Genomic DNA, 42,911 nt, shown 5'->3' on the forward strand with positions numbered 1-42,911 from the left:
GCTGGCGGATCTGAAAGCGGCGCATCACAATATTGAGGCATTTGCGAACGCGCAGAGGCAGACAGTGAAACCCCTTGACAATTTCAGCCCGGAGCCGGGAGTCTTTTTAGGACACCGCATCATTCCGGTGGAGTCCTGCTGCTGTTATGTGCCGGGCGGCAATTATCCACTGTATTCGACGGCACTGATGTTAGCGACTCCGGCGAAGGCAGCGGGAGTAAAACGTATCACCGCCTGCTCTCCGGTAGTGCGTGGAACGGGTCATATCAATGCCAGGACGCTGGTAGCGATGGATCTGGCTGGCGTGGATGAGATCTACGCACTGGGCGGTGCACAGGCGATCGCAGCATTTTCCTATGGAACTGAGAGCATCAAGCCGGTGGATATTATTGTAGGGCCGGGTAACCGCTTCGTAACCGAGGCGAAACGTCAGTGCTACGGGCAGGTCGGCATCGACTTTGTAGCCGGACCGAGCGAGGTCCTGGTAATCGCGGACGGAAAAGCGAGCGCGAAGGTGGTAGCGGCAGATCTGCTGGCACAGTCCGAGCATGATGTCAATGCGAAAGGCATTCTTCTGACAACCGATGAGGCATTTGGAAAGAGCGTGATTGAGGCGGTAGAGGAAGAGCTGAAGATTCTGGATACGGCAAAGATTGCGAGACAGTCCTGGGATACGTTTGGAGAGATCGGTGTGGTAGACAGCCTGGACGAGGCAGTTCAGTATGCGAATGAGTATGCACCGGAGCATCTGGAGATCAACGTGGAAGATCCGGATGCACTGATTCCGAAGCTGGTTAATTACGGTTCCCTGTTTATCGGCCAGAATACGGCGGAGGTATTTGGTGATTATGCTTCCGGAACCAACCATACACTTCCGACTCTTCGGGCGGCACGTTATACCGGCGGTGTCTGGGTTGGTACATTCTTAAAGACCTGTACCCATCAGAGCATGACCCCGGAGGCATCCGCGCGTATCGCACCGCTTGTATCGCGTATGGCGCATGGAGAAGGATTATCTGGACATGCAGCGGCTGCGGATGCAAGAAAATAGGGAAAATAGAAAATATATAGAATAAAACCCCTCGGATGCTGCAGCATCTGGGGGTTTTGTGTTTCAAAGCATACCGCCTGCTATTCTTGTCTTTTATTCCGGATAAACCAGTCTCTCCGGACCAATTCCATCTAAGACTTCGCGCAGAAAGCGGTCAGCCAGCCAGTTTGCCATCGGCAGGTTCATATCGAGGTAGTTGCCGCAATCTTTTGCACAAGCACCCGGAACCTCGTCTTTGTAGTCGCGCATGAAAGTAAAGAGCCCCTTCATCAGCGGAACGATCTCCTCGGATGTCAGGTCGCCTGCGAGAAGCAGGTAGAAGCCGGTGCGGCAGCCCATCGGTCCGAAGTAGAGGACGCGGTCTTTCCATTCCTCGTTATTTCGCAGCCAGGTGGCAGCCAGGTGCTCAATGGTGTGAACCTCGGCAGTATTCATGACCGGCTCATAGTTTGGACGTGTCATGCGGATATCAAAGGTGGTGATGACCTGATCGCCCACGCGGTCCTTGCGGGATACATAGACGCCAGGGAGCAGTTTCAGATGGTCGATAGTAAAACTGGTAATTTTATCCATAAAAAAATACCTCCTAAATCAAAAATGCCTGTTCTTATTATATAAAGAAACAGGCATAAGAACAAGCATTTATTTCAGTCGAGAAGACTCCCATCAAGACTTTAATTTTTTGCAGTAAAAAAATACGGAAGCCAGCTATTACATTTAAAGCAAGAAACACAGGAATGCATAAAAATACATAAATAACGCATAAAGAGCATAAAAATGTATAAAAAATCTCTTGACGCATAGAACTTTACTATGCTATAATCTTTCAGAATATGAACAAGGGCGTTCATGGGCTTAGGCTCATGGACGCTTTTTCTGCATAATCAGACAATTTATAAAATGTGTCTGTAATGATGTGAAAAAAGCATCTAAGGAAAACAGATTTGCTCAAATGTAAGGTTATTGAGAATGAAAAAGTAAACTGCCGGAACAGACAGTAAAAAGAGCCAGCTGCCGCATACATCCTATGTAAACGGAAGCGGTAAATCGTCCAAATACCGGAAAAAGCGGTCTGGCGACGAAGCGGTTTGAGAAGGCAGGGTACGAGAGAGAAAGGAATGGTGACCAGATGGAGAAACCGGTATATCTTCTGTTGGAAAACGGCGACTATTTTGAGGGAAAAAGCTTTGGCGCTCCTTTACGTGAAGTGACCGGAGAAGTCGTATTCACAACCGGTATGACAGGATACCTTGAGACGATCACAGATCCCAGCTATTTTGGACAGATTGTCGTTCAGACATTTCCGTTAATCGGAAACTACGGAGTGATTCCGCAGGACTTCGAGAATGAAGAGGTATATTTATCAGCCTATATCGTAAAAGAGTGGTGTCAGGAACCTTCCAACTTCAGATGCAGTGGGGATCTTGACACCTTTTTTAAAGAAAGAAACATCCCGGGCGTCTATGGAATCGATACGAGAAAGCTGGCAAAAACCATTCGTGAATCCGGTTCGATGAACGGCTGGCTGACCGAGGTGAAGCCGCCGTATGATGCGAAAAAGCTGGAGGAAGTGAAAAACTTCCACATTACAAAGGCGGTTGAAACCGTTACACCAAAGAAATGTGAGATCAAACCGGCGGATGAGAAAGAAGAGTTCCAGATTGTGCTCTGGGATTTTGGCGCAAAGGAAAATATCATCCGCGAGCTGACCAGACGCGGATGCCGCGTGGCTGACCTTCCGGCAGGTACGACGGCGGAGGAGATTCTTAAGATGAATCCGGACGGAATCATGCTTTCCAACGGTCCGGGCAACCCAGAGGACAACCCGGAGATCATCGAGGAGATCCGAAAGATTACGAAGTCTGGAAAACCGATGTTCGGCATCTGCCTGGGACACCAGCTGCTGGCGATTGCCAAGGGCGCGAAGACTGGAAAGATGAAATTCGGTCACAGAGGTGCGAACCAGCCGGTCAAGGATCTGACGACCGGACGCGTCTACATCAGCAGCCAGAACCACGGCTATGAGGTACTGCGCGATACGCTGCCGGAGGGCGCGGAGGAGACATTTATCAATGTCAACGACGGCACCTGCGAGGGCATCACCTACCACGATATGCCGGCATTTACCGTCCAGTTCCATCCAGAGGCTTGTGCAGGTCCGAAGGATACGGAAGAGCTGTTTGGGCGTTTCATTCAGATGATGAGAGATTATAAGAAAAAGGAGGGCGCGTCATGCCGTTAAATAAATCCCTGAAAAAAGTTATGGTAATCGGTTCCGGCCCTATCGTCATCGGTCAGGCGGCAGAGTTTGACTATGCAGGAACGCAGGCGTGCCGGGCTTTAAAAGAGGAAGGTCTGGAGGTCGTTTTAGTAAACTCCAACCCGGCAACCATCATGACGGACAGCGCCATTGCGGATCACGTATACATCGAGCCGCTGACCCTGGAATTTGTCAAGAGAATCATTGAAAAAGAGAAGCCTGACAGCATCCTGTCCACCCTGGGCGGACAGACCGGACTGACACTGTCCATGGAGCTTGCCAAAGAAGGTTTCTTAAAGAGCCACAATGTAACGCTTCTCGGCGCGTCCCCGGAGACCATCGATAAGGCGGAGGACCGCCAGTGCTTTAAAGATACGATGGAAGCTATCGGTGAGCCGGTCATTCCGTCCAAGGTTGTCACCACCATCGAGGATGCGCTTGATTTTGCTGAGGTTATTTCTTACCCGGTTATCGTGCGTCCGGCCTTTACCCTGGGCGGTACCGGCGGCGGTATTGCGGCAAATAAAGAAGAGCTTTACAACATCGCGGAGGCGGGTATCCGCCTGTCACCGATCAATCAGATTCTGGTTGAGAAATGTATTTCCGGATGGAAGGAGATCGAGTTTGAGGTAATGCGCGATGCCATCGGCAACGAGATTACGGTCTGCTCGATGGAAAACTTTGACCCGGTCGGCGTCCACACCGGCGACTCCATTGTTATCGCACCGGCTGTGACGCTGGCGGATAAGGAATACCAGATGCTTCGTGCTGCAGCGCTGAATATTATCCAGGCGATGGGCATCGAGGGCGGCTGCAACTGCCAGTTTGCGCTGAATCCGGAGAGCTTTGAATATGCCGTTATCGAGGTAAACCCGCGTGTATCCCGTTCTTCCGCCCTTGCTTCGAAAGCAACCGGATATCCGATTGCCCGCGTGGCAACCAAGATTGCGATCGGTTATCATCTGGACGAGATCCCGAACGAGGTAACCGGCGAGACGATGGCATGCTTCGAGCCGGCCCTTGACTATGTAACGGTTAAATTCCCGAAATGGCCATTTGATAAATTCGTTTACGGACGTCGGAAGCTGGGTACCCAGATGAAGGCAACCGGCGAGGTTATGGCGATCGGCCGCAACTTTGAGCAGGCGCTCATGAAGGCAGTCCGCGGCGCGGAGATCTCCCAGAACAGCCTGAATATGAAGAAACTGGCGCCGATGAGTGTGGAAGAGCTGAGAGAAAAAATTCTGGCGCAGGATGACGAGCGTCTGTTTGCAATCTATGAGAGCTTCAAGCGCGGCGTGACCGTTGCCGAGATTCATGAGTTGACCAAGATCGACGAGTGGTTCTTAAATAAACTGATGCATATCCTGTCCCTGGAACGCCGGATGCAGTCTGAGACTCTGAGCGATGCGCTTTATATGGAAGCCAAACAGAACGGATTCCCGGATGCAGTCATCAAGGAGATGACCGGGCTTTCGGAAATCAAGCATGTTCCGGCATGCTACCGCATGGTTGATACCTGCAGCGCTGAGTTTACGGCAAGTACCCCTTACTTCTACAGCACCTTCGGCGAGGAAGATGAGGCAGAAGAATTTATTAAAGAGAATGCAAGCGGAAAACCGGTTGTTATGGTATTTGGTTCCGGTCCGATCCGTATCGGTCAGGGTATCGAGTTCGATTTCGCTTCTGTTCACTGCGTATGGTCGTTAAAGAGAGCCGGTTATGAGGTTGTCATCGTAAATAACAACCCGGAGACCGTTTCCACCGACTTCAACGTAGCAGACCGTCTGTATTTTGAGCCGCTGACACCGGAGGATGTGCTGGATATCATCCGGATCGAGAAGCCGATCGGCGCAGTTGTGGCCTTTGGCGGACAGACAGCGATCCGTCTGACAAAATGCCTTGTAGAGAACAATATTCCGGTTCTCGGCACTCCGGCAGACAGCATCGATATGGCGGAGGATCGCGGACGTTTCGCAGCCCTGCTGAAAAAATTAAATATGAAACAGGCAGCGGGTCAGACCGTTTACACCGAGGATGAGGCAATCCAGGCGGCAAATCATCTGGGCTATCCGGTTCTGATGCGTCCGAGCTATGTATTAGGCGGACAAAACATGATTATCGCGTACAACGACGCCGATATTCATGAGTATATGAAGATTATTCTCTCACACAAGATTGAGAATGCGATCCTGATTGATAAATACCTGATGGGTACCGAGCTGGAGGTCGACGCGATCTGCGACGGCGAAACGGTTCTGATTCCGGGTATCATGGAGCACATCGAGCGTGCGGGCGTCCATTCCGGCGACTCCATCGCGGTATATCCGGCATTTATGCTGACCGAGAGCCAGAAAGACCGTCTGGTGGACTATTCCATCCGTCTGGCGCTGTCCATGAATACGAAAGGTCTGATCAATATCCAGTATGTCCTGCATGAGGATACGATCTATATCATCGAGGTCAACCCGCGTTCGTCCCGTACCGTGCCGTACATCAGCAAGGTAACCGGCGTGCCGATGGTCGATCTGGCAACCCGCATCATGATGGGCGAGAAGCTGGCTGACATGGGCTACGAGACAGGTCTGTATCCGTGCTCTCCGTACTACGCAGTCAAGGTTCCGGTCTTCTCCTTTGAGAAGCTGTCCAACGTAGATACACAGCTCGGACCGGAAATGAAATCGACCGGCGAGGTACTGGGTATCGCCCGGACGATGGAGGAAGCGCTGTTCAAAGGCCTGGTAGCAGCCGGATATACGATGAAGCGCGAGGGCGGCGTCTTAATCAGTGTCCGCGATACCGATAAGAGCGACCTGCGCGAGCTGGTCAAAGAGTACGTGGCGATGGGATTCCACATCTACGCGACCTCCGGTACTGCAAGCCGGTTAAACAGCGTCGGCATTTCTTCAACGTTAGTCAAGAAGCCGAAGGAAGCCAAAGAGGGCGAGGAGACGACCATTTCCCTGCTGGAAGAAGGAAAGATCAGCTATGTAATTTCCACTTCCAAGACGGGACGCCAGCCGGGACGCGACAGTGTCCGCCTGAGAAGAAAGGCGGTCGAGCTTGGTATTCCGTGCCTGACATCGCTTGATACCGCGGCTGTCCTGGCGCTGACACTGGAAAGCCAGTACAACGAGGACAACGTTGAATTGGTGGACATCGCGCATATTGCACATGGTGCAGCTGCTAGAAAAGAGCTGAGCCAGATGGAAAAACCGGAAGAAATCCAGATTCCGGGTTATGTGCTTCAGGAGCATGAGAACGACTAAAAAGAACGATGGTCTGCATGGATTCTGCGTTTTGAGGGTTGCGGAATCCGTGCAGGCTGAAATCTTTTGCGAAGGCAAAATTTGACAGAATCATATATGACGGAAAAAGTGGATTAATATTTTAAAGAAAGGAAGAGGAGGAAAAGCAGATGGCAAAATTTATTTTTGTGACAGGCGGTGTTGTATCAGGATTGGGGAAGGGTATTACAGCAGCGTCCCTGGGACGCCTTTTGAAGGCACGGGGATTTAAGGTAGCAGCGCAGAAGCTGGATCCGTATATCAACGTCGATCCGGGAACCATGAGCCCGTATCAACACGGCGAAGTATTCGTAACAAACGACGGTGCGGAGACGGATCTGGATCTGGGACATTATGAGCGTTTTATAGATGAAGATTTAAACCGTTATTCTAATCTGACGACCGGTAAGGTCTACTGGAATGTGTTAAATAAAGAGCGCCGCGGCGAATATCTGGGCGAGACGGTACAGGTAATTCCACATATCACAAATGAGATAAAATCATTTATCTATTCCGTGCAGGAAAAGACCGATGCGGACATCGTTATCACAGAGATCGGCGGAACGACCGGCGATATTGAGTCACAGCCGTTCCTGGAAGCCATCCGCCAGGTGTCCTGCGAGGCGGGACGCAGCAACTGCCTCTTCATCCATGTAACCCTGATTCCATATCTGGAATCTTCCGGCGAGCATAAATCAAAACCGACGCAGCATTCGGTTAAACAGCTGCAGTCCTTTGGTATCATGCCGGATATCATCGTGGCGCGCTGTGACCGTCCGGTGGACGATCCATCCATTTTCCGCAAGATCGCACTGTTCTGTAACGTCAAAGAGGACTGCGTCATCGAGAACCTGACCCTTCCGGTTCTCTACGAGGCGCCGATCATGCTGGAAGAAGCAGGACTTGCCAAGATCGTGCTTCGCGAACTTGGCATCGAGAAAGCGCCGCAAGAGTGCGATCTGGCGGAGTGGAAACATATGTTGGACCGAATCAAGAACAGCAGCAAGACAGTCAAGATTTCCCTGGTCGGCAAGTACGTCAAACTGCACGATTCTTATCTGTCGATCGTAGAATCCCTGCACCATGCCGGATGGGAAAATGGCGCGCAGGTGGAGATCAACTGGGTGGATAGTGAGACGATCACTCCGGAGACAGCGCCGGAAATTCTGGGCGGTTCAACCGGTATCATCGTGCCGGGTGGCTTCGGCATCCGAGGCATCGAGGGCATGATTGCGGCAGCTGATTATGCGAGAAGAAACAATATCCCGTACTTTGGCATCTGCCTTGGTATGCAGATCGCGGCGATCGCATTTGCCAGAGGCGTGTTAGGCTATGAGGATGCGAACTCAACCGAGTTTGCGCCGGACAGCAAGCATCCGGTCATCGCTCTGATGGAAGAGCAGATGGATCTGGCTGACATGGGCGGAACGATGCGTCTGGGTGCATATCCGTGCCGCATCAGTCCGGATACGCTGATGATGAAAGCCTATGGAAAAGGTCTGATCGAGGAGAGACATCGCCATCGTTATGAATTTAACAACAAGTTCCGGGAAGTTTATATGGAGCATGGCGCTGTCTTCTCCGGACAGTCTCCGGACGGTACGCTGGTAGAGGCGATGGAGATTCCGGGACATCCGTTCTATCTGGGAGTTCAGTACCATCCGGAGTTCAAGAGCCGCCCGAACCGCGCACATCCGATCTTCCGGGAGTTTGTGAAAGCGGCTCTGGAGGTAAAGGAAAAAAATTCTTAAAATAATGGAGAAAATAAAGTATGAAGATCAACGAAAACTATAAAAATCTGGAAGAAAGCTATCTGTTTTCCACCATCGCTAAAAAAGTAGATGAATACACCAAAGCCCATCCAGAGGCAAAAGTAATCAAAATGGGTATCGGTGACGTAACCCTTCCGATCTGCCAGAAAGCAGCTGACGCATTTGCAAAAGCAGCTATGGAGCAGGGCAAGGCGGCTACGTTCCATGGATATGGTCCGGAGCAGGGATATGATTTTCTGCGCGTAGCAGTTCAGAAGTATTATGCGTCCTTCCAGGTTGAGGTGGCGGCGGAGGATATATTCATCAGCGACGGCGCGAAGAGTGATGTCGGAAATATCCTCGATCTCTTTGATGCGGACAACACGGTCCTGATCCCGGATCCGGTATACCCGGTTTACATGGATACGAACGTGATGGCAGGCAGAAAGATCGTATTTATGGATGCCAATGTGGAAAATGGCTTTCTTCCGATGCCTCCGAAGGGACAGAAAGCGGATATTATTTATCTCTGCTCCCCGAACAACCCGACTGGCGGTGTGTACAACCGTGAGCAGTTAAAAGAGTGGGTTGACTATGCGAACGAGCAGGATGCGATTCTTTTATTTGATGCGGCGTATGAGTCCTTCGTAGCAGATCCGGCGCTTCCGAGAAGTATTTTTGAGATTGAGGGCGCAAAGACCTGCGCGATCGAGTTCTGCTCCCTTTCGAAGCTGGCAAGCTTTACCGGAACCCGCTGTGGCTATACCGTGGTTCCGTCTGAATTAGAGCGCGGTGGTTCTTCCATCCGCAAGATGTGGCTGCGCCGCCAGACAACCAAGTTTAACGGCGTTTCCTACCCGGTACAGCGCGCCGCAGAGGCAGCTCTTTCACCGGAGGGCATGGCACAGTGCCGCGAGCACCTGGACGTATACCGCACCAATGCGAAGATCATGACAGAGACCTTAAAAGAGCTTGGCATCTGGCACATCGGCGGCGAAAATTCACCGTACATCTGGATGCAGTGCCCGAACGGCATGAAATCCTGGGAGTTTTTCGACGATCTGCTTGCCAAGGCAAATGTGGTCGGCACACCGGGCAGCGGATTTGGTAAGAATGGAGAAGGATTCTTCCGTCTGACTGCATTTGGTACGACTGCGAATACAAAAGAGGCAATGGAGCGGATCAAGAAGGTTTACGGAAAATAAATAGCTCTATTTTATAAATGAGGGGGCTGGTGCATCTGGGGCATTGTTATCCTATGCACCGTCCCCTTTTTGCTGAAGCAGGGAGGTGAGGACCATGGTGACCTTAAACGATTATCTGTATTCCGGCGATACGATGTTTAAGATTTTAAAGAATTACAGCCGGGATTTGAAAACAGAGGCAAAACAGACAAACAATGAGATAGACCTGATACATGCAAATTTCCTGATTCAGATCCGGGAACTTTTGGAACACAACGATTTCCTGACTGCCCAGTCACAGAAGATCCGGGAATTTTATATCCATATGGCAAAGGAATATCCGCTTCTGGCATTTAATTTTAAGGGAAGAATCAAGTCGCTGATCCGCTCGGAGGCGAAATTTAATGGATATATCGTTGAATATATTTATGACTGTTATACGGAACATAAGGCATTTCCGTCGATCTCCGATTTGAAGCAGAGATTGAGCTGTTTCCGCGACCTGATCGCGTACCGGATCGTGATTTCACTGCCGAAGTGTTACCTGAAACCGGGGGAATCGCAGCAGGAGGCAGATATCCGGTACCTCTACCAGATTGCGAATGAACTTCCGGGATTTCTGGAGGAACGCGGGTTTACGGCGGAACCGGCATATGGGGTTAAGGAGAGCACCTCTTTGCTGATGGATGAGGAAGTCAGACCGTACTACCGTGATTATGTCTGCGGAAATAGTTCGGATGATTACCAGTCTCTGCATATTACGTTTTATGATAATTGTTCCAGAAGCTATGTGGAGGTACAGCTTCGCACGAAGCACATGGACGATATCGCGGAGATCGGCGTGGCAAATCATTTAAGCTATGAAAAGCGCCAAGAGGGCGAGCGGGCCAGGCGGGATGAGATACCGGAAGGTGCATGTATTTATTTTGATGAGGCATATGAACGCTGCCAGCGCCTGGTATCGCTCAATTTAGCTGAAGTGGATGTCAATATGTTTTCGGCGATCAACAATGACCTGGTCAATGACGGCTGCGGGCTGTACCGGGGGCGGCTGATTCTGCCGTATGAGCATTTGTCGAGGCATCAGAATGAGCTGGTGGATTGAGGGGTTCACGGGCAGGCATGAATCCGGTTGCGAATAGTTGACGAAACGGGAAGATTCATATATAGTTGCCTGTAAAGGAAAAATGACCGAAAATGATAGGGAGGAACCAGTTTATGGACCATACATCCTGCCGCCTGCGTCTGGCTGCCATCGCCGATGCACCTGCGATACTGGAAATTTATGCACAATATATGGACACGCCGATCACGTTTGAGACGGAGCTGCCGTCTCTGGAGGAATTTGAGGAGCGCATCCGGGCGATCACGGCGGAGTATCCGTGGATTGTCTGCGAGGATAAAACGGGCAGAATCATTGGCTATGCATATGGGCATAAGCAGCTTGAGCGCGCGGCGTACCGTTGGAATGCGGAACTTTCTGAATATCTGGACAGTCGGGTGACATCGAAGGGCATCGGCAAACGGATGCTTCTGGTGCTTTTAGAGCTTTTAAAGGCGCAGGGCGTCCACACCGTCTACAGTCTGGTGACAAGTCCGAATGTGAAGAGCGATGCGATGCATAACGGATGCGGATTCCGGACGATGGGCGTGTGCAAAAATACCGGTTATAAGAGCGGAAAATGGCACGATGTTACCTGGTATGAGAAAGCGCTGCTGCCATATGAGGACGTACCGGCGGAGATGATTCCGATTGGGAAGATGGAGAAGGAGACGGTAGATAAGATTTTGGCGTCTTTTTGAACAGAGACATAAAACAAATCTGCATAAAATAAACAGGGCGTGTGAAAATGGAATTTCCTATTTTCACACGCCCTTATCAGTTCTCTTTTATTCACCAGCGCCGTAATGCGCTGTCCATTCATTCACTCAGATTAGTTGAAGTATCTCTTTAACAGACCCTCAAATGCCTTGCCATGTCTAGCCTCATCACGAGCCATCTCATGAACGGTGTCATGGATTGCATCCAGGTTAGCAGCTTTCGCACGTTTTGCAAGGTCAAATTTGCCTTCGGTTGCGCCGTGCTCAGCCTCTACACGCATCTCCAGGTTCTTCTTGGTGGAATCAGTTACAACCTCGCCGAGAAGCTCTGCAAACTTAGCAGCGTGCTCAGCCTCTTCGTGAGCTGCCTTCTCCCAGTACAGACCGATCTCCGGATAGCCCTCTCTGTGAGCTACACGTGCCATCGCCAGGTACATACCAACTTCTCTGCACTCGCCTTCATAGTTAGCTCTTAAATCTTCGAGAATATCCTCGCTGACACCCTGTGCCACACCAACTACGTGCTCAGCTGCCCAGCTCATCTCGCTGGACTGCTCTTTGAACTTGGAAGCCGGAGCGCCGCATACTGGACATTTCTCCGGAGCAGCCTCACCCTCGTATACGTAACCACATACTGTACAGACAAATTTCTTCATAGTCAATTCTCCTTTTCTAAAATAAATTTTTAATTTCGTGTTTTATAGAAACAATAAATAGATAGTAAAGTTGCTTGCAACCATTCTGTTTCATAGGAGCTTTTAAAACGAAATCGTTTATTTGGCTTAAATGAAATCAGTAATGATTACTGATATTAAGATATCATAGATTCCTGTGTTTGTCAATAAAAAAATAGAAATAATTCTTATTTTTTTCATTTTTATCGATAACCTGGATATTCTCAGAACTTTTTCGCTGGTGATGTATTCATACCCGGTCAGCGCATGGCAGAAATCGGGAAGCGGCTCATTTGGTCCCGTCTGTTCCGATACAAAATCAGCCGCTTCTATATTAGTGTTTTTCCCCTTTCAGACACTCATCGCATATCCCATAGAAAAACACGGTATGGTCATCGATCGTTCCCGGCGCAAATTCTTTGGCGGCTGTCTCCAGCTCCTTGGTTGCTTCCATCGGAATATCCATGACCCGTCCGCACTGGCGGCAGACGTAGTGGTAATGTGGGGATGTATCATAATCGAAATGATCCGTGCCGTCGCCGCAGGACAGCTTCCGGATCTCGCCCAGCTCAACTAACAGGTTTAAATTGCGGTAAACGGTTCCAAGGCTGATATTCGGAAACTGTTCCCGGATGCTGGTGTAAAGGGCGTCGGCGGTCGGATGATCCTTCCGGCTCATCAGGCAGGCTTTGATCGATTCGCGCTGACGGCTGTATTTTAAGGTTTTCATAAGCGACACTCCAATCCTTCTAAATAATATTGATAATGATTATTATTTATATTATGCGTCCTGACACGATGAAAGTCAATCTTTTTTCAAGGATTTCCGTGAAAAATTTTACTATGAAAATTCTGCCGCCGATTAGGCGGCATGGATTCAGGGATGCCCAATGCGCCTGCCAGAGCTTTCATTTGTGGGGCACACCTGACTGCCAGGCGCATGAAGGTTTAGCATCAAAGTTCAACATCACAGATGCATAAAAGATCCCGTCCTCATACCGGAAATCCACCAGACCCTGGTACCGCTCGGCGATCGAACGGATGGAGGCGGTTCCCGTGCCGAAGCCGTCATGTTTGGTCGAGCGGAACCGCCCATTTTCCTCGATCGGCGGATGGCAGCAGGTGTTGTCAACGGCGATCACGATGTGACCGGCATCCTCCTGGGCGCAGATGCGGATAAACGGCGCGCTGTCTGTACATTCCCGATAGGCGTCGAGGGCATTTTCCAGAAGATTGCCGAAGATCGAGCAGAGCTGTGGCTCACCCAGCGGGAGAGAGGACGGAAGCTGGATGCGGACCGAAAAATCGACCGACATTGAAGGTCTGGAAAAAATGCTGGAGGGTGCGGACGGGACGAAAACCGATAAAAACTGGAAGGAAGTCAAGGTCCGCTGGGTGCTGGATGAGACATTTAGTGAGAAAGATACATACGAAGGAAAAACACCGGGTATCTATCTAAATACCTTATGAAGCCGAGTCAAAATGAAATTCCAATGTGTTTACAGCTGTATTCATGAAAAAATATAATGAGCGCAGGAGAAAAGAATGCGGCTGCGAAGCAGACATATTCTTTTCTTGCGCCATTAACGAACGAACAGCCATGCGAAGCAGGGCGGTAGAGCGCGATAGCGCGGGTTCGTGAGTGGACGGGTGAGAATACGTATGATATAATGAACCCTGGGGGATCATAACCTGATTCACAAGGGGAAAACAAACCGACACAGGAGGGGAACACATGAAGAATTTCTACACCGAAGAACAGTGGAATGAGATTCTGAAACAGCAGGAATCCGTACTTCGCTACGACACATTTACCCGGAAACAGGCGCTTGAGCTGGGGCTTTTGATTGCAGAGATCACGGGGGAAAAATATCACGGTTCGGTCGCTGTCCGCATCGTGGAGGACGAGACGACCGTCTTTGCCTACAAGATGGAGGGCGCGACGCTGGAAGCAGACTGGTGGATGACCAATAAGCTGGCAGCATCGCGGCTCACGGGGATGAGCTCGCTGCGGGCGCTGACGGCATCGAGAGCCGGAGAACTGGAAGCATCCTGGAAAGTGCGCGAGGAGAACTTCTTCGTGTGCGGCGGCTGCATCCCGGTTTTCATGAGAGATGGAAGCCGTCCTTTTGCCTATGTGATGGTATCCGGCATGGAACACTGGGACGATCATCAGGTGATCGCGGATGCGATGGCGAAACAGCTGGGGGTTGAGATTCCGGAGGTTCAAAAAGAGCAGCCATAAAATGATTGACTTGTAAAAATAAAGACGTTTGCAGAAATGGAAGGTAGATGAGCTATCTGCATTTTTGTAGGCGTCTTTTGTTGTTTTACTGTGCCGTATGGCGATGAATTATCCGTTATTTTGTATAGCGCACTTCCCCACCAGGTGGTATAATTCTAGTATTATAAAATTTTAGATTCAAAGAACATTTGCAATGATTCAGATGTTTTCTGCATAGCCGGGAACCGTCTGAGGCAGCCAGAGAATGCGAGGAATGTGGATGAGTAAAAAAGAGGTACGTCAGGCGGCGGCGGAACTGGCCGAGCGCCTTTGTGAAAAAGACTTTTTAGACCGGTCGGGACTGAGCCGGAAAAATGTCATGATGCTCATGAACAAGGAACACTGGGAGGAGCAGTTTGCCCATATTTTCCCGATCAAAAAGCGGATTTCCTGCCGGGCGGTCTACGAGATCTGTGAGGAACCCTTAAGCCTTTTAGGGCATGAGCCGGAAGAGGGCTGGATGAAGTTTACCTACCAGTATGTGTGCCATATTCTCTACCCGGATGCGGAGTTTAAGAAGGAAAATGCCGCTTTTTCCGCCGGTGCGGAGTTCTATCTGGCAGTGCTTCAGTTCGTGTTTGACCGCGAGCGGGCGGTGCTTCCGTACAAACCGATGGAGGACTTTGCATTTTTGGATGATGAGGAAGCTTCAAGCTTTGAGTGCGCGGCAGAATACAGCCGTTTCAAGAAGTTTTTCGCACAGGAATACATCTATGAGATGATGCGCCTCAATGCGGAGGTGACGCCGTTTCGGACGCTGGAGCACATCGCGGGCGTGCATTATGTCGCGATGACGGTGGCACGGGGGCTTTACGCGGCGGGTGTTCCGATTGATCTGACGCTGACATCGGGGGCAGCAGCAGGTCATGATCTCGGCAAATTCGGCTGCAAGCCGAATGAGCGGGTTCCGTATCTTCATTACTATTATACAAACCAGTGGTTCAACAACCATTCGATGGAATACATCGGCCATATCGCGGCGAACCATTCGACCTGGGATCTGGAACCGGAAAACCTGTCGGTTGAATCCCTGGTGCTGATCTATGCCGATTTCCGTGTAAAACAGAGCCGCGGCGATGACGGGCGCGAGATTACCTACATTTCTAATCTGGATGAGGCGTTCAACGTCATCCTCTCGAAACTCGACAACGTGGACGAGGTCAAATTAAACCGTTACCGCTTTGTTTATTCCAAACTGCATGATTTTGAGGATTATATGCGGTCTCTCGGTGTGGATGTGGATTTGAATGGACACCCGAAAAAGCCGGAGGTGCTGCCGGATATTTCCCTTCGGAATGCAGAGCAGACGGTGCAGTCCCTCGTTTTCATGGGTATCGAGCATAATATCCGCGTTATGCATCAGATGGGGGCGGAACGCCAGTTTGGCAATCTCCTCGAGGCGGCGCGCAGCGAGAAGGATTGGAAGAGTGTCCGCGCATACTTAAACATTTTCCGTGAATATTTTACATACACAAACGACAAACAGAAAGAGCAGACGCTGGGCTTTTTATATGAGCTTCTGATGCACCGTGAGGGCGACATCCGCGCGCAGGCGGCGAGGCTGATCGGACACGTGATCGCGCAGTTCAACGCCGGTTACCGCAAGGAGCGCCCGGCGGGCATGCCGGATATTGCCGAGGAGCGTGTGATGGAGATCTGGAAGCAATATCTGGAAATGATCATCCGACCGGATCACAAGCTGATGCTGCAGCAGAAACGGCGCATCCGTTATCACCTGAAAAATGTGCTGGCATCGGTGGTTGATCATGCGACGCCGGGGGATCTGCGGGAATTTCTGGAGGCATTTCTGGTTTGGTATGACCGGGCAAAGGAGCTGGATCCGGGCGAGGCATTTTCCCTGCTGGATACGGTGCATTTCATGCCGTTTGATAAACTGAGCGAAGAGGAACTGGGGAAAATCGCAAAATTTGCCCTGATTGAGTCGCAGAGCGGGGAACCGGATGTGCGGATCGCATCGTGGCGCGCCTTCAAGCTTCTGACGGCGTACCAGCCGGATCATCCGTGCTGTGCTGAGATCGGCGTGTGCGTGAGGGCGGCGCAGGTTGAGGACAATATCACGATGACCTTCCTCAAATACCGCGTGTTAAGTAACCTCGGAGAGGACACGGCGAGAGAACAGGAACTTTTGTATGACCGCGACGTTGTCTCCGATATTTTCCTGGATAACCTCAAAACAGCGACGCCGTGGGTCATCAAGTCGGCCAATATCAAGCTGCTCGTCGATCAGATCGCGCATGGTAAACAGGAACATATGCTGCATATCGCAGCGCATCTCTCAAACCTTGTAAAAGTCAGCGAGCACGTGATCGTGCGCCATGATGCCGGAACCGCCCTGCTTCGCATCATCGGGCTTCTGACACCGGATCAGAGAAATGAGATCGTGGTTGAGCTGATGAAGGGGCTGGAAGTCGGTGAGTACGAATTTTCTAAATATATTCCGCAGTATCTGGGGCAGGCGGCGCTGTGGCTGCCGCCGGAACAGCTGGAGGAGATCGTTTCCTACCTGCATGGCATGATGGCAAATGCAAACGACCAGATAGTCTCGGTTGCGCTTGATACGGTCGGCGTGCTGCTGGAACGGTATTCATGCTACCCAGAACGCTTTGCGGAGGAAAAAGAGGTATGCGAGGAACGGCGCGGACGTCTGCTTGGCATCCTGCTCAGCGGTCTGGCGAATTACCGCGAGTCGGTGCGCCAGGAGGCGATGCTGGTGCTGGGGCAGACCGTCTTCGGCTCATCCTGGATGGAGTGCCGGGAGAAAAAAGAGCTGTTCGCCCTGTCCTTCCGCAAGATGCTGTTCTTATTCAATGAAAATAAGGGAAATGAGCTGACGGCATTTTATCGTGCGGCGTCCCTTTCTAATATTTACCGGTTCATCACGCAGTACCATATGACCGAGGGCAATTTAGAGATCAAAGAGCGGAACCAGGTGGCATTCTTCCCAGGCACATTTGACCCGTTTACGCTGTCACACAAGGAGATTGTCCGCGAGATCCGCGACCGCGGCTATGAGGTGTTTCTGGCGGTCGATGAATTTTCCTGGTCGAAAAAGGCGCAGCCGCATCTGATCCGCCGTCAGATTGTGAGTATGTCGGTGGCGGATGAGTTCCATGTGAACCTGTTCCCGGATGAGATTCCGGTCAATATTGCCAATCCGGCGGATCTGAAACGCCTGAGAGAGGTGTTTTCCGGAAAAGAGCTGTATATCGTGGTCGGCAGCGATGTCATTGCCAATGCCTCTTCTTATAAGAAGAAACCGGTCAAAAATTCGATTCATTCGATGAACCACATCGCGTTCCGCCGCGTGGGTGATGTCAAGTCGGACAATAAATACAACCGTCAGATGATGGATCAGATCAGCGGCAAGGTTGTGGAGCTGGAGCTTCCGGAGCATCTGGAGGACATCAGTTCGACGAGAATTCGTGAAAATATCGATCTGAACCGGGATATTTCGAACCTGATTGACCCGTCTGTGCAGGAATATATCTATTACAATGGCCTGTATCTGCGGGAGCCGGAATATAAACCATATATCCGTGCGCGTGCGATCTCCTATGAGGAGGTGGAAACGCCGGATGAAATGCTTCTGGCGGAAATTTCGAATTTTGTTCTGCAGGACGAAGAAGATCGGGAGAACCTGTTGAATTCGATGAAGGAGTCGGGCGACCGGCTGCTGCTTCTTAGGAATACCGTGCAGGAAAACCGGCTGGTCGGAGTGGCACGGCTTCGTTATCTGGCGCCGGATGAGCTGTTTGCCGTTCTGGGACAGGTCAGTCTGGCAGATCAGGTGCGCCGCCATACCTACGGTGAGATTCTTCTGATTTCGGGTATCTATGTCGAGCGCGACCCGATGATCAACGACGCGGAACAGCTGCTTTTAACCGAGGCGATCGCACGGTCCTTTGAGTATAAATGCGGCTATGCACTTTTCTTCCCGGCAGACGGCTACTGCCCGGAGCGCGTGCTGTCGGCGGTGGTCCGCCAGGGCTTTGTGAAGGCGCCGGAATCCCCGGAAGACGCGCCGCTCTATCTGGTCGATATGCATGCGCCGCTTGTATTAGTGCAGAATCTGGAAACAACGTTAAAAGAACCATTTTCCAGCAATCCGCGCGTTCTGGATGCGATCTACAAGGCGCATCGGGAATTGCAGATGGCGATGACGCGCTTCTATCCGGGACAGCTGGTTCTTTCGATGTCTGCGAGCGTGATTTACCATCGTCTGGTGGAACGGATCACGGCGTTAAATGGTGTGCCGCGTGACCCAGTGACGCCGAGACGCCTCGGCGGGGCGATGTGCGTGCCGTTCGGCAAGATCCTGCGTGGAAAAGTTATTCCGAATACGGTGACGAAGACGCTGCATACGGATAAAGTGTACGATCCGGAGCTGAAAGAGAAGTCGATCGAAGCATTCCCGTACTATTCGCCGCTGCGAAGCCAGATCAAGGCTATCAAGTCCTTTGACCGCCCGGTGATTCTGGTGGATGATCTGCTGCATCACGGCGGACGTTTCGAGGCATTGGAACCGATGCTGCGCGAAGAGGGCGTGGAAATCAAAAAATTGGTGTTAGGTATGATTTCAGGCTACGGACGCGACACGATGGCGACGAAGGGCGTGCCGGTAGACAGTATTTATTATATTCCGAATCTGCGGAACTGGTTTGTTGAGTCCACACTGTACCCGTTCATCGGAGGCGATACGGTGCGCCGCGATACCGTGAAGGTGGCGGGACTGACGCCGTCGATCAATATGATCCTGCCGTATGCCGCACCGCCGGTACAGGGAAGTACGCCGGAAGCCGCGTTTGAGTTCTCCGCGTGCTGCATCCGCAACGCGCGCAACATTCTTCTGGTGCTCGAATCCGAGTACCGGGCGCTGTTTGCGAGAAACCTGACCTTAAGCCGCTTGTCTGAAGCGGTCATCCTGCCGCTCTGCCCGGATAAAGGCGAGTGTGTCAGCTACGATCCGAATCTGGCAGCGTCGGTGTATCTGGAAAATGATTTGGAGATGCTGTATCGGACGCGGAAGTGAGAAATTATGTCAAATAACGCAAAATAATATCATATAAGATATCAAAAAGAGCAGGGGGTATACAATATGTACTATTATAAAATTGGAGATAAAATCTGTTGTTCCTTCAATGGAAATTTATCATACGAAAAGGCAGAAATGCCGCACCCGGGCACGCCGCTCACATTCTTATTCGAGCGCGAGCCGGGAACCGGAAGAGATTCTTTTAAGGTAAACTCGCCGCTGCTTTTATTCCAGGAGGCAGAGAATGTTTCCTGGCTGAGCAGCCGGAAGCTGGAGGTGCAGGCGGCAAACAAGAATTGTGAGCTTGACGAGGCAGTCAAAGCCGCGATCGCTCAGGGCGTGATGCGCGCAGTCAACCGCCAGCATCCGGATTTTGAGGCTATTTTGGCAGAAAAACCGCAGAAAACGAAGAAAAGAGTCCATGTTCTGGCGATCGGCGATGTCGGAAGTACGCTGTTGACCGGGCTTCATCTTCTGGGCGGCGACTGCATCAGTTCGATCGGCATCTGTGATATTTCCGATAAAGTGACCGCACGCTGGGAATTTGAGGAAAACCAGATTGCCTACCCATGGTCGTATGACGCGCTGCCGGAGGTCGATGTGGTAAAACCGGAAGACCTCTTCCAATGCGATGTATTTGTATTTGTCGCTTCTAAGGGAATCCCGCCGGTTGGTTCTGGCGTCAAAGATGTGCGGATGTACCAGTTTGAAAATAACTCCAAGATCGTTGCGCAGTATGCAAGACAGGCGAGAGCCGAGCATTTCAAGGGCTTATTTGCCGTTGTCTCCGATCCGGTTGACCCGCTGGCAAAGACGGCATGGCTGGAGAGCAACAAGGACGAAAACGGCATCCTTGATTTAAAGGGACTCCGCCCGGAACAGGTACAGGGCTTCGGACTCGGCGTTATGAATGCGCGCGCGGCTTATTATGCGAAGCGCGACGGGCGGTTTTCACAGTTTTTGATTGAGGGGCGTTCCTTCGGACCGCATGGACAGGATCTCGTCATCGCAGATTCCATTGCAAATTACAACGATGCGCTTTCAAAAGAACTGACCCAGCTGACGGTAACGGCAAACCTGCATATGCGTGCGATCGGTTTCAAGCCGTTTATCGCACCGGCATATTCCTCCGGCGCGATCTCCCTGATTCTGATGATGCGCGGCGAATGGCACTGCGGTTCCGTATTCATGGGCGGCATCTTCATGGGCGTGAAAAACCGTTATACTGAATACGGTCTGGAAACAGAAATCCTGCCACTGCCGGATGCGCTGTATGAGCGGATTGTGACGGCGGAGGAAAATCTGAAAAAGATTGTGTGATTGATGAGTTTTATCGCAGGAAGGAAGCGAAAATAAATGATTCATTCAAATTCAGAAGGAGATATCTATATAGAAGAAATGCCTCTCCTCCTCGTCCATCTGCGCGAGGAGGAAAAAGGCGCGGATGCGCGCCTTTCGGAGGTGTTATCCTATGCGCTGGACGGCTACGCCTACGAGACAGCGACGGAAATCAGTGCTTTTGAAGATTATGTAAACCGATGGAGGTGCCTGGAGAAGACACAGAATCAAAAAAATCCAGTCCAGGGACGTATCCTGTTTGCCGTGCCGCTTGGCACATCTGGCATCAACCTGGAGCTTTACCGTCTGATTCGTTTCCTGCGGGAACATCCGGATTTTCTGAACGGTTTTGTCGGCGGACTTTTGGTGGACAGTGAAAATGACCTCTATTCCAAATCGGCGGCGAAGGATCTGGTATTTGCCGCTAACTGTGCGGGCTGCGCGTTCGTGGGACGCCCGCTCGTCGAGGGCACGCGGACACTTTCCAATTACACGATCGTTTCCAATAATCTTGGAACCGATCTGATGGGGGCATACCGCGAGAGCGCGGCGGGGCTGGTCAAAGAAGTACTGGGAACGGATTGCGTCAGGAAAAAATGTCCGAAAGTATTGGTATTGCACGCGTCAAGCCACAAGACCTCCAACACCTATGCGATCTGGAGCCGGGTGAAAGAACAGCTCCCGGAGATGGAGATAAGGGAGATAGGGCTTCGAAACGGTACGCTTTCCGACTGTGCCGGATGCCCTTACAAGATGTGTCTGCATTTTGGCGAGCAGGGAAGCTGTTTCTACGGTGGAGTGATGGTCGAGGATGTCTATCCGGCGGTCCGCGAGGCGGATGCGATCGTGATGCTCTGTCCAAATTACAACGATGCGCTGTCGGCAAACCTGACTGCGTTCATCAACCGCCTGACTTCGCTGTTCCGGACGACGCGGTTTTATGACAAAGCGCTGTTTGCGGTGGTTGTGTCGGGCTATTCCGGAAGCGATATCGTGGCTGAACAGCTTATCGCGGCGTTAAATATGAACAAAACCTTCTATCTACCGGGGCAGTTTGCGATGATGGAGACGGCAAACAATGCCGGGGCAGCGATGCAGCTGCCGGGGATTGAGGAGCGGATGAAAGCGTTTGCGGAGAGAATCCGGGAGACGTTATTATATAGGTAAAGAGGGGTTATAAGCAGGGCAGCGTCACTGGGAGAGTTTGTAACTGTTCACAGGTAGGAATTTTTTGAACTGAAAATTCCGTACGATACAGTTCCGGCAGCAGATTTTGCCGATTTGGAATGCGTAGCATCGGCAAAATCCCGTTGCTGGGCACACGTGTGTGAACAGTAACGAGAGTTTCACATCTGCTATAAAATTCTTTACAGATTTCACGAAACTAAGTATACTATATGAATATGTAAAAACTGTTTTACTCAGGCTAAAGGCCATGTGAAATCGTACCGTTTAAAGAGGGAGAAAGGCAGAAATGAAATCCTGGAGACGAACATTAGCGATAGGTTTTATCATAGCGATAACTTCGCAGCTTTATTGGAACGTATTTGTCAACAATTTCCGTGTGTCAGCGTCGGTTATCCTGCTTCCGGTGCTGATTATGACAGTCGGAAGCCAGATTCACACGATGACGATCTGTACGGTGACGTCGATCATTGTTTTTTTATTCCGAATTGTGATATATTATCTGCAGGGAATGCCATCCGAGATGCTGGTACAGCTTGCGATGCCCGGAGCATTCTTTTATATCGTGTACGGCATGATGTTCAAGCTGCAGATCCGGAATAAACATATCGCGAATCTGGAAAATGTGATTGCGGCGGCATTTTTCTGTGACTTATGCTCGAATATATTCGAAAACTTCCTGGCGGCGCTTCTTAAAAACAATGCGATGCCGGGACCGGATATAATTCAAAAGCTTTTTATGATCGCTGCAGTCCGCACACTTTTTGTGGCACTGGCACTGATCGGAGAACAGCAGTACCGGCTTCTTCTTACGAAAGCGGATCATGAGAGCCGTTATCAGCGGTTATTTCTTATGACAACGGGACTCAAGACTGAGATTTACCTGATGCATAAGAACACCGAGGAGATCGAGCGCGTCATGAGCAATGCATACAAGCTCTATGAGCAGATTCTGGAAAAGGATCTTCCACGGGAAATGCAGCAGATGGGACTTGAGATAGCGCGGGATGTCCATGAGATCAAGAAAGATTACATCCGCATCATTCAGGGCATTGAGGAGGCGATCGAGGAAGAGTCGAACGAGGAAACGATGAGCCTGCAGGATCTTCTTCGGATTCTGGAATCATCCACCTACCGGACCATGGCGGAGAAAAAGCTGGATATCCGTCTGATGTTTGACTGCCGGGACAATTTTATGACGCAGGAACACTACCAGCTTATGACGATTCTCAAAAATTTGGTAGGAAATGCGGTGGAAGCGATCGAATCGACGAAAAAAAGTGGGATGATCTGGATTCGGGAGTACAAAAAAGATGGTAATTATGTGTTTGAAGTAGCGGACGACGGACCGGGAATTTCAGAAAAACATCTCCCACGGATTTTCAATATGGGATATTCAACGAAGTTTGATGAAAAAACCGGCAATATATATAGAGGCGTCGGGCTCTGCGGTGTGAAAAACGCGGTAGAGGAGCAGTTTGAAGGTAGTATTTCAGTGGATTCGGAAGAGGGAAGAGGAACGAAATTCCATATTGAGATACCGATAGCGAAATTGGAGGAAATAGAGTAAATGGAGATTTATATTGTTGAAGATGATATGTCAGTGATCAGCGTCCTGCAGGATATTATTGAAGATAATGATCTGGGAATCGTCTGCGGAACTTCAGAGGGACAGCCGGCGGATGTGGATGATATCCTGGCAAAGAACCCGGATATGGTTCTGATTGATTTTCTGATGCCGGAAAAGGACGGTGTTCAGGTCATGCGTGAGCTGCGGGAAAGAGGCTGCAAGGCAAAATGCATCATGATTTCCCAGGTGGCGGCGAAAGAATTGATCGGCAAGGCATACGATGCGGGCGTTGAGTTCTTCATCAGCAAGCCAATCAATATCATTGAGGTAAAATCGGTCATCCGCAATGTGGATGAGCAGATCAAGAATGAGAAAACACTGACGAATATTAAGAAAATGTTCATGGCAGAGATCGCGGATATGCCGAAGGAGAAGAAAAAAGATGACGGTTACGGCAGAAAGGTGCTTTACATTTTAAACCGTCTTGGCATGTCCGGCGAGAAGGGCGGCGACGATATCCTTCGGATCTGCGAGTATCTGCACAACAACGGACGCCCGATCTCCCAGGTCAGCATCGGTCAGCTCTGCGAGCTTTTGAGCGATGCGCCGAAGAACATGGAGCAGCGTGTCCGCCGTGCGATCGCGGTCGGCATGTCGAACCTGGCACATTTGGGTATTGAGGATTTCATGAATGAAACCTTTACTGCATACTCCAGCACCCTGTTCCCATTCGAGGAAATCCGGGCAGAGATGGATCACATCCGCGGTAAACGCCGTTACGGCGGCAAAGTCAGCATCAAAAAGTTCATCGACAGCCTGATGCTGGCGGTAGATCGTGAGGTATAACGGGTAGATTTACAAAACTTTCCAATCTGTTTATCATAAGTTAAAAAAATGTTATAAAAATTTTATGTTTTTATGATGGATCTTGTAGTTTTTTGTCGGGGCTACAGTATTATACACTTGCGAGCAAGAAAAAAAATAGGTTGGAGGTAGTTGTATGAAGACAATCGAGCTTGATATGTATCAGGCAACCGCAGTTGCGGCACTTGTACTGTTACTGGGACGTGTTCTGGTAGCTAAAATTTCTATTCTTCGTCGGTATTGTATTCCGGCACCTGTAGTTGGTGGTTTCCTTTATGCAATTGTTCATACCATCGTAAGAGGCATGGGCATTCTGGAAATTTCCTGCGACATGACACTTAAAAACGTATTCATGGTAGCTTTCTTCTGTAGCGTAGGTTTCACAGCATCCTTCCGTATGCTGAAGAAGGGCGGCGTTCAGACAGTTGTATTCCTGGCTCTGTCAGCTGTTATGGTAATTCTTCAGAACGTTCTGGGTGCTGGTCTGGCAAGCGTATTTGGTCTGGATCCTCGTCTGGGTCTGGCAACCGGTTCCATCCCGATGGTAGGTGGTCACGGTACTGCTGGTTCCTTCGGACCGTTACTTGAGGAATTAGGCGTAGCAAATGCGAGCGTTGTAGCTATCGCTTCCGCTACTTATGGTCTGGTTGCAGGCTGCGTAATCGGTGGTCCTATTGCAACTGCTAAGATCCGTAAGTACAAACTGTCCGCAGTTGCTGAGGCAGCTACTAAGACTGAGACTGTAGAGACAGATGAGACTGGTGCAATCGATTCCGCTAGAATCCTTGATGGTCTTCTGTACTTAATCGTTGCTATCGGTGCTGGTACTATCGTATCCATGTTCCTTGGCAAGTTTATGACATTCCCGTTCTACATCGGCGCAATGTTAGTTGGTGCTATCATCCGTAACATCATGGATGTTCAGAACAAAGAGATCCCGATGGAAGAGATCAGCACACTGGGCGGTGCTTCCCTTTCCGTATTCCTGGGTCTGGCTATGATCGATATGAAGCTGTGGCAGTTAGCTGAGCTGGCTGTACCGATGGTAGTTATGCTTCTTGCACAGACAGTACTTATGTTCTTCTATGCAAACTTCGTTGTATTCAACGTACTTGGCAAATCCTACGATGCTGCTGTTATGACCAGTGGTTTCTGTGGATTCGGTATGGGTGCTACCCCGAACGCTATGGCAAACATGCAGGCAATCACCGGCGTATATGGTCCGGCTCCGACTGCATTCATGGTTGTTCCGCTGGTAGGTTCCTTATTCATCGACTTTGTAAACGCAACTATCCTGACAGGATTCATCAGCTTCCTGGGCTAATAGATGCGAATTTCAAGAGGTCTGCTTTTCGGCAGGCCTCTTTTTTTGTGTAATAGGAAATTCCTTGGAATTCCCTATTACACAAAAAGGCGCTAACGTGCCAATGATGCGCACTCACACGAAGCAGAAATATGTTGCAAGCGACCGCGCGAGGCGCCCGAATGTGCTTTGGCACATTCGTTGTCCATCCCCGGGTTATAATCAGGAATAATATAACTCCATAAGCAAATAATAATAACATCTATAACACTATTTTTATTTGATTCTGACGAAGAAATGATATATAATACAATATAGAAACAGAAAAGTTCACAAAAACAATTTGGAACCAGAGGGAATTATGTACAAGATTGATGAAACCATCGTCAAGTATTTGTGGTAACCATAGTTCAGTGAACTATTCAAACTTATATACATATCAGGAGGTATTATCCAATGAGCAAGTATGTTGACAGAGTTCTTGCAGAACTCAAAGAGAAAAACGCACATGAAGCCGAATTCCTTCAGACAGCAGAGGAAGTATTATCCACTCTGGGTCCGGTTGTAGATGCACATCCGGAGTACGAGAAGGTTGCTCTTCTTGAGAGAATGGTTGAGCCGGAGAGAACTATCGAGTTCCGTGTACCGTGGGTTGATGACAACGGTGCTGTTCATGTAAACCGTGGCTATCGTGTACAGTTCAACGGCGCTATTGGACCGTACAAAGGAGGCTTACGTTTCGCTCCTTCTGTAAACCTGTCTATCATGAAATTCTTAGGCTTCGAGCAGACTTTCAAAAACAGCTTAACAACCTTGCCGATGGGCGGTGCTAAGGGTGGTTCTGACTTCGACCCGAACGGCAAGAGCGATGCAGAGGTTATGAGATTCTGCCAGTCCTTCATGACTGAGTTATATCGTCACATCGGACCGGACGTAGATATCCCGGCTGGTGACCTTGGTGTAGGTGCTCGTGAGATCGGTTACCTGTATGGCCAGTACAGAAAGATCCGTGGTGCATTCGAGAACGGTACTATCACTGGTAAGGGAATGTCCTTCGGTGGTTCTCTGGTACGTCCGGAAGCAACTGGTTACGGCGCTGTTTACTATGTAGAAGCAGTTATGAAACATGAGAACGATGACATCAAAGGCAAGAGCGTTGTTGTATCTGGTTTCGGTAACGTTGCTTGGGGTATCTGCAAGAAACTGGCTGAGCTGGGTGCTAAGGCTGTTACCCTGTCTGGTCCGGACGGATACATCTACGATCCGGAAGGTGTTGTAACTGAAGAGAAGATCAACTACATGCTGGAGATGAGAGCATCTGGACGTAACAAAGTTCAGGATTACGCAGACAAGTTCGGCGTACAGTTCTTCCCAGGTGAGAAACCGTTCGGCGTTAAGGCTGACATCGTTATGCCGGCTGCTACTCAGAACGACGTTCGTATGGAAGAGGCTCAGAAGATGGTTGCTAACGGCCTTAAGTACTACATCGAGGTTGCTAACATGCCAACTACCAACGAAGCTCTTAAGTTCTTAATGGAGCAGAAGAACATGGTAGTAGCTCCGTCCAAGGCTGTTAACGCAGGTGGCGTTCTTGTATCTGGTCTTGAGATGAGCCAGAACAGCGAGAGATACAGCTGGACAGCAGAGGAAGTTGATTCCAAACTTCATCAGATCATGACTGGTATCCATGATGGTTCCGCAGCAGCTGCTGAGAAATACGGCTTAGGCTACAACCTGGTAGCTGGTGCTAACATCGTTGGTTTCCAGAAAGTTGCTGACGCTATGATGGCTCAGGGTATCTGCTGGTAGTCAGTAGTTCCCCATACCATATGGAGTGAATGTATAAGTAATATAATTGCATAACGCAGTTACATAAAGAGACTGCTGATTCGGACAACCTGGCGACAGGAAGTCCGGCTCAGCGGTCTTTTTTGCGTAATAGGAAATTCCTTGGAATTCCCTATTACGCAAAAAGGCACTAACGTGCCAAGGAATAATTCTTCCCTCCCACACATAAAATAGTAATGGTAATTTTTGACAGTCTATCTAAGACGTAAATGTTCAAGCAGGGAGGAGAATGAGAGAATGAGAAGAACAAAAAAGACGAAAAAAACGAGAATGCAGGGACACATGGCAGTAGCAATTTCCATGGCGATGGCGGCAGGGCTGGCGCTGACGGGATGCGGCAGTACCGGAACGACAGGAGTATCGGCAGAGACATCTGCGGGAGGTAAAAATGAAGCTGGGAGGAATACTGCCGGTAACACAGCAGGCGGACAGGAAGAAAGTCAGAGTGGGGCTGGCGCTGCGCAGGTGACAGACACGAAAAAGGGCGGAAAGGATGGCGGAACCAGCCTTATTTTCACGACGGGAGGCGATCAGGGTACATATTATGGATTTGGCGGCGTGCTTGCAGGAAAGATAGGGGAATCGACCAGCACTTCGGTGACGGCGATCACATCGGGCGGTTCGCAGGCAAATATCGAGGCGCTGGATGCACATGACGCGGATTTGGGATTTGTGCAGTCGGATGTCATGGCATATGCCTACAATGGTACGAATCTCTTTGAAGAATATGGAAAAGTTGCTGATTTCTCGACCGTGGCGGCGCTCTATATGGAGCAGGTGCAGATTGTTACGCTGGATCCGTCGATTCAGTCGGTAGCCGATCTGGAAGGCAAAAATGTTTCGGTCGGCGCGGCGGGGTCAGGCGTCTATTATAATGCGGTGGATGTGCTGGGAGCATATGGATTGGATATCGAAAAAGATATAAATCCGACGTATCAATCCTTTGGGGACAGCGCAGAGGCGCTGCAGGATGGCAAGATTGATGCGGCATTTGTCGTAGCGGGTGCACCGACGACCGCAATCACCTCCCTGGCAGCGACGAAGGATGTGTATCTCGTCAGCCTGGACGATGAGCATATGGATCAGCTGATTAAAGAATCGCCATATTACAGCAAAAACACGATCCCAGCGTCCGCGTATGGAACGGATGAGGATATCAGGACGGTGGCTGTCGGTGCGGTAGTAGTGGCGCGCGATGACGTTCCGGCAGAGGATATCTATAACTTCTGCTATGGCGTCTTTGAAAATATGGATTCCATCAAGGCGGCGCATGCGAAGGGAGCGGAGCTGAACCTTGAATTTGCCACTTCGGTCACAGCGGTTCCGTATCATCCGGGAGCAGCGGATTATTTCGCAGAGAAAGGGATGGAGGTGCCGGTGAAATAAGGGGGAAACCCAGAAATGAAGTATGAAAGGGGGTTATACGAATGGGTGAATGGAAGGAAAAGAAAAACAGGGCACCAGATCTAAAATACCTGGAACGTGAAAGCCTGAAAAAGGGCGATTCGGACACAGGGACAGCTGCGGATGTTGAGTTAGTCATGAAAAAATATGACCGCGAGTCCAACACGCGCGTCTGGCAGGGGAAACCAGCATCGATCATCCGGTGGCTGTCGGTATTATTTTCCGTTTACAGCATTTATGTGACGCTTTTCAGTACCGCCTTGCCGGAAATCCGGTTGTCGATGTTTCTGGGAATGATTCTGATTCTCGGGTATCTGCATTATCCGATTCAGAAGGGAGACGGACGCATCAACCATATGCCGTGGTACGACTGGGTTCTGATGGCAGTGGGGGCGGTTCCATTTTTCTATTTTGCGGCGAACGCGCATGCGATCATTAAGCTGGCGACGCGGGTCACGAAGAATCCGGTTATGGTGCTGATGGCGATTCTGGCGGTGCTCTCGCTGATGGAACTTTGCAGGCGTTGTGTGGGAATCCCGATTCTCTGTGTAGTCGGTGCACTGCTTGTATATACATTTGCGACGGTGCGTTTTGGAAAGGTTATTTATGATTTATTTTACACGACGAGCGGAGTTATGAATACGCCGATCAATGTCTGTGCAAAATATATTGTGGTCTTCATCATTTTCGGGGCGTTTCTGGAACGGACGGGGATCTCGAATTTTTTTATCGACCTGGCGAACTGTCTCTGCGGTTCCTCGGCGGGCGGTCCGGCGAAGGTGGCGGTTATCTCCTCGGCGCTCTGCGGGATGGTATCGGGATCTTCGGTTGGAAATACTGTCACAACGGGTTCGGTCACGATCCCGATGATGAAAAAATGTGGTTACCGCCCGGAATTTGCCGGAGCAGTGGAGGCGGCTGCTTCGACCGGCGGGCAGATCATGCCGCCAATCATGGGCGCGGCAGCATTCCTGATGGCAGAATATATGGGCGTGCCGTATGCGACGGTGGCGCTGAAAGCGATTCTTCCGGCAGTGCTGTATTTTGCGGGTATTTATATCGCAGTGCATCTGGAGGCACAGAAACTGGGACTTCGTGGAATTCCGCGGGAGGAACTGCCGCAGATGCGGGTGCTGATGAAACAGATCTATCTGCTGGCACCGTTGATTGTGCTGGTGGTGCTGGTATCGACAAATACATTTACGATGCAGTTTTCTGCGTCGGTAGCGATCTTTGCCGCGATTGCGGTCGGTGCTCTGAACCGGAATAACCGGATCACGCTGAAAAAGATTGTGGATGCGCTGGAGGCAGGCGGACGCGGCACGATCACGGTGGCGGTTGCCTGTGCGATGGCGGGGCTGGTGGCTGGATGTATCACATCGACCGGTCTGGCATCGAAGCTGATCACGGCAATTGTGGCAGTTTCCCAGGGAAAACCGCTGATCGCGCTGTTCCTGACGATGTTATGCTGTATCGTGCTTGGCATGGGCGTTCCGACGACGGCAAATTACTGTATTATGGCGGCGACCTGTGCGCCGATTCTGATTGCACCGGAGATCGGGATCAATCTGGTCTGCGCGCATTTCTTTGTTTTCTATTTCGGAATCGTGGCGGATATCACACCGCCGGTGGCATTGGCAGCTTATGCGGGTTCCGCGATCGCGAAAGCGCCTCCGATGAAAACGGCGCTCAATGCGACGCGGCTGGCGGTTGCCGCTTTTATCGTGCCGTATATTCTGGCATTTAACCCGGCGATGGTATTCATCGACACGAATGCACTGCAGGTTGTGCAGATCTGCATCACCTCGCTGCTCGGTATCTTCGGGATTGCGGCGGCGCTTAACGGTTTTCTGTTTGGATGGCTGTCCGTTGTAGAGCGGCTGGTTTTGATCGTGGGCGGTCTGTGCATGATGGATCCGGGCGCATGGACGGATCTTCTGGGACTTGTGTTGGTTGGCGGTGTGACATTCTGGCAGAAGAACCATGGATTGGAGAAAGATGCGGAGACGGGTGTTGGATGAATGAATTTGCATTGCAGTTTACATAACGTGTAAACTGTGATGTGAAGTGTGTGTAAACGTAGACCGCACAGGCGCAGGCATGTGCGGTCTTTTGTGGCATAGGAAACTTCGGGCGGTTTCAGCAAGGTATGTTTTTTGTTTCCGGTGGGATGTTTGCAAACCAGAGGCTGTGAATCGGGCGGTAGCGAATCGATTTTAAGATAATTTTCACAAATTCACTCTGGAAATATCGGGTGGAATATGGTTAAATAGTCAATAGAGTTTTGCCACCCAAAAGAGTGTAGAAGGAACGGAAAGGAGAAATACCAGGATGGATGAGAATAAAGAGTTGGTAGAGACAATGGAGGACTATGCCGAGGAGCTGGAGGCGTCTTTCAAGCGTCTGCATGAGGGCGATATTGTGACTGGCACGGTTGTTGCAGTGACGGACGACCAGGTGCTGGTGGATTTGAAATATTTTGCTCAGGGCGTGATTGACCGTGAGAATCTGAGCAATGATCCGGATTTTAATATGAAAGAAGAGATTCAGCCGGGCGACCTGCTCACGGCAACGGTAAATCAGACCGACGACGGCGAGGGCAATGTCGTTTTATCCCGCAAGGAGGCGAATGACAGGATGACGTGGGAACATTTCCGTCAGCTGCTTGATGAGCGCACACCGCTTGAGGTTACTATTTCCGAGGTCGTAAACGGCGGTGCGGTTGCGATGGTGGAAGGCGTGCGCGGCTTTATACCGGCGTCGAGACTGGATGCAGCGTATGTCGAGGATCTGGACAGCTGGAATGGAAAGAAGATTCCGGTGCTGGTGATTGAGGCGGATGAGGAGAAGAAACGTCTCGTCCTGTCCGGCAGAGAGTTGGCGAGAGAAAAACAGGATGCGGAGAAGAAGAGCCGGATTGCGCGCTGTGAGACCGGCGCGATTATGGAAGGAACGGTCGAGACAATCAAGCCATACGGCGCGTTTGTTCTGCTGGAAAATGGCTTAAGCGGACTGGTACACGTTTCCCAGATGAGTAAAAAGCGCGTGGAGAATCCGGGTGCAGTCGTAAAGGTGGGACAGAAAGTGACGGTGAAAATCCTGTCTACCGCAAATGGCAAACTAAGCCTCAGCATGAAAGAGGTAGAGCCGGACGAAGCGCCGGAAGAGGAAGTATTTAATTATCATGAATCAGGCGAGGCGACAACCGGGTTTGCCGAGCTGTTAAAGGGCTTTAAATTTGACTAAATAGCAGTAAAGGAGAGGGAAAATTGAATATCCCTGAGACGTATAATCAGCTTGACCAGTGGACGACAGTCATGTTTCTGTACAATTCTGCCCTGAAAGCGATTAACACGAAAATTGAAATTTTAAATAACGAGTTTATTCATTTATATAATTACAATCCGATCGAGCACATCAAATCGCGCCTGAAAACACCGGAGAGTATCGTCAAGAAGCTTAAACGCGGTGGATATGAGGTGACGATCCCGAACATGATTGAGCATCTGAGCGATATTGCGGGCATCCGTATTATCTGCTCGTTCAGTCCGGATATTTACCGGATCGCGGAGATGATCGCGCGTCAGTCGGATGTGACAGTGCTGGTGGTGAAGGATTATATCAAGAATCCGAAGCCGAACGGCTACAAGAGTTACCATATGGTTGTGACGATCCCGATTTATCTAAGCGATGGTCCGGTAGATACGAAGGTGGAGATCCAGATACGGACGATAGCGATGGATTTCTGGGCAAGTCTGGAACACAAGATTTATTATAAATTTGAAGGAAATGCGCCGGATTATCTGGAGCAGGAACTGAAAGCCTGCGCGGATATGGCGGATATGCTGGATAATAAGATGTTTTCCCTGAATCAGGCGATCACGAAGATTGCGGAGGAACAGGCGAAGGAGAAGGAAGCTGCGAAAGTGGCGGAGGAAATGAAGAAAGCAGAGCGGGAGGATGTGCCCGCGGGGAACGAGCAGGAGCCGAAAGACGGGAAACGGAGCGGGGAAGCTGCGTCCGGGAACCGGAAAGAAGCCGGAGAGTAAGAGACGAAGAAAATGAAGATACGCAGGCGGATGGGTGAGACAAAGCAGATTGTTCAGGTAAATGGGGGGAATATTCTGCTGTTTGAGCTGGCTTTCCGTTTGCTCACGCTGCCGCTTCTTTTGCAGGCAGTGGCGGCGCTGTTCCGGCTGTCGGTGCGCGCGTCTGGCTACAGTTATGTGACGGTCAGCAATCTGGTTTCCTACCTGCTGCGGCCGGTTACGATCGCGATTCTGGTTTTGATGGCAGCGATCCTACTGGTGGGAGTTTCCATCGAGGCGGCGGGACTTCTGGCGGCATATCAGGCGGCGGCACTCTCGCGGAAAATGAGCGCTTTTTCGATGTTTGCGGCAGGCATCCGTCTGACGGTATCAGAGATCCGAAAGCGGAATCTGAGGTTGTTTCTGGTGCTGGCGGTTCACGGCCTGGTGCTTCATTCATTTTTGATTTACCGTATGTTATGCCATGTGAAGGCGGTCAAATTTATCCTTCCGGCGCTTCTGGCGGAGAACTGGGGGCGGCTTTTACTGGTTGGCGTGATTGTTGGCGCGGTTGTGATTTCACTTCCGACGATTTTTATCTGTTTTGGCTGTATGCTGGAGCAGCGGTCGTTTCGGGGCGGATTTCTGCGAAGCAGGGAGCTGCTGCGCGGTAATCGGGTACAGGTAGTTGGGACGCTTGTTTTGTGCAATCTGGCAGTTACGGCGGTAACGGTGGTGCTCTATCTGATTGCGGTTGTGATTGTGGCGGTGTTTGCTGTCTGGTTTGCGGACCGGCGTCTGGAATTGATTCTGGTTTTAGAGGCGCGCGACCGGATCGAGATGGTTTTGATGCCGCTCATGAGCATCGCGCTGATGTCGGTCAATTATGGCGCATTGACGGTGTTATATGTGCAGCTGGACCGGAAACGTCAGAACAAAGAGCGCTGGAAGTTTGAAGCTGGCGAACATGCGGGTCTTCCGTGGATGAGCCGCCGCAACCGGATGGCGGCGCTGGCACTTCTGACGGCATTGAGCGCCGGAGCAATGTACGACGCTTTTTACCGGGGCAATGTGCTGGCGGCGGATCAGCTGAGGGAAGTGCAGCTCACAGCGCATCGGGGCGCATCGACGAGCGCACCGGAGAACACGATGCCTGCGATGGAGGCAGCGGTCGATCAGATGGCGGATTTTGCAGAGCTGGATGTGCAGGAGACGCGGGATGGTGTGCTGGTATTGTTCCATGACAGCACTCTGGAGCGGATCGACGGGACGCGGCGGACGATCCGATCGCTTTCCTGGGATGAGCTGCAGCAGGTAGATGCCGGTGGCTGGTATTCGGAGCAGTACAGCGGGACGCGGATTCCGAAGCTGGAGGACGTTATCGAATATGTCAGGGGACGGATGATGCTGAACATCGAGATCAAATATGCCGGCGCGTCGAGCGATCTGCCGGAAAAGGTCGTGGACTGTATCCGGGAGAATGATTTCGTGGAACAGTGCGTCGTGACATCGACGAGTCTTTCTTATTTAAAGCGGGTGAAGGCGGCGGATTCGGATATTTATACGGGCTATATCCTGTCGGCAGCATATGGAAGCTATTACGAGGATGATGCGATCGATTTTATCAGCCTGATCTCCAGTTCAGCGAACCGGAAGCTGGTCGAGCGCGTCCATGCCTGTGGTAAGGAGGTTCATGTCTGGACGGTCAATAAAAAGAGTGAACTGGAGCGAATGAAGATGATCGGCGTCGATAACATCATCACCGACCGGCCGATCCTGGCGCGGGAGGTCATTCTGGGCGAGGAAAATGCGGAGAATCTGCTGGCGCGGCTGAGGGCGCTGCTGCGGTAAAGAAAGATTACAGGAAAAATAAAAATCAGGAGAAAAACATGAGATTTGTACTACAGAGAGTCAAACACGCGAGTGTAAAGGTAGACGGCGAGCTGATCGGCTCGATCGGCCGTGGATATATGGTGCTGATGGGCGTCAGCGACACCGACACGGAGGAAATCACCGACAAAATGGTGGATAAAATGTGCAAGCTGCGTATTTTTGAGGATGAGAACGGCAAGACGAACTGTTCGCTGGCGGATGTGGATGGCGAGATCCTGCTGATCAGCCAGTTTACTTTGTACGCGGACTGTAGCCACGGAAACCGCCCGGGCTTTACGGGTGCGGGAAATCCAGAACTGGCGAACCATCTTTACGAACACGCGCTGGCGCGCTGCGCCGGACAGGTGCGGAAGGTCGAGCACGGTATTTTCGGGGCAGATATGAAGGTCGAGCTTTTAAACGATGGACCATTTACGATTCTGCTGGATAGTGATACGATAGTGAAAAAGAAATGATTTGCAAAAGGAGGAAGGATATGTCAGTAGCGAAAGAACAGAGAGAAAAACTGATCTGGGAATTTCCTAATATTGGAAAGAAAGCCCCGGAGCAGGAGGAAAAGGCATTTGCATATTGCGAGGGATATAAGGAGTTTTTAAATGCGGCAAAGACCGAGCGCGAATTTGTGCGCGAGGCGGTGCTCCGCCTGAAAGAGGCTGGTTATGAGGAGTTCGAAGAAGGAAAAATCTATCAGCCGGGCGACAAGGTATACCAGATCAACCGCAAGAAAGCGCTTCTGATGAGCACGTTCGGAAAACGTCCGCTGGAGGACGGCGTCCGCATTAACGTGGCTCACATCGATTCCCCGCGCCTGGATCTGAAACCGAACCCGCTGTATGAGAAGGCAGAGGCGGCATATTTCAAGACCCATTATTACGGCGGCATCCGCAAATACCAGTGGGCGACGATCCCGCTGGCGATGCACGGCGTTGTGATTTTAAAGGACGGCACCTCGATGGATATTTGCATCGGCGAAAAAGAGGGCGATCCAGTCTTCTGCGTGACCGATCTGCTTCCGCATCTTGCCGCACAGCAGAATGAGCGGAAACTGAAAGACGGCATCAAGGGCGAAGAATTAAATATCATTGTTGGATCCCTGCCGTACCCGTGCGAGGAAGAAGACTCGATCAAGGAGCCGGTCAAGCTGCTGGCGCTGTCGATCTTAAATGAGCGCTTCGGCATGACGGAGAAGGATTTCCTGCGTGCAGAGATCGAATTTGTGCCGGCAGTAAAAGCAACGGATGTCGGTCTGGACCGCAGCCTGGTCGGCGCTTACGGACAGGATGACAAGGTGTGCGCGTACACGGCACTGACCGCAGAGATGAAAGTCAAGTCCCCGGAATATACGACTGTTACGATTCTGGCAGATAAAGAGGAGATCGGTTCCGTTGGAAATACCGGCTTAAATTCCGATTTTACCCTGCATTATATCGAGGGACTGTGCAAGGCAGGAAATGTGGATGTCCGCAAAGTGCTGAAGCATTCTCTGTGCCTGTCGGCGGATGTCAATGCGGCGTATGACCCGACGTTTGCGAGCGTATTTGAAGAAAAAAACTCCTGCTATCTGAATAAGGGTGTCGTTTTGACGAAATATACGGGTGCGCGTGGCAAATCCGGCAGCAACGACGCGAGCGCGGAGACGATGGCGAAAGTGATCCAGATCATGGATGAGGCAGGCGTATACTGGCAGATCGGCGAGCTGGGCGCAGTAGACGTCGGCGGCGGCGGCACGGTTGCCCTGTTTGTGGCTGGCATGGATGTAGATGTTGTGGATATGGGTGTTCCGATTTTATCCATGCATGCCCCATTTGAGCTGGCATCGAAACTGGATATCTATAATACATATCTGGCATTTGCAGCATTTTGCAGCTAAAAAACAGCCAGAAAATTCCGTCAGGAAAGACAAAACGTTTTTTTCTGGCGGAATTTTTTATCAAATAATTCATATCCGGTTTCCTTAAATTGGGAAAAGTGATGAACTATGAAAAAAGAGTTGCTGAAAATATAAAATATTGAAAAATCGCTTTTGCGACAGGCTGGTTTGTGGTATGATGATTGGTAAGACATACGTGCAGATATATCATATGTGCGTTTGAAAGCCAGGTGCCGGATGGCGCAGGCAGGAAATTGAGAGATAGAGGACGACTAAATGAAGAGATGGAAAATAGCAGGCATCTGTCTGGCGGTTGCGGTAGCAGCAGCGGCATCTGGATGCGGAAAAAAGACAGGGACTGAGACGACCGCAGCAGAGAGCACGGCAGCAGAGACAGAGGAGTATGTCGCAGAGAGCAGCGTGAAGCTGGGCGAGTACAAAGGCATCGCTGTGACCGTGACCGAGGCATCCGTGACGGACGAGGAAGTAGAAAACCAGATTCAGCAGGTGTTGAATTCAAAGGCCGAGTACCGCGAGGTAGACCGGGCAGCTCAGATGGGCGATCAGGTCAACATTGACTATAAGGGGCTTTTAGACGGCGAGGCATTTAAGGGTGGTACCGCTGAAGGATATGATTTGACGCTTGGATCCGGCAGCTTTATCGATGGATTCGAGGATGGGCTGGTCGGCGCTGTGAAGGGCGATCAGAAAGACTTAAACCTGACCTTCCCGGATTCGTATCCGAACAACCCGGATCTGGCAGGTAAGGAGGTTGTATTTGAGGTAACGGTCAATGCGGTCAAGGAGCGCTCCGTTCCGGAACTGACGGATGAGTTTGTTGCTTCCGTATCACCGGATGATGGAACCGTGGAGAAATACCGTGAATCCACCCGTGAGAACCTCTTAGAGCAGAAACAGCTCTCGATTGACAATCAGAGAGATACGGATATTCTGAATGCGGTTGTGGACAATTCAGAGGTTGTATGCTCGACTGCATCGATCGACGAGGCATATGATACACAGTTAAAGGCATACACCAACATGCTATCCTCCTACGGCGTCGATCTGGCGACCTATGCGGGCATGATTGGAAGCGATGAGGACAGCTTCAAGCAGGAGATCCGCCAGGAAGCCAAGGAAATGGCGAAACAGTCCCTCGTTTTAAATGAGATTGCGAAGCAGGAAAATATCACGATCGACGATTCGGACAAGGAAGCACTGGCGAAACGCTACGGCTACGAGAGCCTGAAGACGATGCTTCAGAATGACAACATCGATCAGAAGATGGTGGACGATACGGCACTGATGCAGAAGACACTTGATTTTCTGGTAGAAAATGCCAAGATCACCGTCAGCACTGAGGAGAACAATGCGGCGCTGAATACAGAAGCAGCCGAGGACGAGGCGGAGTAGAAAGCGTCTCATAAAAATACAGATAAGGGGATAGACATATGCAGATTTTATACGACAGAATCCGTAAAGATGGAATCGTAAGAGCAGGAAATGTATTGAAAGTGGATCGTTTCCTGAATCACCAGATGGATATTCATCTGTTCCAGGAGATCGGCAAGGAGTTTAAACGCCGTTTTGAGAGTGAGGAGATCAACAAGATCCTGACGATCGAGGCGTCGGGTATTGGTATTGCCTGTATCGTAGCCGAATATTTTGATGTTCCGGTTGTATTTGCCAAGAAAACAAAGACGAAAAATATTGCCGGAGAAGTGTATACAACGAAGGTTGAATCGTTTACCCATGGCACTGTATATGATATTATTGTGTCCAAGGAGTTCCTTGGAAAAGGCGATAAGGTTCTGGTTATCGATGATTTTCTGGCAAAGGGCAAGGCATTAGACGGTCTGACCACTTTGATTCAGGATTCGGGAGCAGAATTAGTTGGTGCGGGCATTGTCATTGAAAAAGGTTTTCAGGACGGCGGCAAACGCATCCGTGATAAGGGCATCCGCGTTGAGTCACTGGCGATCGTAGACAGCATGAATGCAGAGACCGGGGAGATCATATTCAGAAATGAAGATAAATAAAAAAGCATTGTTTTTTGATATTGATGGAACATTGTTTAGTGAAAAATTAAGGCAGGTACCGCAAAGCGCGGTGCTTGCCTTAAAAAAAACAATGGAAAAGGGAAATTTGACATTTATTAATACGGGGCGGACCTGGTGCCAGACGTCCAAAATCCGGGAGGAAGCGCCGGTAAACGGGCTGCTCTGTGGCTGTGGTACCTATATTTCCGTGGATGGAAAGACACTCTATGACCAGAGAATTTCGCCGGAACGGGCGGAGAAACTGAAAGAGGATATTCTGCGGTTCCGGATGGATACAGTGATGGAGGGCGTGGACGCCTGCTTTTTCCGGCCAGATGGGGTGCAGACCGAAACGATGCGGGCGATCCGCTCGATTCTCGACCAGAGCGGCTCGGTTTCGGCGAAGAACTGGTCGGATCCGTCCTTTTCGATCAGTAAATTTTGCGTGGCAGTCGGAGCAGACAGTGATCCGGCGGGATTTTTTGAGACACTTCGGGATTTTGAGGTGATTGACCGGGGCGGCGGCTTCTATGAGTGTGTGCCGATGGGGCATTCTAAGGCGAGTGCGATCGAGTGGATTTTGAAGCAATATGGGATCGCGCTGGAGGACGCGTGGGTCTTTGGAGACAGCATGAACGATCTGTCGATGTTCCAGTATGTGCCGAATGCGGTTGTCATGGGAAAACACGATGCCGGGCTGGAGTCGTATGCGACGTTTACGGCGAAGACCGTGGAGGAAGATGGGATTTACCGGGCGATGGAAGAGCTGGGGCTTTTGTAAGAAAGCAATGGTTTGGTGTTTGATATATATGTATAAAGAGTGAAATTTGTGTGGATGTGTGGAGTTCAGAGAAACATCCTGTGGAGAGAGGTTTCAGGAAAGATTGAACTGGTGGATGTCTGAGACTGGAAATGCTCAAGATTGTGGATCGTTGAGACAGAACTAGAATGAAAGGGCGTTGGATAAAGATATATGAATTATGAGAAATCGGAAAAATATGAAGTTCTCAAGCGGTATTTCGGATATGACAGCTTCCGCGAAGGACAGGAAATACTGATTGACGGGATTCTTGATGGGCGTGATGTGCTGGGAATCATGCCGACGGGCAGCGGAAAATCACTGTGTTATCAGGTTCCGGCATTGATTCTTCCGGGAATCACGCTGGTGGTGTCACCGCTGATTTCTCTGATGAAGGATCAAGTCACGGCACTCAATCAGGCGGGCGTCCACGCGGCGTATCTGAACAGTTCGCTGACGACGGCACAGTATTATAAGGCGCTTGGGTATGCGCGCGAGGGGCGTTATCCAATCATTTATGTGGCGCCGGAGCGTCTGATGACGGAGACATTTCTTGATTTTGCGATGCACGTGGATATTGCGATGCTGGCGATCGATGAGGCGCACTGCATTTCCCAGTGGGGACAGGATTTCAGACCGAGTTATTTGAAGATTGTTGATTTTATCGAGAAGCTGCCGAGGCGTCCGGTGGTCAGTGCTTTTACGGCGACCGCGACCAAGGAGGTCCGGGACGATATCATCGACATTTTGCAGTTACAGAATCCGGTGATGCTGACGACGGGATTTGACCGGAAAAACTTGTATTTTGCAGTGGAGACGCCGAAGGACCGCTATGCGGCAATCCGGGCATATCTGGAGGCGTACCCGGGGCAGGGAGGGATTATTTACTGTCTGACCCGCAGAAATGTTGAGGAGATCTGTGAGAAGCTGATCCGGGATGGATTTTCAGTGACGCGTTACCATGCGGGACTTTCCGATGCAGAGCGGCAGAAGAATCAGGATGATTTTATCTATGACCGGGTTCCGGTGATGGTGGCGACCAATGCGTTCGGCATGGGAATCGACCGGTCGGATGTACGGTTTGTCCTGCACTGCGGGATGCCGAAGAACCTGGAAGCCTACTATCAGGAGGCAGGACGTGCCGGGCGTGACGGCGAACCGGCGGAGTGCATCCTGTATTATAGCGGGCGGGATGTGGTGACGAACCAGCTCTTTATTGAGCGGAACCAGGACAATCAGGAGCTTGACGACTATACGCGGCAGGTGGTGCTGGAACGTGACCGGGAACGCCTGAAAAAGATGACATTTTATTGTTTTACGAATGAGTGCCTGCGTGATTATATCCTGCGGTATTTCGGCGAATATGGAAGTAATTACTGCGGAAACTGTTCGAATTGTATGACGCAATTTGACACGATCGACATTCAGGCGGCGGCAGAGAGTCTCTTAGGCTGTGTGCAGTCGTGCGGACAGCGCTATGGAACAACGGTGATTCTCGACACGGTGCACGGGGCGAATACGGTTAAGATCCGCAATTACCGGATGGATGAGAATCCGCATTATGGGGAGCTGGCGAAGGAGAGCGTCGTGCATCTGCGCCAGATGTTTAACTTCCTCCAGGTGGAGGAGTATCTGTTTGTCACGACGGATGAGTATTCGATTGTCAAATTGACGGAAAAAGGTGCTGCTTTCCTGGAAGCACCGGAACCAATCGAGATGAAGATGGCGAAGGAGCGGGAGAAACAGACAGCTGGAAGCAGCAAAAAGAGCCGCCGGGGCGCGAAACTTCCAGCCGGGGCAGACGAATTTACGGAGAAGGAAGAGACGCTCTTCGAGGCACTCCGCGCGCTGCGCCGCGAGATCGCATCCGAGGGAAAAGTGCCGCCGTATATCGTATTTTCTGATAAGACGCTGACGCATATGTGTATTTTAAAACCGGTCACGAAAGCGGAGATGCTGGAGGTGTCCGGCGTGGGTGCGTATAAGTTTGAAAAATATGGAGAACGGTTTCTGGAATGCGTGCGGAAGTTCTTAGGACAATAAGCGGGAATCCTCGGCAATTCAATTACCGAGATGAAAGCGCAGTAGTGTGCATATCTGCACAATGCAAATAGTATAATAATTCTCATCCTTTGATAGTAATGCCGTAACCGGCATACAATAAAAACGAAAATACGTTCGAATAATGGTTGCGCATTACATTTCGATATGATATACTATATGTATGAAAGAAAATCTTATACATTATAGGACTTGTGTGTGTAATATTAACTACCATATGGTTTGGTCGGTGAAATACAGACGGAAGATATTAACCCCAGAAGTTGAGAAATACCTACAGGAACTCGTGCAGCAGATAGCTGACGATAAAGGTTTTACCGTTCATTTATTTGAATGTGGTGAAGGTGATCATGTTCACTGTTTTGTATCAGCTCCACCAAAGCTGTCAATAACAGCCATTATCAAGTATCTGAAGGGGATCACAGGCAGGAAATTATTCGAACGTTTTCCGGAAATAAGAAACCAGTTGTGGAAGGGAGAACTGTGGAACCATTCCTATTATGTGGAAACGATCGGATCCGTATCTGAGGAAAATATTCGCCGTTATATTGAACATCAGAGCAAGTCGTATTAATTCAATGTGAATTGTAAATATTCATATGCATGGCTGTCTGAAGGGGGGAGGAGAATGCTGTTGTCTCACAGAACATCGGTTAATATCCGGCCGGAATATTCTAATATTATAGGGCATATGTGTTACGCTGCTTCCAAGCTCTGGAATGTCTGCAACTATGAACGTCGTCGATATAAAGAATTGGGGCTGGAGAAGTATCCTGACTGGTATTATCAGAAGAAAGCGCATAAAGGAGATCTGTGGTATAGGCAGCTTCCGTCCCAGACAGCGCAGGAGACCTGCAAGCAGCTGGATAAAGCCTGGAAATCATTTTATGCCCTTAAAAAGACCGGTGGGATCAAAGATCCAAATCCGCCGCGATTTAAACAGGACAATATACCAATCACTTACATGCAGATGGGAATCCGGCACGAGAAAGGTTCCGACCAATTACGGCTGTCTCTGTCAAAGGATCTGAAAAGCTATATGGAAGAAACTTACGGGATTCATGAAAAATTTCTATATCTTGAAAATAAGATTTTCAGGAACATGGATCACATAAAACAGCTGCGGATCTATCCACCGGAAGATGGAAAATGTGACCTTATCGTTATTTATGAGATCAAAGAGCCAGAACCGCTTTCCCTGAATGGTCATTATTTATCAATTGATCTTGGAATTCATAATCTGATGACCTGTTATGATTCCGGAAATGGAAGGAGTTTTATTCTAGGAAGAAAATATCTTTCGCTGGAAAGATACTTTCACAAAGAAATCAGCAGGGTTCAATC

At 50.2% G+C, this 42,911-nt stretch carries 33 protein-coding genes (1 of these 33 cut by a window edge); 29 read left to right on the forward strand and 4 right to left on the reverse strand.

Going from position 1 to position 42,911, the window contains the following annotated elements:
• Positions 1-1,051: the 3' portion of a histidinol dehydrogenase gene (hisD, locus tag DWX68_RS09335; protein ID WP_333549070.1), read on the forward strand. It extends 212 nt beyond the left edge of the window; the window shows 1,051 of its 1,263 coding nt (coding positions 213-1,263); its start codon lies off the left edge, out of view; the stop codon is at positions 1,049-1,051.
• Between the two features lie 93 nt (positions 1,052-1,144).
• Here the strand turns inward: hisD and DWX68_RS09340 are convergent, their stop codons facing one another.
• Positions 1,145-1,624, reverse strand: coding sequence for an S-ribosylhomocysteine lyase (locus DWX68_RS09340; protein WP_022359008.1), 480 nt, complete (start codon positions 1,622-1,624; stop codon positions 1,145-1,147).
• 556 nt (positions 1,625-2,180) lie between these two features.
• Between DWX68_RS09340 and DWX68_RS09345 the strand changes: the two genes are divergently transcribed.
• The 6 genes from DWX68_RS09345 to DWX68_RS09370 all read left to right on the forward strand — a co-directional run bounded on the left by DWX68_RS09345 (position 2,181) and on the right by DWX68_RS09370 (position 11,336).
• Entirely contained in the window at positions 2,181-3,293 is a 1,113-nt protein-coding gene (locus DWX68_RS09345) for a carbamoyl phosphate synthase small subunit (protein WP_118629199.1), read from the forward strand.
• Complete coding sequence (gene carB / locus DWX68_RS09350; RefSeq protein ID WP_118629201.1) at positions 3,284-6,580, forward strand: carbamoyl-phosphate synthase large subunit; 3,297 nt, start codon at positions 3,284-3,286, stop codon at positions 6,578-6,580. The genes DWX68_RS09345 and carB overlap by 10 nt, the downstream gene beginning before the upstream one ends.
• A 149-nt stretch (positions 6,581-6,729) precedes the next feature.
• Positions 6,730-8,349, forward strand: coding sequence for a CTP synthase (locus tag DWX68_RS09355; protein ID WP_117796271.1), 1,620 nt, complete (start codon positions 6,730-6,732; stop codon positions 8,347-8,349).
• A 20-nt stretch (positions 8,350-8,369) separates the two neighbouring features.
• Complete coding sequence (locus tag DWX68_RS09360; protein ID WP_107000653.1) at positions 8,370-9,554, forward strand: LL-diaminopimelate aminotransferase; 1,185 nt, start codon at positions 8,370-8,372, stop codon at positions 9,552-9,554.
• Positions 9,555-9,648: 94 nt separating this feature from the next.
• The gene (locus DWX68_RS09365; protein ID WP_117796270.1) at positions 9,649-10,638 is read left to right on the forward strand and encodes a guanosine polyphosphate pyrophosphohydrolase; all 990 of its coding nucleotides are present in this window, start codon (positions 9,649-9,651) and stop codon (positions 10,636-10,638) included.
• A gap of 113 nt (positions 10,639-10,751) precedes the next feature.
• Positions 10,752-11,336 carry a GNAT family N-acetyltransferase gene (locus tag DWX68_RS09370; RefSeq protein WP_118629203.1) on the forward strand — a complete coding sequence of 195 codons (585 nt, stop codon included), beginning with the start codon at positions 10,752-10,754 and terminating at the stop codon, positions 11,334-11,336.
• Positions 11,337-11,467: 131 nt separating this feature from the next.
• Here the strand turns inward: DWX68_RS09370 and DWX68_RS09375 are convergent, their stop codons facing one another.
• From DWX68_RS09375 to DWX68_RS09385, 3 genes are all read right to left on the reverse strand, one after another.
• Complete coding sequence (locus tag DWX68_RS09375) at positions 11,468-12,010, reverse strand: NADH peroxidase (RefSeq protein WP_118482569.1); 543 nt, start codon at positions 12,008-12,010, stop codon at positions 11,468-11,470.
• 352 nt (positions 12,011-12,362) lie between these two features.
• A complete protein-coding gene (locus DWX68_RS09380; protein ID WP_107000649.1) occupies positions 12,363-12,758 on the reverse strand; it encodes a transcriptional repressor in 396 nt (131 codons plus the stop codon).
• A gap of 178 nt (positions 12,759-12,936) precedes the next feature.
• The gene (locus tag DWX68_RS09385) at positions 12,937-13,344 is read right to left on the reverse strand and encodes an ATP-binding protein (protein ID WP_118629205.1); all 408 of its coding nucleotides are present in this window, start codon (positions 13,342-13,344) and stop codon (positions 12,937-12,939) included.
• Here DWX68_RS09385 and DWX68_RS14540 point away from each other — a divergent pair.
• From DWX68_RS14540 to DWX68_RS09490, 22 genes are all read left to right on the forward strand, one after another.
• A complete protein-coding gene (locus DWX68_RS14540; RefSeq protein WP_118471376.1) occupies positions 13,319-13,498 on the forward strand; it encodes a hypothetical protein in 180 nt (59 codons plus the stop codon). The two genes, DWX68_RS09385 and DWX68_RS14540, sit on opposite strands and share 26 nt — an antisense overlap.
• 265 nt (positions 13,499-13,763) lie before the next feature.
• Entirely contained in the window at positions 13,764-14,273 is a 510-nt protein-coding gene (locus DWX68_RS09390; protein ID WP_107000644.1) for a heme-binding protein, read from the forward strand.
• Between the two features lie 259 nt (positions 14,274-14,532).
• Positions 14,533-19,362 (forward strand): cytidyltransferase-related domain protein, encoded by a 4,830-nt coding sequence (locus DWX68_RS09395; protein ID WP_118629218.1) that lies wholly within the window; start codon positions 14,533-14,535, stop codon positions 19,360-19,362.
• Between the two features lie 66 nt (positions 19,363-19,428).
• Positions 19,429-20,685, forward strand: coding sequence for a lactate dehydrogenase (locus tag DWX68_RS09400; protein ID WP_118629207.1), 1,257 nt, complete (start codon positions 19,429-19,431; stop codon positions 20,683-20,685).
• Positions 20,686-20,721: 36 nt separating this feature from the next.
• Positions 20,722-21,870, forward strand: coding sequence for an NAD(P)H-dependent oxidoreductase (locus DWX68_RS09405; RefSeq protein ID WP_243027677.1), 1,149 nt, complete (start codon positions 20,722-20,724; stop codon positions 21,868-21,870).
• Between the two features lie 307 nt (positions 21,871-22,177).
• On the forward strand, positions 22,178-23,458 hold the full coding sequence (locus tag DWX68_RS09410) for an ATP-binding protein (protein ID WP_107000642.1): 1,281 nt from the start codon (positions 22,178-22,180) through the stop codon (positions 23,456-23,458).
• Entirely contained in the window at positions 23,459-24,304 is an 846-nt protein-coding gene (locus DWX68_RS09415; protein ID WP_117796260.1) for a DNA-binding domain-containing protein, read from the forward strand.
• Positions 24,305-24,458: 154 nt separating this feature from the next.
• Positions 24,459-25,646, forward strand: a complete 1,188-nt coding sequence (gltS, locus tag DWX68_RS09420; protein ID WP_118469477.1) for a sodium/glutamate symporter — start codon at positions 24,459-24,461, stop codon at positions 25,644-25,646.
• A 435-nt stretch (positions 25,647-26,081) separates the two neighbouring features.
• Positions 26,082-27,434 carry an NADP-specific glutamate dehydrogenase gene (gene gdhA / locus DWX68_RS09425; RefSeq protein WP_118629209.1) on the forward strand — a complete coding sequence of 451 codons (1,353 nt, stop codon included), beginning with the start codon at positions 26,082-26,084 and terminating at the stop codon, positions 27,432-27,434.
• 276 nt (positions 27,435-27,710) lie between these two features.
• Positions 27,711-28,859: a TAXI family TRAP transporter solute-binding subunit gene (locus DWX68_RS09430; protein WP_233430208.1), complete on the forward strand. Its 1,149-nt coding sequence runs from the start codon at positions 27,711-27,713 to the stop codon at positions 28,857-28,859.
• A gap of 41 nt (positions 28,860-28,900) precedes the next feature.
• Positions 28,901-30,898 (forward strand): TRAP transporter permease, encoded by a 1,998-nt coding sequence (locus DWX68_RS09435; protein ID WP_182426688.1) that lies wholly within the window; start codon positions 28,901-28,903, stop codon positions 30,896-30,898.
• A gap of 310 nt (positions 30,899-31,208) precedes the next feature.
• Positions 31,209-32,123 carry a S1 RNA-binding domain-containing protein gene (locus DWX68_RS09440; RefSeq protein ID WP_118629211.1) on the forward strand — a complete coding sequence of 305 codons (915 nt, stop codon included), beginning with the start codon at positions 31,209-31,211 and terminating at the stop codon, positions 32,121-32,123.
• A gap of 71 nt (positions 32,124-32,194) precedes the next feature.
• Positions 32,195-32,926 carry a GTP pyrophosphokinase family protein gene (locus tag DWX68_RS09445; RefSeq protein WP_337411586.1) on the forward strand — a complete coding sequence of 244 codons (732 nt, stop codon included), beginning with the start codon at positions 32,195-32,197 and terminating at the stop codon, positions 32,924-32,926.
• Between the two features lie 12 nt (positions 32,927-32,938).
• Positions 32,939-34,756, forward strand: a complete 1,818-nt coding sequence (locus tag DWX68_RS09450; protein ID WP_107000637.1) for a glycerophosphodiester phosphodiesterase family protein — start codon at positions 32,939-32,941, stop codon at positions 34,754-34,756.
• 38 nt (positions 34,757-34,794) lie between these two features.
• Positions 34,795-35,253 (forward strand): D-aminoacyl-tRNA deacylase, encoded by a 459-nt coding sequence (dtd, locus tag DWX68_RS09455; RefSeq protein WP_022359969.1) that lies wholly within the window; start codon positions 34,795-34,797, stop codon positions 35,251-35,253.
• A gap of 20 nt (positions 35,254-35,273) precedes the next feature.
• Positions 35,274-36,668, forward strand: coding sequence for an aminopeptidase (locus tag DWX68_RS09460; protein ID WP_117796254.1), 1,395 nt, complete (start codon positions 35,274-35,276; stop codon positions 36,666-36,668).
• Positions 36,669-36,944: 276 nt separating this feature from the next.
• Complete coding sequence (tig, locus tag DWX68_RS09465; protein WP_107000635.1) at positions 36,945-38,081, forward strand: trigger factor; 1,137 nt, start codon at positions 36,945-36,947, stop codon at positions 38,079-38,081.
• Positions 38,082-38,119: 38 nt separating this feature from the next.
• A complete protein-coding gene (locus DWX68_RS09470; RefSeq protein ID WP_117796253.1) occupies positions 38,120-38,707 on the forward strand; it encodes a xanthine phosphoribosyltransferase in 588 nt (195 codons plus the stop codon).
• Complete coding sequence (locus tag DWX68_RS09475; RefSeq protein WP_233430207.1) at positions 38,694-39,488, forward strand: HAD family hydrolase; 795 nt, start codon at positions 38,694-38,696, stop codon at positions 39,486-39,488. Before DWX68_RS09470 ends, DWX68_RS09475 begins: the two co-directional genes overlap by 14 nt.
• 192 nt (positions 39,489-39,680) lie before the next feature.
• On the forward strand, positions 39,681-41,549 hold the full coding sequence (gene recQ / locus DWX68_RS09480; RefSeq protein ID WP_118629213.1) for a DNA helicase RecQ: 1,869 nt from the start codon (positions 39,681-39,683) through the stop codon (positions 41,547-41,549).
• A gap of 175 nt (positions 41,550-41,724) precedes the next feature.
• Positions 41,725-42,141, forward strand: a complete 417-nt coding sequence (tnpA, locus tag DWX68_RS09485) for an IS200/IS605 family transposase (protein ID WP_118556385.1) — start codon at positions 41,725-41,727, stop codon at positions 42,139-42,141.
• A 54-nt stretch (positions 42,142-42,195) separates the two neighbouring features.
• Positions 42,196-42,911: transposase (locus DWX68_RS09490; RefSeq protein WP_243027679.1), on the forward strand; the 716-nt coding region annotated here is incomplete at its 3' end.

It is taken from the genome of Clostridium sp. AF20-7, assembly GCF_003479275.1.
Lineage (GTDB): Bacteria > Bacillota > Clostridia > Lachnospirales > Lachnospiraceae > Otoolea > Otoolea fessa.

Excerpts from the sequence above, each read along its gene's own strand:
- DWX68_RS09370 (WP_118629203.1), top strand. The coding sequence starts at position 10,752 with ATGGACCATACATCCTGCCGCCTGCGTCTGGCTGCCATCGCCGATGCA.
- DWX68_RS09470 (WP_117796253.1), top strand. The coding sequence starts at position 38,120 with ATGCAGATTTTATACGACAGAATCCGTAAAGATGGAATCGTAAGAGCA.
- recQ (WP_118629213.1), top strand. The coding sequence starts at position 39,681 with ATGAATTATGAGAAATCGGAAAAATATGAAGTTCTCAAGCGGTATTTC.
- DWX68_RS09440 (WP_118629211.1), top strand. The coding sequence starts at position 31,209 with ATGGATGAGAATAAAGAGTTGGTAGAGACAATGGAGGACTATGCCGAG.
- DWX68_RS09400 (WP_118629207.1), top strand. The coding sequence starts at position 19,429 with ATGTACTATTATAAAATTGGAGATAAAATCTGTTGTTCCTTCAATGGA.
- DWX68_RS09355 (WP_117796271.1), top strand. The coding sequence starts at position 6,730 with ATGGCAAAATTTATTTTTGTGACAGGCGGTGTTGTATCAGGATTGGGG.
- DWX68_RS09375 (WP_118482569.1), bottom strand. The coding sequence starts at position 12,010 with ATGAAGAAATTTGTCTGTACAGTATGTGGTTACGTATACGAGGGTGAG.
- carB (WP_118629201.1), top strand. The coding sequence starts at position 3,284 with ATGCCGTTAAATAAATCCCTGAAAAAAGTTATGGTAATCGGTTCCGGC.
- dtd (WP_022359969.1), top strand. The coding sequence starts at position 34,795 with ATGAGATTTGTACTACAGAGAGTCAAACACGCGAGTGTAAAGGTAGAC.
- DWX68_RS09445 (WP_337411586.1), top strand. The coding sequence starts at position 32,195 with ATGTTTCTGTACAATTCTGCCCTGAAAGCGATTAACACGAAAATTGAA.
- DWX68_RS09415 (WP_117796260.1), top strand. The coding sequence starts at position 23,459 with ATGGAGATTTATATTGTTGAAGATGATATGTCAGTGATCAGCGTCCTG.
- DWX68_RS09475 (WP_233430207.1), top strand. The coding sequence starts at position 38,694 with ATGAAGATAAATAAAAAAGCATTGTTTTTTGATATTGATGGAACATTG.
- DWX68_RS09365 (WP_117796270.1), top strand. The coding sequence starts at position 9,649 with ATGGTGACCTTAAACGATTATCTGTATTCCGGCGATACGATGTTTAAG.
- DWX68_RS09435 (WP_182426688.1), top strand. The coding sequence starts at position 28,901 with ATGGGTGAATGGAAGGAAAAGAAAAACAGGGCACCAGATCTAAAATAC.
- tig (WP_107000635.1), top strand. The coding sequence starts at position 36,945 with ATGAAGAGATGGAAAATAGCAGGCATCTGTCTGGCGGTTGCGGTAGCA.
- DWX68_RS09390 (WP_107000644.1), top strand. The coding sequence starts at position 13,764 with ATGAAGAATTTCTACACCGAAGAACAGTGGAATGAGATTCTGAAACAG.
- gdhA (WP_118629209.1), top strand. The coding sequence starts at position 26,082 with ATGAGCAAGTATGTTGACAGAGTTCTTGCAGAACTCAAAGAGAAAAAC.
- DWX68_RS09395 (WP_118629218.1), top strand. The coding sequence starts at position 14,533 with ATGAGTAAAAAAGAGGTACGTCAGGCGGCGGCGGAACTGGCCGAGCGC.
- DWX68_RS09430 (WP_233430208.1), top strand. The coding sequence starts at position 27,711 with ATGAGAAGAACAAAAAAGACGAAAAAAACGAGAATGCAGGGACACATG.
- gltS (WP_118469477.1), top strand. The coding sequence starts at position 24,459 with ATGAAGACAATCGAGCTTGATATGTATCAGGCAACCGCAGTTGCGGCA.
- DWX68_RS09380 (WP_107000649.1), bottom strand. The coding sequence starts at position 12,758 with ATGAAAACCTTAAAATACAGCCGTCAGCGCGAATCGATCAAAGCCTGC.
- DWX68_RS09345 (WP_118629199.1), top strand. The coding sequence starts at position 2,181 with ATGGAGAAACCGGTATATCTTCTGTTGGAAAACGGCGACTATTTTGAG.
- DWX68_RS09460 (WP_117796254.1), top strand. The coding sequence starts at position 35,274 with ATGTCAGTAGCGAAAGAACAGAGAGAAAAACTGATCTGGGAATTTCCT.
- DWX68_RS09360 (WP_107000653.1), top strand. The coding sequence starts at position 8,370 with ATGAAGATCAACGAAAACTATAAAAATCTGGAAGAAAGCTATCTGTTT.
- DWX68_RS09410 (WP_107000642.1), top strand. The coding sequence starts at position 22,178 with ATGAAATCCTGGAGACGAACATTAGCGATAGGTTTTATCATAGCGATA.
- DWX68_RS14540 (WP_118471376.1), top strand. The coding sequence starts at position 13,319 with ATGCGGACCGAAAAATCGACCGACATTGAAGGTCTGGAAAAAATGCTG.
- DWX68_RS09385 (WP_118629205.1), bottom strand. The coding sequence starts at position 13,344 with ATGTCGGTCGATTTTTCGGTCCGCATCCAGCTTCCGTCCTCTCTCCCG.
- DWX68_RS09340 (WP_022359008.1), bottom strand. The coding sequence starts at position 1,624 with ATGGATAAAATTACCAGTTTTACTATCGACCATCTGAAACTGCTCCCT.
- DWX68_RS09450 (WP_107000637.1), top strand. The coding sequence starts at position 32,939 with ATGAAGATACGCAGGCGGATGGGTGAGACAAAGCAGATTGTTCAGGTA.
- DWX68_RS09405 (WP_243027677.1), top strand. The coding sequence starts at position 20,722 with ATGATTCATTCAAATTCAGAAGGAGATATCTATATAGAAGAAATGCCT.